Source organism: Thalassobacillus sp. B23F22_16 (genome assembly GCF_043496955.1).
GTDB classification, from domain to species: Bacteria; Bacillota; Bacilli; order Bacillales; family Halobacillaceae; genus Thalassobacillus; species Thalassobacillus devorans_A.
In genome coordinates this window covers 1-49767 of the sequence record NZ_JBIEKD010000028.1, presented here as the reverse complement: position 1 = coordinate 49767, position 49767 = coordinate 1, and the positions used below count along the sequence as shown (strand labels likewise).

Here is a 49767-nt window from a genome sequence, read left to right as displayed (position 1 = left end):
GCTAAAGTGCGTTGTTCATTTCCTCATATAATGAAGAAATTGTATTGACGTACTGGTTGGTTCGTTCAGTTTTCAAAGATCAAAATTGTTTTGCCGCTCAAATTGGCGACTTAATTAATATATCATGTGGTTGTTTTAATGTCAACAACTTTTCATGATTTATTTTTTGCTCGGTTGCTTTCTCTCTTAACGCAACGTTTAATAATTTATCATGGTTCCAGAAATGAATCAAGGGGAAATTAAAATATAAATTAATTCTGATTATTTAAGCGCAAAAAAGAACTCCAGCTAATATCAGCTGGAGTTCTCTTCTTCTTAATTAGTCGCGATTTCTCATTTGCGGGAACAGTAATACATCTCTAATCGATGGTGAGTTCGTCAATAGCATCACGAGACGATCAATACCGATACCTAACCCGCCAGTCGGTGGCATGCCATATTCCAGGGACTCTAAGAAATCTTCATCCATCATATGGGCCTCATCATTTCCTTGCTCTCTTTCTTTCAACTGGCCTTCAAAGCGTTCACGTTGATCAATCGGATCGTTTAGTTCAGAGAAAGCATTCGCATGTTCCCGTCCAACGATAAACAACTCGAAACGATCAGTGAAGCGAGGATCTTCCGGGTTCTTTTTAGCCAACGGTGAAATTTCAATTGGATGACCATAAACGAATGTAGGCTGAATCAATTTTTCTTCTACACGCTGTTCAAAGAATTCATTCAGGATATGACCGAATGTCATCGTATCCTGAATTTCTATCCCATGCTCCTTGGCCAGGGTTTTGGCTTCTTCATCGCTCATGTCTTTCCAGAAATCTACACCAGTATGCTCTTTAACCAAATCCACCATATGGCGTCGATCCCACTTAGGTTCAAGGTCGACTTCTACTTCACCGTACGCAACTTTAGTTGTACCTAAAACATCTTTCGCAATATGAGCAACGAGGTTTTCAGTCAAGTCCATTACATCATGGAAGTCGGCGTAAGCTTCATATAACTCAAGCATGGTGAACTCAGGGTTATGGCGTGTAGATACCCCTTCATTTCGGAAGACTCGTCCAATTTCATAAACTTTTTCCAGACCGCCTACAATCAGGCGCTTTAAGTGTAACTCAATCGCAATTCGCATATATAAAGGAATATCCAATGCATTATGATGGGTAATGAAAGGACGGGCAGAAGCTCCGCCTGGAATTCCATGCATCATTGGCGTTTCTACTTCAAGGAAGCCAAGACCATCTAAATAACGGCGCATCGACTGGATGATTTTGCTTCGTAATACAAAAGTGTCGCGGCTGTCCGGGTTCGTAATCAAGTCAAGGTAACGCTGGCGGTAGCGTTGTTCTACATCTTTCAGACCATGGAACTTTTCTGGAAGCGGGCGCAATGATTTTGTAAGCATAGTGAATTCATCCGCTTTTACAGATAATTCACCTACTTTTGTTTTAAACACTGTGCCTGTTACACCCACGATGTCTCCCATATCTGCCGTATTGAATAGTTCATATGCGTCTTCTCCAACACGGTCTTTCCTGACATAGATCTGGATTTGACCGCTTAAATCCTGGATATGAGCGAATCCTGCTTTTCCCTTTCCGCGCTTGGTCATAATCCTTCCCGCTATAGTCGTGTTGATTTCTTGTTCTTCTAATTCCTCTTTGGTATAAGACTCATACTGTTCTTTCAGATCCTCTGCTACATGGGTCCGGACAAACTTGTCGCCAAAAGGGTCCAGGCCTTTTTCGCGATAAGCTTCTAATTTTTCTCTCCGCACCCGCATGTGCTCATTTAATTCTTCTGTCACTTCAACCACTCCGTTTCCCTTACTGGTGTAAATATACAAACGACCTTTCCAGGCTGGCTCATGCTATATAAAACTTGATTCGTTCTTCCATATAAAAACTGCCAGTATAGCAACTGGCAGTATTACAACTATGATTTAGTATAGAAAAGACTCAGGAAAGTGTCAACGTAAAGCATCAAGGCCCTTTCGTGCGAGCGTCCCGCTCACTTACACCTCATTCAAAATACCTGACTTGATAGGTTGGCAGCATTCATTTTTTATTCTCAGCCGTTTCAAATGATATGCCTCCATAATTAAACATAGAGATCTTCCTCTTGGTTTTTATATGCTATTTCATGGAAAGGGACGTCCAATGTTTCTGCAATTTGCTCCAGATTAGAACGGCTTGGCTTACGGGCGCCGCGTTCTAACTCTCCAAGCACCGACAGGGACATATTCATTCTCTGTGCAAACTCTACCTGAGTCATCCCTTTTAGTTTTCGGAATCCTTTAATCCTTCTTCCCCACTGATTGTCTGCCATGGAATTACTCCTTTTGTTTCATTCTTGGGTATTTTATTTAAAATATCTTCAACTGTTCTATTTAGATTAGGCAGGATACCGTCCGGGTTGATCTCCCCAAGCGGGACCATTACAAATGCACGCTCATGCATTGCTGGGTGCGGAACAATAAGACGCTCGGATACGATATTTTCTTGATTATAGAGTAAAATGTCAAGGTCTATTGTCCGTGGCCCCCACTTAACTTCCCTTTTCCTTCCTAATTGCGCTTCAATGGATTGGCATATGTCGAGAAGTTCGAGAGGACGGAGTGTCGTCTCGATTTCAACCACCATATTTAAAAAATCACTTTGTTCTGTATATCCAACCGGCATGGTTTCATAAATAGAGGAGCTGCTGGTTAACTGGATAGCATGGTGAGACCCCAGCTCAGTAATGGCTTCATCTAGATATTCTTTTCTCGGTTCAATATTGGAACCCAAGGCAATGTATACCTGGTTACCCATTCAACCACGGCTCCTGTATATCTCAATTGCCACCGATTGATAGTGCCCGGGAATTGGAGGGTCTGGTTTGATCACTTTCACGCGGCACCCTTCCAGTTTTGTAAAAGCGGCGAGTAAACGGTCAGCCACGTCTTCCGCTACTGCTTCGACCAATTTTCTCGCTTCTCCCTCGACGACCGCTTTTGTGACTTGATATATTTCTCCATAATCAATGGATGCATTCATATCATCCGTTTTTCCTGCCTGCGCCAAATCAACATCCAGTTCCAAATCCACGTAAAATCGCTGACCGAGCTTATTTTCTTCCGGGAATAGTCCGTGATAACCATAGAACTCCATCTTATTCAGATATATTTTATCCATGCTCATTCTCCTTTACCAACCATTGCGTCCATCATTTTAGCCATTCGCGCGACTGGTTTCACATCATGGACACGCACCATATGGACACCTTTTGATATTCCAAGACACACAGTGGCGCCTGTCCCTTCCATCCGTTCTTCTACCGGGAGGTCCAGAATCTGTCCGATGAACCTCTTCCTGGAAGTCGCCAGCAACATTGGATAGTTCAATTCCTGGAAGGAATCAAGGTGACGCATTACCACCAGGTTGTCGTCATGATTCTTGGCAAAACCGATGCCCGGATCCAGGATAATATTTTCATCCTGTACACCAGCTTCCTTTGCAATGGTGATGCTTTCTTTTAAATCCTTTTTCATATCTTCAATCAGGTTGTGATATTCTTTATTGGTCCGATTATGCATCAAGATAATCGGAACATTTAAATTTGCTGCAACCTCAGCCATTTTCGCATCTCTTTTAGCTCCCCAGACATCGTTGATTATGTCAGCTCCCACTTCAACTGCCTGACGTGCCACCTCTGCTTTATACGTATCAATAGAGACCGGAATAGTAAGCACACTGGAAAGCTTTTTGATAACCGGGAGCACACGCTCCAGCTCTTCATGTTCTGATACTGGCTCATGACCCGGCCTGGTAGACTCTCCACCAATATCAATAATGTCGGCTCCGTCCCTTTCCATCGCTGCCGCTTGTTCCACTGCTTTTTCTAAATCTGAATACTTTCCCCCATCGGAGAAGGAGTCTGGTGTGACATTCAGGATTCCCATGATTAATGTCTTTTTATCTAAATCGTATACTTGTTTCTTTGTATTTAATGTAAAGCCCATCGTTATTTCCTCATTTCGATACGAAAATATTCCTTGTCTATTTTACACTATTTGAAATATAAATTCATGATATAGAAAAACAAAAAGGACTGCGTCACTTTTGCTTGTGACACAGTCCCTGACATTATTGCTGATCTTCAAATTGATAAAGCGGTGTGGATAGGTATCTTTCTCCGTTACTCGGAAGGATGGCGAGTACCTTTTTGCCTTTTCCTAACTCTTTGGCGATTTTTCTGGCAGCGTGGATGGCTGCTCCGGAGGATACTCCTCCCAGAATACCGTCTTTCCTGGCCGCTTCTCTGGCTGCTTCATAGGCATCATCATTAGATACCTGGAGGACTTCATCATAGATAGCTGTATCCAGTATGCCAGGAACAAAGCCGGCACCGATGCCCTGAATTTTGTGGGGACCTGGCTGCCCACCGGATAATACTGGTGAAGCATCCGGTTCAACGGCATATATTTTGATATCGTTATAGTGCTTCTTTAGTACCTTTCCTGCACCAGTTATCGTTCCGCCCGTTCCTACGCCTGATACGAAGGCGTCTAATTGGTCACCCATTTGCTCGATTATTTCAGGTCCGGTTGTTTTTTCATGAATGGCGACATTCGCCGGGTTATTGAATTGCTGCGGCATGTAGTAGCCATGTTCCTTTTGCAGTTCTTCCGCTTTTTTAATCGCACCCTTCATGCCATCAGCACCTGGTGTAAGTACCAATTCAGCTCCATAGGCACGTAGCAGATTCCGTCGTTCCTGACTCATCGTATCCGGCATGACCAGCACGGTCTTATAGCCTTTGGCTGCCGCTATCATTGCCAACCCGATACCAGTGTTGCCACTTGTCGGTTCTACAATCGTATCGCCTTCGTTCAACTGACCGCTTTCTTCGGCGGCTTCAATCATCGCTAGTGCAATACGATCTTTTACTGAGCTTCCTGGATTCATGAATTCCAATTTCAGATAGATATCGGCACTGTTTTCATCTGCAGCGCCATTCAATTTAACTACTGGTGTATTACCGACCAGCTCACTGACATTCTTCGCAATTCTCATTATCTCACTCCTAAACCCGAGTATTTTTATAGGATTTATTAATAATGTACGCAAAACTCACGAAAATGTCAAACAATTCATGAACTTTATTTTATTCTCCACCCTTGTTACTGGATTGCAGCTCTTTTAGATTTTTGACGTCAAAGTGGTAAGCTTCATTACAAAAATGACAGGTTGCCTCTGCACCATGATCTTCTTCAATCATCGTCTGAAGTTCTTCATCATCAAGGCTGGCAAGGGCAATTTCGACACGCTCTCTCGAGCACTGACATTTGAACTGTACAGGTACACGGTCGAGTATATGCACATTATCTTCCCCTAATAACCGGTTCAAAATCTCCTCGGGTGTATTACCTTCGCGGACCATACTGGATATAGGCGGAATTTCACTTAACCTTTTTTCAATGGTATTGATTGTTTCATCATCTGCCCCTGGCATCATTTGGATAATAAATCCACCTGCTGCAAGGATGGAGTGGTCTGTATTGACCAATACACCCGCACCTACCGCAGAGGGTACCTGCTCGGAATTCGCAAAGTAGTAAGTAAAGTCTTCACTTACTTCACCAGATACGATAGGAACCTGTCCGGTAAAGTGGTCTTTTAACCCGAGGTCTTTGACAACACTTAATGTCCCTTCTGTACCGACAGCACGGGCTACATCTAATTTCCCTTGATTATTCAAGTCAAAATCAACATGCGGATTCTTGACGTACCCTCTTACATTACCATGTGCATCCGCATCCACTATCACCGCTCCGATCGGGCCACTCCCCTCAAGTTTGATGGTAAGCTTATCATCGCCTTTCAGCATGGTACCCATCATCGCACTGATCGTCAGCGTCCGGCCTAGTGCTGCAGAAGTGGTAGCCCAAGTATCCTGCCTGCGGCGTGCTTCTTCTACCGTTTTCGTTGATTGAATGGCGTAGGCACGAACTTTACCTTCAAACGCAGTAGCACGAACTAAATAATCTGTCATCTATCATCATTCTCCTTTAAATTCTTTTTTACCTTTATTCCGTTGATAAATGGTATATAGACCTTTCAAGGTCAAATACGGGTCAACGATATCGATCGTTGTAGATTCATCAGCAATCAAACCAGCCAGACCACCGGTAGCAATAACTTTAGGATTAGACGGAGCGGCTTCTTTCATTCTTCTCACCACTTCATCCACCTGACCGACATACCCAAAAAACACGCCGGACTGCATGGCTTCCACTGTACTCTGACCGACAACCTGTCCAGGATTTCTGATTTCAATCTTTGGAAGCTTAGCAGCTTTAGCATACAAAGCTTCCATGGACACATTAATACCAGGCGAAATGACACCCCCGACATATTCCGCATTTTCGTTGATATAACAATAGGTAGTTGCTGTTCCGAAGTCAATGATCACCAGCGGAGCTCTATGCTCCTGCAAAGCACCGACAGCATTAACGATGCGGTCTGCTCCTATTTCTTTCGGGTTCGGATAAGTCATTGCCAACCCTTCATCTACTTCATCAGCTCCGATGATCATCGGCTTTCGCTTAAAGTAATTTCGGGACATCCTTTCCAAAGCAAACATGATCGGTGGTACAACCGACGAAATAATCACTCCATGGATATCGGAAAAAACCAACCCTTCATGCTCAAATAAGGATTTGATCAACATTCCATATTCATCTTCTGTTTTATAACGGTCCGTTTTGATACGCCATTGGAACTTCAGTTTATCTTCTTCAAAAACACCTAGCACGGTGTTTGTATTCCCCACATCCAGCACAAATATCATGACATGACCCCACTTTATATATCATTTCTGAAAATTCATCATACCACCCAACACATTCTTGCTTTATGATATATTTTCCTGCCGAGTCAAAGCAAGGCCAAAGGCTTAGACCTCATTTCAAGTACAAAGGCGCTGGAGCTGGAGACAAGAAAAAAGTCACGCTGCACTGGGCAGCGTGACTTTTTTTATTTATTCTTTACGTTCGGAGTCATTTCCTTCTTCTGTTTCCTTATCATCTACGGTTGGACCTTCTTCTGGCTCCGTAGGCTTGTTGTCCGTTTTGATTTCATCCTCTTTCGATTGGACGTTGACACGGACATCGGAAGAAGCGTCTTTATCAGCTTTTTCCTTCTTTCTCGCTTTCTCTCTTTCTTGTGCCAATTCTTCTATTTCTTCCTGTGTAGGAAGGCGGCCTTTTTCGAAAAGGGATTTGATTTCCGTCGCATCCAAAGTTTCGATTTCCAGCAATGTAGAAGCGACAAGCTCTAACTTATCACGATTTTCTGTCAAAATCGTCTTGGCACGTTCATAACAGTAGTTGATAAAGTTTTGTGTTTCTTTATCGATATCATAAGCAATTTGGTCACTGTAATTCTGTTCATTCTGGATGTCACGGCCAAGGAATACCTGTCCGCCAGAGTTAGAACCGAATTGCAATGGACCTAACTTCTCACTCATGCCATACTCGGTAACCATTTTACGAGCGATGCTGGTAGCACGCTGGAAGTCATTATGAGCGCCTGTACTTACTTCGCCAAAAATGACTTCTTCCGCTACACGTCCACCGAGCAAGCCGGTAATTTTATCAAATAGTTCCGGTTTGGTCATAAAGTAGCGGTCTTCACGCGGAAGCATGACAGCATATCCGCCAGCCTGGCCACGTGGCACGATGGTAACTTTGTGTACCATATCCGCATCGTCCAATACCATGCCAATGATGGTATGGCCACTTTCATGATAGGCAACGATATTGCGTTCCTTCTTAGAGATGACCCTGCTCTTCTTAGCTGGACCAGCAATGACACGGTCGATGGCTTCATCGACATCTTCCATATCAATCGAGTCTTTATCATTACGAGCAGCTACAAGTGCCGCTTCGTTCAACAGGTTCTCTAAGTCCGCACCCGAGAATCCAGGTGTACGCATCGCAATCGTCTTCAAATCGACATCTTTACCTAATGGTTTATCTTTAGCATGAACCGCAAGAACTTCTTGTCTTCCTTTAACATCTGGACGATCAACCGTAATTTGACGGTCAAAACGGCCAGGACGCAGTAACGCTGGGTCTAAAATATCCGGACGGTTGGTCGCTGCGATGATGATGATTCCCTCATTGACACCGAAACCATCCATTTCTACTAACAACTGGTTCAAGGTTTGTTCACGCTCATCGTGACCGCCGCCAAGACCTGCTCCACGCTGACGACCGACCGCATCGATCTCATCAATGAAGATGATACACGGAGCATTCTTTTTCGCATTTTCAAACAAGTCACGGACACGTGATGCACCAACACCGACAAACATTTCAACGAAATCCGAACCACTGATAGAGAAGAATGGAACACCTGCTTCTCCGGCAACAGCACGGGCAAGCAAGGTTTTACCTGTACCCGGTGGTCCGACTAGCAGGACACCTTTCGGGATACGTGCGCCAACTGCAGAGAACTTGCGAGGATCTTTCAAGAAGTCTACGACCTCTACCAGCTCCTGCTTCTCTTCATCAGCACCGGCCACATCTTTGAAACGGACCTTTTTCTTCTCTTCCGTATACTGTTTCGCTTTACTCTTCCCGAAATTCATGACACGGCTTCCACCGCCTTGTGCCTGGTTCAACAGGAAGAAGAATAAAATGAATATAATGATGAACGGAATCATGGTTGTCAGGAAAGAAACCCAGGCACTAGGCTGTTCCTCTTCTTCAACCTTCAGGATACTTTGCTCCTGAGCGGTGTCCGTTACATTTGTAATCATTTGATCATTCGCGGGAATTTTAGCTGTGAAGGAATTATCACCATCTTCACCACCGCCGCCTGTAAGCGTCCCTTGAACTTGATACACTCCATTGACAGGTTGAATCGTCATTTCTTCAATCTGACCGCTGTTCAAATATTCATTGAATTCGTTAACAGTCAGTGTTTGCTGTGGTTCACCTTGTCCTCTAAATAGACCGACTACGCCGATTACTACGAGGAAGATAAGTAAATAAAATATTGTGTTACGAAATATTCGGTTCATTGCCTACCTCCTCCCAATCAACAAAAACTATATTAAATAGTATCATACTAAAAAGTACCAGCACAACTAATTACCCTTAAACAATATGTGAACATTTTGTGTTTCATGTACCATCATTTTTATCCACCATAAACTTCCGGCTTAAGCACACCGATATAAGGAAGATTACGATATTTTTCATCATAGTCCAACCCGTAGCCAACAACGAATTCATCAGGCACTTCAAAACCGACAACATCCGCTTTAATATGGGAGGTACGGCCGGTAGGCTTATCCAGTAATGTAACGATCTTGATGGACTTCGCTTTCCGGTATTTGAACAGGTCTACCAGGTAGCTCAAAGTCAAGCCACTATCAATGATGTCTTCAATAATTAAAAGATCTCGTCCTTCCACCTGGGTATTCAAGTCTTTCTCAATTTTAACTTCACCAGAAGAACGCATGCCGTCATAGCTGGAAACATCCATGAAATCCATTTCCAAATGAGTCTCTATCCGTTTCAGCAAATCCCCCATAAATGGCATAGCGCCTTTTAATACGCCAATAGCCAGCGGGAATCGTCCTTCATATTCTTCTGTCAGCTGATTTCCGATTTCCTTGCACTTTGCCTGGATCTCTTCTTCTGAAATCAGAACCTCTTTAATTTCGTTATGCATAGTTCGCTCCTCCTACCTGTCTTCCTTTGGCTGTGAATAATTTACTTCCAGCACTTCTCCCGATGTTTCTCCACTGCATGCCGTACTTTTCTTCAAACCGACCAACCATAATATTTTTCCATTCCGATCTGTTAATATAGGCCAACTATCCCTCGCTTCTTTAGGAACCTTCTGATCAATGAATATATCTTTGATTTTTCTTGAGCCATTCAAGCCTTTCCATGTCATTCGATCTCCCGGGCGTCGAGTCCGCACAATCAAAGGAAGCTCTACGTGAGTCATATCACAAGTGAGCGTGTACTTGTCTTCCTTTTTCGTGCAAGTCGTCAGCTTGACGGAAAGTTCCGAACCGTCAGGCAAGCGGTATGTATCACCGATTCCAAGCTCGCTACTGTAAGAGGCGGGCTTGTATGCACTGTTAAAATGAAAAGTGATTTTTCCATAATTACGCTGTAACCATAAGCCACCAGGCCAGTCAAGCTTGCCATTGGCTATATCCCGTGTCAAAAAATCAAAGAATTGCTGCTCATGTATATAAGAAAAATCCTCAGAGTTTCCATCATAAAGATAGTTTAATATTAGATGAAAGGCCCTTCTTTGTAAAGCTATCGGAAAGGTATTAAATTCAGAAACAGAAAAAGAAATATTCTTCTTATCTTTTTCAAAAACCGCCACCTTTTCCAATAATTGCTCCGCCTGCTGTTGAAGGTATTCCTCATCCTCTTTCAAATCCTGGCTCAGCTTCCATAAATGCTTGTTCAACTTCGGATTTTCTGCCTTCATAAGCGGGAGAATCTTATGCCGAAAATAGTTTCTCGTATATGTTGTATCTTTATTCGAATGATCTTCCCTCGGATGGATATGATGCTCTTTACAATAAGCTAATATCTCCTCTTTGGTTACCCCTAAAAACGGACGGATAATCTTCCCGCCTGCAAAGTCTCTCGTCACCGGGATTCCCGTGAGCCCTCCCGGAGTCGTTCCTCTGACAAGACGCATCATCATCGTTTCTGCCTGATCATCCCCATGGTGACCAAGCACAAGAATTCCGGCTCGCTTCTTGTTCATTTCTTCCTGGAAAAATTGATAACGTAAAATCCGGGCTGCTTCTTGTGTATTCAGGTTGTGCTGTTTCTTATACGCAGGAACATCCACGGAGGTTCCCACAAAATCGATATTCCATTTTTTACATATTTCTTTTACGAACGTTAAGTCCTCGATGGAAGCTGCTCCACGCAGGCCATGATCGACAGAAGCAGCAATCAAAGAGAGCCCCCATGGCTCTCGTATCGTTTTGAAATAATGCAGAAGCGCCATAGAATCCGGTCCGCCGGAAACAGCAATCAGTACTGTCTGTCCTTGTTCTAACAATCGATTTCGCTCGATGAATGCATCGACGGCCGTTTTCATGTTACTTCCACCTCAAGTAGTATTAGTATTTGATCAATACTGAACACCATTATCCTATCATTTGTAGCCTTCTTCCTGCAAAACATAGCAGTTCTACCAGGCAATTATAGAAAAGAGAAAATAGAAAAGGAGGAGAGACAAAAATATCACTCCCAGCTCTGCCGCGGCGAATGCCGTTTTCCGGGATTCTTTTCTTCTCGAGACTCGCGTATGCCTGTTTTCCATCATTTTATATTTGGATGGACCATTTAATATAGCAGATAACTCTTTTTTCATTTCATAGCTAGAGGAGTATTCCCCGTGCCACGCTTTCTTAATAAGCCGGCGATATGGCTTGAGAAGTTCAGGCTGCTGCAATTTCTTTTCTAGTGTTTGCTGTGGATTCGCCCCCCTCTCAAAACGTTTCCCGTGGGCGACTTCCATCATGACCATCGTCAATGCAAATAAATCATAGGCAGGGTCAGCTTTACGTGATCCACCTTGCCAATATCCCCGGTCATAGAATTCCGTATATTCTTTAATAGCACGCCCTATTTTGGTGGTGCCCCCGACATCGATCAGCCGCAATTTAGGAGGAGGGGATGTAACGAGCAGGTTATCTGTCTTCAAATCTCCAAACACCCACCCTTGCTTATGCAATTCCTCCAAATCACTTAATAATTGCAGCATCATGACCCCTAGCCATTCTTTTCCCCTGCCATGTAAAAAGCTCGCGAGTTCCTGGCCTTTCAGATATTCCATAACATAGTAAGGGTATGTCACCCCAGCCGGAGTCACCCAGTCATCCACGTCCAACAAAGAAGGCCCAAGGCGCTTCCCCTGGACCTTTTGAAAAGTTTTTAGAACATTCACTTCCGTAATGATCCTCGAACTGTCTGTACCAATTTTAAGCGCCGTATAAACGCCATTCCGCTCACATAAATAGACGATGCCGCAAGCACCTTCCCCCAGCTTTTGAATCACCTGATATTGCGTGCCGTTCCATTTCCCCCGGATGATGGTCCCTCGTTTTAAGTTAGTTACCAGTTTCTTCGTATGGTTCACTTGCATATTTCATACTCCCAAACAAGCTTTTTTTGCCGAACTGGTACATCGCTTCTTTCAGCGCGGGCCCGGTAGGTGTGATACCTCCGCTTGCCAGCTTAGGAAAAACTTTAGAGATACCATCTAATTCCGGGGTCCAATCCATCAATTTTTGAATCGGCTTCATTTTATTCGGGAAACAGAAGATGCTGAAGCGATTGTTCCCAGACCTTGCATTCAAACTTAATGACAAGTCAAAAAGAGCCTCCTTGACAGTAGAAAGCTTCGGAGTCATGCTGGCGCTCGTGTCCACAAGTACAAGCACCTCCAGGTCACACGTCTCCCCAAGGTCCTCCACTACTTCCATCACTTCGCCGCGTTTGTCCGGCGGCAGCTCCTCAAATGACTGCTTTTCTCCGAGGATCTGCTTCAGCTCCTGATTGACAACCCCCTGTAACGTTTGTGTCATTGCCTGTTTGGTGACCATTTGCACGGTTTGAGAAAGTGCTTTTTGATAGACGATTTGACTTACGCCTCCGCCAGACATGGCAATCGCTTCAACCTCTTCCAGCCCTTCCGGCTGCTCACTTTGATCATCATCAAGAATCCCGATGACATTCACCGTGATACCCTGATCATTAGCCAGTGCAGCAATGGCAACCGGATCTTCCCCCTGATTCGAACATCCATCGGTCAATAACAAAATCTGCTTCAGTGTACCTTTTTTCATTGGATCACCCCTTCAGTTCCTTACCATCATCATCGCCGAACATCGAGGGGTTTATACCTGTCCAATAGTATTAATCAGGCCTCCTTACGTTTATAGGGAATTGCTTTCCACTGTGGATGGTTATGGTCCAGTCTTGCCACAAGGACGGTCATATCATCTTCAATGGCACCACGTGTACGGATCACTTCCTCCAAAATCAAATCCGCTACCGCTTGCGGGTCATTGGTCTCCATCTCTCTTATTTTCCGCTTCAGCCATGCTTCCATATTCTCTACATGCTTCGGACCTTCTAATATTCCATCACTCATCATAATTAATAGATCTCCGGGTGCTAACTGCTCGCTTACTATTTCAACATCGACATCCTTAATGATGCCGATTGGAAGGTTGCTTGATTCTATCTTCATCATTTGCGATCCACGCTTTATATAACTCGGAGTGCTGCCGATTTTTATAAATTTTGATGTGGCGTCCTGTAAATCTACCACAGCTAAATCCAGGGTAGAGAAAATTTCGTCTGTCGTCCGCAGCGATAGTATCGAATTGATCGACTTAATTGCCACCTGTTCCTGGATGCCTGACTGTAGGATCTGCTGCAAGAGGCGCAATGTCTCCATACTTTCCTCATGTGCACGGATGCCGTTACCCATCCCATCGCTGATCGCAAGGGCATACTTCCCCGCTCCTAACTCCATCGTGGAGTAGCTGTCACCAGAAATAAACCCGCCATCCTTAGCAGCATGCGCTACACCTGTTTCCATGATATATCGTTTGGCTGACTGGAAGGACAGTTCACAGTAACCGTTTGGAAAAGGCGCGATATTTTCTTTTGTCACAATAATCGTCTCATTCAATATATCTGATAGCAGCGGCGCAATCAGCTTCGGACCTTCTCCATGATAATTTCGAACATAGAACGTAAGGTCGATATCGATATTGCCGGAATCGAGGGTATAAATATCCAATGTTTCAATTTCTAACCCTAATTGATTGATGGCATAGGTGATCTCCTGTTCCTGAACTTCATGGTTCTCCCTTTCCTTGGTAATTTCTTTTGCAAAATCTTCCATCACTTCCGAAACTCCACGCAACTGGTCAGCAACAAACCTCCTGCTTTCCAGCACTTGTTTTTTCAACTGCTGATTCGCCTGGTAAAACGAAAGCTCCTGTTTCATCGTATCGATGAGCTTTTGAGGTTTGACACAGTATTGGTCGACATTTTTGCGAATCAGCCTGCTCGGCTCGTCCCCTCCCTCAAGGTCTGCCATCAAATCGGTCATGATATTATAAGTTTGATCGAATTGTTTTGCCCAGCATCGCTCCTTTTTAAAACAGGATTGGCATGTTTTTTCCGTAACATGGCTTAAAAAGTAATCTTTTTCCCGTTGGTGTTCCTCTGTGTCTGTCTGGTCGTCATAGAAATGAAAACTTTTGGACAGGGCGCGGAACACATCGGAAAATTTTTCCACGCGCACAGCAGTCACATCGCGAACTTTTTGTAAGTATTGTTCCTGCTCCTGAGAATGCTCCTGGGTGCCTGGGATATAACGGGCCAGTTTTCGAATCCAGCCTTCCGGTGTCAAAGCAAAAAGTATAATGGCCAAACCAGTCTCCATAAGCGACGGTGATAATGTTGATACAGTTCCCCCATATATACCGATCAATAAAGTACCAACAATCAAACCAACGCTGACGCCGGTTTTCTTGCCCTCTTTAAGCAACCCTCCAAGCAGGCCGGAAAAAGCCAGTAAACTCATTTGATAGAGGTTCGCGACATTGGCAAGACTCAATACCAGCCCGGTCACGACCCCGACTGTCGACCCGATAGCTGCACCGCCGATGAAAGCCAGGAATAAGACCAGGTATCTGGAGAATATCTGTTCTAACGAAACATCCTGGATCTGCCAGCCGATCGTACCTGTCAATACAGAGGCGAGCAAAATGATCATACAGACGATTTCTTCATTTTTTAAGGTCGCCTTATACCTTTTAGGTGATAATAGTGGAACACTCTGCATAAATATCAGGACAAGCATTGCGCTTAGTACGCCTTCAGCAGCCATAAGCAGCGCTTCATATGGCTGCCATGCATCCAGTAAGGTGAATGCGACCGATCTTGGAAGGACACATGCTAAGAATGCCATCAACGGTAACAGCTTCTGATGTTCTTTCCATGTATGTACGATGAAGGCAAGTAGTAAGAACGTCAGCATCGCTGTAAACACAAAGCCCGTTTGCAGCCATCCATAAGTAGAAGCCCCAATGACAGCAAATAGAACGACAGCTGGAACACGATCCCTTCTGAGCCACCACACCGATGCGATCAAAGCGATGACAAACGGCGAAATGGAAGATAAGATGACCGCTCTGCCCAGAAGCAAAGCGATGATCATCAATAACCAGCCCTTGTCAATCAACAAGTACTTCGCTTTACTCTCCGCTTTCTTCTTCAGCTTGCTGAGTCGTGCTTTTTCCATCCCAATAGTTTGTGAACCCTTTCTCGTTAATGTCCCCAACATCTTCACCACTCCTTCTTGTTGCTCTATTAAATCACATATCTATCATGTAATTTGTCAAAACAAGAAGAGAGCAGTAACAAAAAGTTCGACTGATTTCCATGATGAAAAGTACCCTTCTACAAATTAGTCGTCGTTTATTCGCGCCCCATTTAGAACAAGGAAGGGGATAACCCCCGTAACTGTACAGTTTCTATCATTTTCAAAAATTGACAGACTAATTAGAAAATAGAATTTCTGTTGACACTTAATCTATCATGTTGTAATATATTGCTTGTGACTTTGAATGAAACAATTCATGGCGGTGTAGCTCAGCTGGCGAGAGCGTACGGTTCATACCCGTGAGGTCGGGGGTTCGATCCCCTCCGCCGCTACCATTTATTTTTTCACAAGGTTACATAACCAAACGACAAGGCCCGTTGGTCAAGTGGTTAAGACACCGCCCTTTCACGGCGGTAACACGGGTTCGAATCCCGTACGGGTCATCCATAACAATCTAGTTCCGCTGAGGCAGCCATATAATGAAGCTGCCTCAGCTTTTTTATTGAAGAATAATATTTTCCATACTAAAAACGGGCTGCCATTTCTGGCAAGCCCGTTTTTTGCACGTGCATTATATATTTATATAGGCAGCAAGTTAGCCTTTTTTAGCACCTCGACCTCCGCGTTTTGATTCCGTGTGCTTCTTCAATGAAGCCAGACGCTCATCACTATCTTTCAGAAAGCGATTCATCTTTTGTTCGAATGATTCTGCCGGCTTACGATTCTGCGGCTTGTTACGACGACCATAGTTCTCTTTCGCTTTCTTAATGGAAAGGCCGATTTTTCCGTCTTTACCGACATTAATGACTTTCACTTCCACTTTGTCGCCTTCGCTTAAGTGATCATTAATATCCTTGACATAGTTGTCGGCAACCTCACTAATATGGACTAAACCAGTCTGCCCATCGGGAAGTTCCACGAATGCTCCAAAATTAGTGATACCAGTTACCTTACCCTGCAGCTTGCTGCCTACTTCGATTGACATAAAAAAAATGCTCCTCCTTAAAATTTCGATAAATATCCTTCTTTACTATTATATATAAGCAATGAAAAGTGTGTCAATAAGATGGGTCCTCTTCTGGAAGTTTGAAGATAATCTCGCCCTCTTTTGAAAAGAAGTAATTCGTCCTGGCGATTTGAAGGACGTATTCTTCATTATTCAATAATTCGATTTCTTCTTTTAAGTTCTTTTCCTGATTTTCAAGCGCCACCTTTTGTTCCTGGAGCTCTTCCATACGTTCCAGCTTTTCATTATACATCGCTTGTTGTTTAAAATGATAAGTCAGCATCGATCCCATGACAACCAGGACCAGGATGGTAAATAGTGCCAGCCTACGAAACAGACGCTTTTTCTTTCTATGTTGTCGTGCTACGTATGTATCATACTGTTTCATGTAGTTCGATTCTATTCGTGTGACTTGTTTTTCGGCCATCTACTCTGCCTCCTTATCGTTTCCATAAATTTAACAGCTTTAATATTCTATTCTTTATTGTAACGTAAAATCCTGCCAGCGTGTGTAAGTATTTTTTCATATTTTCCGGGACCATTTTCCACAGCAGGCGTAATATCAATCGGAGCGGCCACCATAGCACGCGCAGCACGAATATACTACCCGCTAACAGCAATGTCAAAACCCATATGATGATAGCAGTAGCTACCTTCCATAACCATTTTATCGGCTTTACCATAAATAGATTGAAGCATTTGAGAAAAAAACGGGTCAGGGCTTTAATAATACGAATCAACCGCTCAAGCATCCGCGTGTAAATGCCCTGAAACAACGCGCGATAAGCTGCATAACCACAGAGGACGGATAGGAATATATAAAATCGCAACTCACCATAATTGACTTGATATAACAGAAAAAAGAGAATAAATGCTTGTAAAAGCCAAAAGCTGATGACAATGGTATAGTTCATCAGCGTTCGTTTACGGTAGAAATGCTTGAAACGTTGTAATGTATCCATGGCGGCACCCAGATATATTCCGCCTAATATCATAGCAGCCATCGCGAGAAACTGGGTAGTCAAAGTCATTTAAACAGCTTGCTAAAGAATCCTTTAGCCTTCTCCGCATGGTGTTCATCCAAGTAAGTCATTTCAAACACCTTGCCTTTGATCGATACAACCCCCTGTTCAACATCGAGGTTTTTCATTTGCAGGTTTTCGCCGCGTATCACTAAATATCCAAGACTGGTCTGCAGCAAAAACTCTTCGTTATCAAAGCTGTCCACTTCTTTTACCCCTGTAATTTCGAGATTCTTTCTATTCATCATTCTTACATGGTGCTCGGCTTGTCCACGCATATTATTGGCATTCTTTTCATAATATTCCATGCTCTGATCCCCCTTCACTTAGTACAACCTATGAAGAGGAAGGGAAAAATAGAACCCGCGGAAATGAACATACATATGTAAAAGAACCACCTCATCCGCTGAGGTGGTTCTGCATTATGACTGTTGCACTGCTTCTTCTTTTACAATCTCGTATAGAGAAGACGCTTCATCTTTTTTAACATTTTCACGCAGCGCTTTAATTTCAAGCGTCAATACTTTTTGACCAAATTGGATGACCAGTTCATCCCCGACTTGAATATTCGTGGCTGCTTTAGCCTGGTTGCCATTGACGGTAATCCGCCCTTGATCGGCTACTTCTTTTGCTAACGTCCTCCGTTTAATCAAACGGGAAATTTTGAGAAACTTATCTAAACGCATAAGTCACTATCTCCTTTTTTATCGGTTTTTGGCTTCCACCCACCATGACTCCAATGCTTCCAGCGACAAGTCCTTCAGTGCCACTCCTTGTTCAGCAGCTTTTTGTTCCATGTACCGGAAACGGGCACGGAACTTTTCGTTCGTCCCTTGCAAGGCGCTTTCTGCATTGATTTTATAATGGCGGGCTAAATTAGTGATGGAAAATAGCAGGTCACCGAGCTCTTTTTCCATTTCCCATGCATCACCAGCCTGCTGCGCCTCTTTAAACTCCTGCCATTCTTCTTCTACTTTACTCCAGACTGGTTCCGCTTCTTTCCAGTCAAATCCTACCTTGGCCGCCCGCTTCTGAATATCTTCCGCCTGCAGTAAGGAAGGGAAACTTGCAGGTACCTGGTCCAGCAAGGACTCAGGCTGGATGCCTTTTTCCTGCTTTTTTATTTCATCCCAATTCGTAATTACCTCTTCTGATGAGTTTACTGATATATCTCCAAAAACATGCGGATGTCTGCGGATCATTTTTTCCGTTATCGATAATATTACGTCATCGATGGTGAAAAATCCTTCATCTTCTCCAATTTGACTATGCAGCATCACTTGCAGAAGCACATCTCCAAGCTCTTCCACCATCGCGTCGTCATCCAGTTGATTGACCGCATCGATAAATTCATATGCTTCTTCTATCAAATACTTGCGTAGAGATTCATGGGTCTGCTTCTTATCCCATGGGCAGCCATCCGGCCCACGCAATTCACGAATCACTTCCCGCAACCGGAAAAACTGATGGTTCAAGGAATCTTTCGGTACCGGAGCAAGATAAACACTGGTAAGATTATTCAACTCCACAGAACGATCCAAGTCTTCTAATGCTACCGTAATGACTCTTTCTTGTTCACTACCCGCTGCCGTGACAATCGTAACGGGGTGTTCCGGATTCAAATCCTCTAACAGGGCCAGTTTCACTTCTGATGCGATCATTCCATCATATACCTGGGTGAAAATGATATGACCTAAGTATTGCAGCTGCGAACGATCGAAGGAAGTGGCATCGATGAACTGCATCCCTTCGACAGGATCGATTTTGAGGGTTGTATATACATCGTCAAGATAGCTCTGCCCTCCGGCCACCTCTACTTTTACTTCTCCGCGCTCTTCTCTTTCGAGGAGAAGCTGAACCGTACGTTCTGCCACCATCGGATGTCCAGGTACAGCATAAATGATGGACTTTTGGGAGGCAGCCAATACCAGCTGGTCGACGACTTCTATATAAACTTCTTCAAACTGTTCATGCTTCTCATAGATGTTATCAAAGGATCTAAAGGCCAACCCTTCCTTTTCCAATTCAGCTACTACAGGATGCTCTTCCGTTCTAAGATAAATATCACGGGATTGGTTGGTCAATTTCTTATAAATCCCCAGAGGAAGCTGGTTGATATCTCCAGCTCCCAGTCCGATCACTTCAATCGTGTGCATGCTTATGTTTCCTCCTTGAAAACCAGTTGAAAATCGCTCCCACGGCCGGGATTTGTTCCATTTCTTTATCAGTGAATCCTTTGGCTAAGGTGAAAGTGATAAAATAGACGATTCCCCCTAGTGCAGAAACCGTAAGTGTGAAAATAAGTAACTCAATCCGGGATTCCAGTAACAGCAGATAGGTTTCGATGGTAATCGCTAACATCAAAAATATCGCCATTACTACTAACGCAGCCAGCATTTTTATAAATGGAAGGCGGCGCCAGGCAGACGGCCGGAACCGTCTTCTCATCAACCTTAAATTCCAGATTAATACCAGAGCAGCCGCCACAACCGATGCCCAGGCGGCACCAGACAAACCAAAAATGGGGACCAGTATCTCGTTTCCAGCCCATTTTAATACGGTTCCTGCCAAAATGACACCAGCTGTCTGGAAGACAACATCAACCCCCTGTAGAACGGAAGACGTGGTGATTGCCAAGGAACTGAATAAAACAACAATCATTAGTATTCTTAAATAAGATGTTCCAGTGGTGTTCTGGTAAAGCAATTCATTAACATAAGGAAAAATCATGATCAGGCCGGCGGTTGCACCGGCTGCTAACAACAAGCTCATTTTCAAAGCTGACTGTAAATGCTCATGAAATTTGTCTGGTTCCCGCTCCAGCCGTTCTTTCGTGATCGTCGGAATTAAGGCGAGAGCCAGAGAAGACCCTAACACTGCCCCCAACTGAATTAACGGCTGACCCCGATCGAACACCCCTTTGGACACCCTGGCCTCGTAAGGATCCAGTCCAAAACCTTCCAATCCAGGAACCAAGGTAAAGGCATCAGCCATTTGAATCAATAATAAAAACATATAGTTAATGCTAATAAATAAACCATAGATAAGGATGGTCTTTAAAAAATAGCGATAGGAGTGCTCTCTATGTACCTGGTGTTCGCGTGATCTTCTTTTCCAGGCAAGCATACCAAGAAAAATGGCAGCAGCTATAGAACCAGCCACCGAAGCCGCTGCTGCACCTGTACCAATGGCATAATAATCTTCCTTACCCATTAAGGCCACTGCTACAGTAATAATAATACTCACGCGCACCAGCTGTTCTACAATTTGAGATACAGCTGTCGGCTGCATATCATTACTTCCTTGGAATGCCCCCCTCATCACCGAGGTGAAGGGTAAGACAAGAAAAACAAACGCGCTTGCTCTAATAGGGGCGCTTAATGTTTTATCCCCCATCCACTCTGCAATCATAGCTGCTTGCGTAAACAATATTAAAAACACAAGAGCACTTAAAGAGAATATGATGACGAATACAGGGATGAAAAAGGAGCGTAGTGCCAGCTCTCTTTGTTTATCCCTGAAATCCGCTGCCAATTTCGATACAGCCACAGGAAAGCCATACAACGATAGCATGATTGCTACTCCAAGGAAGGGGTAGATTTGCTGATATATATAAAAGCCCAGATCCCCTGTTATATTTTGAATCGGAATCCGGTAACCTGCACTTAATATTTTGCTGAAAATCCCCGCTAAAGTGAGGATGAAAGCACCTTTGAAAAAATCTTTGGTTTCAATCTTGTCATTCATGTTGGTACGCCTTTCCATCATACTTCCACTCATTATAGCACAGGTGCATGATTTTCATCATTCATCCGATTCTTGCCAACAGTTATATAAAGCATTACAAAGCATTAATCCTTTTTAGAGTATTAAAAAGCCGTATGACTCCTTTATGGTCATACAGCTCTTCCACTACTTATTCGCACAACGTGACCTGCCGCAAAAAGCCATCGCCGTCTTACTTAAAGTATAGATAAGATCTTAAAATCTCTATTCCATCTGGCGGGCAAGAAAACTTGCAGCCGTTTCAACAGACTTAGCTTCTACATCTCCAAGCGCCGGGCCTTCTTTCGAATAGATGACCACACAACCGATTGGATCGCCTTGAGCGATTATCGGTCCGATGACGTAGGATGCCAATTCCTCTTCACGACCTTGCACCAATTCGATTTGACTAGAGTTCTTTTCTGTCACTACCGAACGGTTATCAATCGCTTGTTCAATCTTAGGTCCAATATGCTTGTTTAAATAATCCTTTTTCGATCCACCAGCTACGGCGATGAATTCATCCCTGTCACAAATCAATACCGGCTGTCCTAAAGAATCGAATAAGGCATCCGCATACTCCTTCGCAAAGTCTCCTAATTCACTGATAGGGGAATACTTCTTAAGTATGACCTCACCCTCTCTGTCAACGAAGATCTCTAAAGGATCACCTTCACGTATTCTCAACGTTCTCCGTATTTCTTTAGGAATAACCACTCTTCCTAAATCATCAATGCGACGTACAATTCCTGTTGCTTTCATAGCTGAGAAGCCTCACTTTCCTTGATGATTAGTCTTAATATTTTTGGTGATAAGATACAACAAAAATACAGTTGATGACTTTAGTATGAATCAACAATAAAAACCTATTCACCTAAACAATGGATTTATGGTAAGAAATAGGGATAAAAAAACAGAAAGTAACGAATCGGTTGCCATAATTAGAAAATGGGAGCAAGGAAACGACTCGCTTTCCGCGGACGTACGGACATGCCTCCTCACTTCGTTGCGTGATCCTGTCATGTCCGTTTTTCCGCAGGAGTTTCGTCATTTCCTTGCTCCCTTAATTTTGTTAATAACCGTTCTTATAATTCATCTACTGATTCTCACCATTAAAAGGATAGTGGCTCCTTTCTCTCCCGCTTAAGCGGTGGAGACTTCTCTTTTCATATCCGGGAGTCTTTGGAGGAATTCGTCTACTACTTCATAACGGCGAATGTATGACTTTCTATCCCATTGGAAAGTGACCTTCAGTTTCTGGTCTTCCGTTCCTAATTGCACGATTCTGCCATAACTGTTTGCAAGTTCGAATAACTTGGCACCATCGATGTTCTGGCTGGATTCAGCTTCCATCAGCAAATCAATCTTCTGCTTTTTCTCGGATATCGATTCAATTCCTGATTGTTTGGCATGCATTTTCATGGAAGAGACCAGGAACAAGTTTTCAACTTCATCTGGGTAATCCCCAAAACGGTCAATGATTTCATCTCGCAGATCATGGATATCCTCGACACTTTCTATCGCCTGGAATTGTTTATAAATATCGATTTTTTGCTTCTCATCTGAAATATACGTATCAGGCAGGTAGGCATCGATCTGAAGATCCAGCTCTACCTGGAACGGCTGTATGTCTTCCGGCTCTTTCCCCTGCCGCTTCGCTTCTATCGCATCCTTTAACATTTGAGAATACATATCAAAGCCGACAGAATCGATGAAACCATGCTGCTGGGCACCAAGCAGATTACCCGCCCCGCGAATGGACAGGTCTCGCATGGCAATTTTGAAGCCGGAACCAAGTTCGGTGAACTCTTTGATCGCCTGCAGTCGTTTTTCAGCTACTTCCGTCAGCACTTTGTCCCGTTGATACGTAAAGTAGGCATAAGCGACACGATTTGATCTTCCAACCCGTCCACGCAATTGATAGAGCTGGCTAAGTCCCATCTTGTCTGCGTCATAGACGATCAATGTGTTTACATTTGGAATATCTACACCAGTCTCAATAATCGTTGTGCTGACCAGTACATCAAACTCCCCTTCTAAGAAGGAAAACATGACATTCTCTAAAGTAGTCTCGTTCATTTGGCCATGAGCAGCAGTGACCCTCGCTTCCGGGACAAGCGCTGAAATTTCCTCTGCCATCCGTTCGATATTCTCCACCCGGTTGAATAGGAAAAACACCTGGCCGCCCCTGGCCATTTCCCGTTCAATCGCTTCCCGCATAAATACCGGATTATACTCGAGTACGTACGTCTGGATAGGGAAACGGTTTTCTGGCGGTGTCTCGATCACTGACAAGTCCCGGACTCCCAGCATGGACATATGCAATGTTCTTGGAATTGGCGTGGCTGTCAATGTCAAAACGTCGACATTGGTTTTCAGTTGTTTGATCTTTTCTTTATGTTTGACGCCGAACCGCTGTTCTTCGTCGACGATCAATAAACCGAGATCTTTAAACTGGGCGTCTTTCGATAAGAGACGATGGGTACCGATCACCACATCTACCAGCCCTTTTTTCATTTGATCGGTTGTTTCTTTTTGTTGTTTTTTTGTACGGAAACGGCTTAACAGCCCGATATTAATCGGGAAGTCCTGAAAACGTTCCATAATGGTTTCATAATGCTGTTGTGCCAGGATAGTCGTCGGAACAAGAATCGCTACCTGCTTTCCTTCCGCAACTGCTTTAAATGCGGCACGAATAGCGACTTCGGTTTTCCCGTAACCAACGTCACCACAAAGAAGCCGGTCCATCGGCCGTATTCTTTCCATATCCTCCTTGATTTCTTCAATACATTGCAGCTGATCTTGAGTTTCCTGATAAGGGAATGATGCCTCGAATTCCCGCTGCATTTCTGTGTCTTCCTGAAAAGCATGGCCTTTAGAAGCTTCCCGCTCGGCATAGAGCTTGATCAAATCATCCGCAATGTCCTCAACAGAAGACTGTACTTTGCGTTTGACCTTACCCCATTCGCTGCCACCGAGTTTGTATACTTTTGGTTCTTTCCCTTCTGAACCGACATACTTCTGAATCAGATCAATTTGTTCTATTGGTACGAACAGCTTATCGTTTCCGGAGTATTTAACGAGCAGGAAGTCTTTGTGGACACCATTCATGGTCAATGTTTCTACCCCAAGATATTTCCCTATCCCATGGTTGGCATGGACGACATAGTCACCCACTTTCAGTTCCTGGTAGTTCTTAATCCGTTCTGCATTGGACAATTTCTGTTTTCGCTTTGGTTTTGATGTTTTCTTCTTGAACATCTCATTTTCTGTGATGACAGCCAATTTGTGCATAGGCAGTTCGAAGCCACTACTGATATTTCCATGAATAATTGTCGGTTTCGAAAGCGGAAGTGTGACATCCTCTTTGCTGATGACAGCTTCCATGCCATAATCATCGAGCACTGACTGTACCTTTGTCGCCCGTTCTTCGTTAGGGACAATAATCATGACAGAAAAGTGTTGCTTTTCCCAGCGTTCCATTTCGTTTTTCAATAAATTCATCTGGCCATGGAACTGCTGCATTTGACGACAGGATATATTGACGACATTCTCCGGCTGAGTGTTGGGAATATGTCGTAAGAACACTGACAAATATAATCGTGGATGTTTGATTTTCGACCACACATCATGCCAGTCATAGGAAATGGAAAGGTCTCGTACGATTTGATTGGCCTCCAGCAGACTCTGATACCATTCTGCCTCTTCCTGATCAAGTCGTTGCGCCGTTTCCTGTATCCGGCTCATTTCATCCATGACGACAATTCCGTTTTCCGGCAGGTAATCTAGTAAATTGGCTGGCTCATCGTAATAGAAACCAATATATTTATACATCTCCTGGAACCGTTCCTGCTGTTCCAAACGCTCCAGGTCGTGTTCAATGACTTCACTCAGCCTTGTTTTCGCTTCTGCTTTCGTCAGCTTTTTCAGGGAATGACTTAAGGCCTCTCCTAGGCGATGAGAGGCTCGGGTGAAATCTTCTTCAGTTATTAATAATTCCGTTGCAGGAGCAATCATGACCTGCTCCAGTTTTTCTTTGGAGCGTTGGGTTTCGGAATCAAAGGTCCGGATCGAATCTACTTCCGTATCAAAAAGTTCAATTCGGTAAGGAAATTCAGCAGTCAACGGGTAAAGATCGATAATCCCTCCACGAATACTGAACTCTCCCGGTGATGCAACCATTCCTGTTCGTTCATATCCCATATCAACCAGCGTGGCAAGGTAACGCTCAACGTCAATTTCTTCACCGACTATAAAAGGAAGACGGTACCGTTCCCAATAGCTTTTAGGAGGCAAGACCCGCTTCAACGCTGAAACTGGTGTAATCAATATCCCGGATCCTTGATTCATCCACTGATTCAGCGATTCTATCCGCTGGCTTTTCAATTCCGGGCTTGCAATCGCAATCTCAGAAGCAATCAATTCATTGACCGGATATAAGTGTACGCGTTCGGTTTCTGTGATTTCCTGTAAATCTTCATATAATTGCTGTGCCTGTACCAGTTGATGGGTAACGAGTAAAACTGGCCGTTCCAATGACTCATTAACGATAGAGACGAGCGCGCTGCGAGCGGACCCGGATAGTCCCGATACCATCTGTTCTTGCATGCCGGTGGTAAACCCTGATGCAATCGAATGGATATCATCTTGGCCATGCAAATATTTCTTTAGTCCTTGCATATATGATTCCTCCACTATCATCATTCTCACCATTCGGCATCCTTATTTCTCTGGTGCACGATGGTTTATTGTATAAAAAAGTCTAATTCATGATATTGGGGATTTTGATCAAGTGCCTCCTGGCAATTATCGCAAATCGTTTTAATGCGCAGGTCTCCATTTTGATGGAATTCAAGCATTTCTTCGCGCTCCTGTTCCGTCAAATGATTAATACCAAGCATATTCTCATCTGCTATTTCTTGTTCTAATTTCCCCACAGTATTATTACAATGACGGCAAACATAGATGATTGACATCACACAACCCTCCTATTTAGAGCAATTGTGCTTAGTTTGACCGTCTTTTACTCCAATTATACGATTCTTACATTTTATGACTGCCTGTTTAAAGACATACCTGTCCCTTTTAATTCCTTCCAGACCTCATCATTTATTATATTCATTCATGACTTCCTGGAAAGGACGTTCGATCCATGCTTCACATGCTTTCGCTGCTTTATGAATACTGTCCTGCACAGGTTCCTGCTGATCTTTATCGAAACTGCCAAGCACATAGTCGACGACTGACATCGGGACTGAAGGACGACCGATTCCCACTCGAAGCCGCTTGAAAGATTTGTCATGAAAATGATCGATGATATTCCGGATTCCGTTATGTCCCCCATGTCCACCTTTTTGCCGCAGACGAACTTTCCCTGGAGGCAGATCCAAATCATCATAGATAACAAGAAAGTCATCTATTTCAAAATCATAATAATCAGCAAATGCACGAATCGCTTCTCCTGAGAGGTTCATATAGGTCTGAGGTTTGAGCAGCAATACCTTTTCCCCATTCACATGTTCTATCGTATACAGGCTCTTGAACTTTTCCTGCTTTAATTCCCAATGGTTGTCAGAAGCCAGCTGATCGATGACCATAAAGCCTATGTTGTGTCTTGTTTTTTCATATTTCTTCCCCGGGTTACCTAAGCCAACAATACATTTCATTTATTCAACTTCCTTTTACCTGTAAGTATCTATATTATTATAGCAAAATCCACGATTATAAAAACTCAACTTTCATCAAGCGTCTATAAGCGAAAGGCTTCCTGCTTTTTATGTTTTCATCCTCTAACTGTCTTAAAGTCAAATAAAAGGGGCGCAACACAATGTCACGCCCCCTCAATATTCCATCTGTATTACTCTTTATCGTTTTCTTCTGGTTTTTCTTCACTTTCATCGCTCTCGTTTTCAGCTCCAACCAATTCTGGTTCTGCCTGTTCGTCATCTGTTTCAGGTTCTTCAGGCATTTCCTCCGGCGGAGTAACAGAAACGATTGTCTGGTTTTCGTCATCCAGAATCTCATAGTTACGACCCTGCTTCAAGTCGCTGACCATGAGGCTGTCGCCGACATTAAGCTCAGATACATCGACTGTAATTTCTTCCGGAATATTGTTTGGCTTTGCACGGACTTGCAGGTGGTATAATGGCTGCTGCAGAACTCCGCCTTCTTTTGAGCCAATCGCTTCACCGTCGAGACGTACGGGTACTTCAACATCCATCTCCTGAGCCATGTCTACAATATAGAAGTCTGCGTGAATCAGCTCGTCCTTCAGTGGATCGATTTGATATTCATGCAGCATAACATCTACTGTTTTGCCGCCTTCCACGTCAAGAGAAATAATTGCGTTCCTTCCCTCGTCACGTACAGTTTTCAACAACTCGATGCTGTTGACAGACACGGTGATTGGATCTTTTTCTTTACCATATACAACTGCAGGGACATTTCCTTCTTCACGAAGACCCCTGTTTGTTGATTGTTTCGTATCTTTTCTTTGATTTGCTTTTAATTGAATTGCCAAGTTAATCACCCTCCATTGAAATAAAAACCATCTATTCAATAATGTTTCCCTTTCGCTGTCTGAGCTAAACCTGTTTTTTTCTTTATTAAAATTAATCGAACAAGATACTGATGGATTTGAACTCATGCACACGGATGATCGCTTCACTAATCAATGGTGCAATCGATAGTTCGGTAATTTTGTCAATTTTCTTATCTTCCCCAAGCGGAATCGTGTTCGTAACCACAAGTTCCTTGATTTGAGAATTTTCAATCCGTTCAATTGCAGGTCCGGAGAGTACCGGGTGGGTACAGCATGCATATACCTCTTTCGCACCATTCTCTTTCAAGGCATTGGCCGCGAGTGTAATCGTTCCTGCTGTATCAATGATATCATCAATCAGGATGGCCGTTTTGCCTTCGATATTACCGACGATGTTCATCACTTCGGCAACATTCGGACGCGGACGGCGTTTATCGATAATAGCAATCGGAGCTTTCAAAATATCGGCCATTTTCCTGGCACGTGTTACGCCGCCATGGTCAGGGGATACAATAACCACATCATCAAAATTCTTTTCCTCAAAGTATTCCGATAGAAGCGGGACTCCTACCAGATGATCGATCGGGACATCGAAGAACCCTTGAATCTGCGGTGCATGAAGGTCAAGCATCAATACACGTGTCGCACCGGCGGTTTGCAGTAGGTTCGCCACAAGCTTAGCTGTAATCGGTTCACGCGAGCGTGCTTTCCTGTCCTGGCGGGCATACCCATAATATGGCATAACGATATTGATCGTGCGCGCCGAAGCCCGCTTCAACGCATCAATCATAATAAGAAGCTCCATAATGTGTTGGTTTACCGGAGCACATGTAGATTGGACGACATAAACATCGCAGCCTCGGATACTTTCTTCAATATTGATTTGGATTTCCCCGTCACTGAACGTCGTCACAGAACATTTTCCTAATTCCGTCCCAATATTTTCAGCAATTTCCTGCGCCAATGATGGATTGGAGTTAAGAGAAAAAACTTTCAACGATGGATCCTTATAACCAGTTGCCATTTGAAATACCCTCCGTTAACCTTTTTTGGGCTGCTTCATTTTAGAAGCATAGCCTTCTTTGTTTGTTTGACGAGAACGTGCAATGGAAAGCGCCTCTGACGGTACATCTTCATTTATTGTTGAACCAGCAGCGACATAAGCACCCTTTCCGACTGTAACCGGAGCAATCAAATTGGAATTGCATCCGATAAAGGCATCATCTTCAATTTTTGTTAAATGCTTGTTCGCTCCATCATAGTTGACGGTAATCGTCCCACATCCGATGTTCACTCCGGTACCGACCTCAGAATCACCAATATAACTCAAGTGAGAAGCTTTACTATTATTGCCGAACGCCGCTTTTTTCACTTCGACAAAGTTACCTATTTTAACTTCATCCCCGAGATCTGATTGTGGACGTATATGGGCAAACGGACCAATTTGGACGCGTTGTCCAATATTACTGTCCGCTGCAACACTTTGCCTGATGACGGTACCTGCACCGATACGAGAATTTGTTATCGTGGTATGCGGACCGATGATGGCATCATCATCAATTTCGGTATTTCCATCAATGACGCAGCCTGGATGAATAACAACATCCTGCCCGATCTTCACATCCGGACCAATGTAAGTATGATCTACATCAATCAAGGTAACTCCGTTTCGCATATGCTGCTCGTTAATGCGCTGCTTCATCGTTTTTTCTGCTTGTGATAGAGCGACACGATCATTGACACCTAACGTTTCTGAAAAATCGCCTGTTTGATAAGCGCTGACTTTTTCTTGTTTATCTTTCAGGATTTCAATGACGTCCGGCAGGTAGTATTCTCCTTGCACATTATCATTGGAAACATTTTGTAAGGCATCAAACAAGGCACGGTTATCAAAGCAGTAAGTACCCGTGTTGATTTCCTGGATTTCTTTCTCTTCATTATTCGCATCTTTATGTTCGACAATGCGCTCGACTTCGCCGGTCGCCCCGCGTATGACACGTCCGTACCCGGTTGGATCGTCAGCATGAGCAGTCAAAATAGTGGCAAGTGCGCCTTCTTGATCATGATGATCGATCAATGCCTGCAATGTCTCTCCTGTCAATAATGGCGTATCCCCGCACACAACAAGCGTGGTGCCTTCTTTATCTGCCAGGATATCTTCCGCCTGCAGCACCGCATGTCCGGTTCCAAGCTGCTCTTCCTGGATGACATAATGGCTGTCTTCACCTAATTGATCCTGAACTTTCTCAGCTCCGAACCCTACAACGGTGATCAATTCGCTTAAATCGACAGTGTTCAACTGATCTACAACATGCTGTACCATTGGTTTGCCGCATACAGGATGCAAAACTTTATACAGTTTTGACTTCATCCTTGTACCCTGACCAGCCGCAAGCACAACGGCATATCTATTACTCATGAAGTAACCCTCCATCCTATTTATCCATAAAAATCATATCTTAAAACAAGTGTTATTTCAACAATACCCTACTTGAAATGACTATAATTATAAACTGGGAGGGATACCAAAAAAAGACATGTTAAAACCCGGTCGAAACCGGGTATTGTTTAAACAAAATAAAGAAGCCTAACTCCTGTGAAGTTAGACCCCCTGTTGTCATGATATTTACTTACGAAGCGCCGGCTTCTTCATACTCTACTTCTGCTTCACCAGCACGGTGGTATTCTTCAAGTACAGCGTCTTGAATTTTTCCACGAGTGTTCGAGTTGATCGGGTGTGCAATGTCCCGGAACTCACCATCAGGCGTGCGCTTACTTGGCATAGCTACAAATAGACCATTGTTGCCATCAATGACACGAATATCGTGTACGACAAACTCCTGATCTAAAGTAATAGAAGCAATTGCTCGCATTCTTCCTTCAGTATTCACGCGTCGCAGTCTAACGTCAGTTACTTCCATTAATATTCACCACCTTTTCCCAAAAAGAACTTATTACATAAATTCCACAAAACGGCAAAAATTCCTTCTTTATTTAATAAAAATTTTTCACGGTTTGTAGTTTGACAAGAAATTAATAGTATTTAATATGCAAGAAGCGGAACCTCAGCCATTGGTATGACAGGGATTCCGCTTCTTGTAACCTTTTATATACTAATAAATTTTATTAGGTGATTTTATCTAATAAATTTCCAGTTGCAACTTTAATTTGTTTATTACGATCATCCACATTCAAAATTTGGACGAGGGATAAATAATCTTCTACGACGCGGTCTTCGTCTTCATCTTCCGCTTCAGCCAGGACACCGATACCCGCTGTAACGGCGTTAAATTCTTTTAACAGGTTCTGCATACCCGCGATAGTGCCTCCCGCCTTCATGAAATCATCAATAATCAATACCCTCGATTTTTCCTTCAGGCTGCGCTTCGTCAACACCATCGTTTGGATTTTTTTGGTGGAACCGGAAACATAATTGATACTTACTGTGGATCCTTCCGTTACTTTGGGGTCTCGACGTGCAATGACGACCGGAACATTCAAATAAGAAGCTACAGCGTAAGCAAGTGGTATTCCCTTTGTCGCCACTGTCATAACGACATCGACTTCCTTATCGGCAAAGGCTGAAGCAAACAAGCGCCCGATATCACGGACCGTATGGGGGTCACCCAGTAAATCACTCATGAACAAGTAGCCTCCAGGAAGGAGCCGTTCAGGGTCTTCCAGCCGTTCGCATAATCGGCTGACAAAAGATTCACTATAGGCTTTGGAAAATTGCGGGATATATTTAACGCCACCCGCCGCTCCCGATACCGTCTGCAAATAACCAATGCTTTCTTTTTGGAACATCTGGTTGATGATACCCAAATCTTCACTAATAGAAGATTTAGCCGCCTGATACGTCTCGGAAAAGAACGGCAAGGAAACTAATTCTCTCGGATGATCTAATAAATAGTGGGTCATTGCCACCAGTCGTTCACTTCTTTTCATACGAACACCTCAAAATCCGAATATTATCATCTAATATTACCAGATTCATACGGTTTTAATCAAGTGTGGGAACGGTGTCCTAACATACGGACAAGGTATACTTCATCACAAAAACCCCTCAAGCTATTGAATATACGTTGGGCTCTCGTTTCTTGTTGGGCAAGTGAAAACACCGTAGGACCACTTCCACTCATCAGGACGGCATCGGCCCCGGCTTGTACCATTTGATGCTTGATCTGTCTGACTTTTGGATGAAGCTCTAAGGTTACAGATTCCAGCACATTGCCGACATTATCACATAGCTGTTTAAAGTCTTCATTTTCCAGCGCCTCGATCATCGCAGTAGTATTGGGATGTTCCGCCTTTTCCCCCTGATATTTTTTGTAGACCGTAGCAGTAGAGACCCCGATGGCAGGTTTGGCAAGGACGACCCAGCAAGCAGGCGGCGCAGGCAGGTTTACGATCTGCTCTCCCCGGCCTTTTGCTAACGCGGTCCCCCCATAGACACAAAAGGAAACATCAGAGCCAATTTCACTCCCTAAACGGGCAAGTTCATCAGGGTTAAGCGCAAGATTCCAAAGACGGTTAACGCCTCTTAGTACAGCAGCAGCATCACTGCTTCCTCCAGCAAGCCCGGCAGCGACAGGGATGTTTTTTTCGATGAATATCCTGACGCCTGCTTCAACCTGGTATGTATCTTTTACTAATTTAGCAGCCCGATAGGCGAGATTTCTTTCATCATTAGGAACGAACCTGCTTTCAGACTCGATAATGATCTGATTTTCTTCCAATACCTCCAGCGTAATTCGATCTGCTAAATCAATCGTCGTCATGACCATTTCCACTTCATGAAATCCGTCATCCCGTTTATATAGAACGTCTAACGAAAGGTTTATTTTCGCCGGCGCTTTTTCATACACGTACATGGTTCCACCTACTTTTCCTCATCATTACTATAGGAGATTGTACCATATTTCCTTTCAAAAAAGGGAGCGTCCATCAGGACCGCTCCCTTATCATTTGCTCCTCGGCCATTTGAATGGCGCGTTTCACGATATTTCCGGCATCCCGGGTTGTAATTCCACCCCAGCCTTCCTTCTGAACCGTGTCATAAAACCCAAGTTCTTTCGCAATTTCTTCTTTGAGGTGATCAGACATAACCCCTCTTCTTCTGCTCATCCGTTTACAGCTCCTTTCAAAAAGCTTAGTTACGGACATTCCTAGCATATGTCATTCAGGGGTATTCATTCAGTAACTAATGGGTAACCACGGGAAAAATTCCCTGACATGATTATGGACTATTTCTGATAAAATGAAAAAGAACAGTAAACCATTGTTTACTGTTCCAGATAGCTAGCTTGTAGCTAGTTTGTTCATTTCATCGAAGCTCAATTCCACAGTTTCCGTAAGTACATCCGCATAGCTATAAGATACTCGTTCAAAAGCATTTTCCTCCTGGTCAAGCTCAACAATGAACACAGATGGATACGTTTCTGCCAGAACACCGGAACGTTGGATGGTCTTTCTCCGTCCTCCATTTGCTGTCAATGTCAATCGCTTACCAATTTGGCCTTCAAGGGATTCTTTTATTTCGAATAACGTTTTAGCCACTACACTCCACCTCACTGTATATAAATATAACACAAGCCATCGACGATGTCAAATAAAAACTTATATTATACCAGTATGACAATTTTAATGTCAATAAAATAATTGCTTGTGTCACGATATCTTTATTATTCCTGAAAAAGGTAAAATTATGTATATTAGAAAAAACTGGTTCATACTTTAATCCTTTAGTAAATTTATACTTTCTTAAAGTGAAAAATAAAACGGACTAATCCAAAAGGCTCAAGCATAGGAATTAATGCGCTTATTCTCCCTTTTAGATCATCCGTTTCACACTAAATTTTTGAATTGTTATCTTCTTCTTTATCATTTTCTTCTTTTTCTTTTTCTTCCAGTATTTCCAGGGAGCGAAAAGGCATTCCGACCCTGAGCAGGCCTCGTGTCTCGACCCCTCCAAGCCCCCCTTCTCCTGTCAAGGTATTACGCAATACTTCTCTTACATTCACTTTATCCATAAATGACGTATAGGCGATGCGCGCAACGATATAGACAGGATCCAAAGCGTGAATGTTTATTCGCTGTGGTGAGCTTGCGTAATTAGCCCCAGCTTTAATCAACGACTCGAAATGGGATTGACAGGCACCCGCAAAAATAACCAGTTGATCCAGATGCGATGACTTACTTCGGATTTCACGAACCGTGTCAACAAAATATCGGGAATGGCGATACGCACGTAAGTCACGAACCGAACCTTTATTCTTGGAAAAAGAATCGTGACCGGTGATGACGACAATATCAGGCTGGATCCTTTCAATTAAAGATCCTATTTGAACCGGCATATCTTTTTCACCCATATGAGTCCCATGTACTTGTATACCTAACTGTTGATAGAGTTGGATGCACTTTTTCAGAAAAAGTTGATCTCCGTCAACATGGAGGACACGTGGAGCTATTTGAAAATAATTATTTTCAAACTTAAAGCCATCTGTCGACTCATGATCCCTTTTTTCTTTCAGCAGCTGATAATCCTGGCGGAACAACCGATAAGAATAGTCTTCCTGTACTTTCACTTTCTTTTTATGTGCCCGGTATTCTTCGCCTGTCACTTTCTTCAAATCAGAAATAGGAGCATCTGCCTCCAGCCGGAAGTCCTCTCCAAATAAAAGCACCCGGTCCTCTTTGACAGATTGAACACGGAATAACAAGTCGTGTTGATGAGAGATGCGTGTTACTAAATCCCCTTTGACAATCATCTTGCCACCACCTCATACATTTCACTAACATAGCCTATGTGAAATGTATGAAGTTGTGTACTCTTTAAGGGTTAAACCGCCTTCTGTTTCTCATAAAAAGCATTGGCCAAAACCGCAAATTCTTCCATCGTCAAAGATTCTCCCCTGCGGGATGGCTCAATTCCGATATTCGCCAGCGTTTCCCGAATTTGATCTTTTTCCAGCTCCCCTTTGAAATGACGGGAGAGGTTATTCATCAATGTTTTACGACGCTGTCCAAAAGTTGCCTGAACCGTTGAGAAGAAAAAGTCTTCATCGGTGACTTGTACGGGCGGAACGTCACGAAGAACCAACTGCAGGACAGCAGAGTCAACATTTGGCTGTGGCATGAATACAGTTTTCGGGACATTCATCACCACTTTTGCTTCTGTATAGTATTGAACGGCTATCGATAATGAACCGTAGCTTTTCGTATTTGGTGAAGCGGCCATCCGATCTGCCACTTCCTTTTGGATCATAACGGTGATATTGTCGACCGGAAGTCGTTCCATTAATAATTTCATTAAAATAGGTGTCGTAATGTAATAAGGAAGATTAGCAACCATTTTTAAACTCTGTCCCGGTTCAAAGTTTGTTTTAATCACTTCATGGACGTCCGCTTCTAAAATATCCTTGTTGATGACCGATACATTATCGTATGGAGACAGGGTTTCTTCCAATATCGGCACCAGCCGCTGATCGATTTCAAAAGCAACCACCCGACCAGCATGTCTCGCGAGCTGCTCGGTCAGTGCCCCTATACCCGGCCCTATCTCAATCGCGCCAGACCGTTCATCTACCCCCGCATATCGCACAATATTCTCTAAAATATTGGCATCAATTAAAAAATTTTGTCCCAGACTTTTCTTAAAGGAAAAACCATATTGTTCGAGAATTTCTTTCGTTCTCGTCGGAGTGGCTATTGCTTTTTGGTTATTCATCGTTTTCCTCCTGTATCAACATTTCCATTGTTTGTTCGAATTCCTGTTTTGAAATTTGGAACATATTCAGACGCTTCAGTAATTGTTTGCCATTGGCCTTCCCGATTCGAAGGCGTTCCCCCAACTTGTCTCTCCTTCGACTTGCATGGGGACCACCTAACAACCCATAGGCTAATAAATCGGCCTTTGTAATTTCATTATTTTCTGTTTCGGTTAATTCATATACAGAGGCGAGAGCTTCTTGAATCGCTTTTAAGGATGCATGCTCAATTCCGATCCCATGATCAAATTTGGACCGTGCCTGATCTTTCGGTAAAAAAGCATGTTTGCATCCAGGAACAGCCTCAGAAATTATCATACGGATCCGCTCACCTGGAGCATCAGGGTCCGTAAAAATAATCACGCCCCGCTTTTCTTTTGCATGTCTGATTCGCTCAATTATTTCCTGGTTAATAGCCGAGCCGTTGGATTCGATCGTATCCGCATCCACCGCTTGTTTCACTTTTGTCGTGTCATCTTTTCCTTCTACCACAATCACTTCTTTAATTTTTTTCACTTATACTCCTCCGTGCAACAATACGCTAGTAGCTTTCAGCATACCACGAAATGAACCCAAAAGAAAAAGCAGAGGAGCGGGTCCCCTGCTTATCGTTATTTTCCGAGTATTTTCACTTGCACTGTCTTACGCCCGAAGCTTTGCGCCTTGCTCTTGGAAGACATGAACAGGTCGATCTTATTACCCTTGATCGCTCCACCTGTATCTCCGGCAATTGCATTTCCGTAGCCTTCGACCCACACCCTAGTACCAAGTGGAATGACGTTAGGATCGACAGCAATTACTTTCGCATCAGGATTCGCTTTCAGATTGATGCCTGTTGCCGTAATGCCGGAACATCCACTGCAGCTGGCTGTATAAGCAGTGGCACTCATTTGCAGTGTTTTGACCGAGCTCTCTGAGTCTCCACGAGAAACTGTGGTGTCACTGTCACTATTACCTGAGTTCGATTTCTGAGTAGAACTATTATTGGAATCCGAAGATTTATTCGTATTATTCGATGCCTGTGTTACAACTTTCTTTTCCTCTTCTTTTGTACCAATTGCAACGATTTTATTTTGGCTTTCCTTTTGCTGCTCTTCCTTGATCAGCTTCCGGTCGACCTCTTCGCCATTTTTCAAGGTCACTTCGTACTTCTTCGTGATAAGTCCTTTTTCACCATCCGTAACCGTTTTTCTTTCCCCTTTCGGGAGAGAACCATCCTGTTTAGTTACAACAGTAAAGTCTATTTCTTCTTCGATTACATCGGTGACTTTTTCTACACGTGTGATTTTTACAGGTGTTTTTTCTGTCAGTTGTTTGGACTCTTGAGGTTTCAATTCATCCATTTCACCTAACTCGATTTCCTGATCCTTCAGGAAGTCACCGACAGTGGAAGCAGTAGTCCAGACTTGTGTTTTTTCACCGCCATCATTAATGGTGACCTGGAATGCTTTTGCAATTTCTATATTCATATCAGGCTCAATCGGATCCATTTCCGTATGAGAAACCTCATCTCGTTTTTTAAAATGAAGATCCTGCTCCTCGAAAAACTCTCCGACTGTTTCTGCAGTTGTATAATAATCTTTTTGTTCGCCATCGATTACTACATGGACTGGCTCGGCACTTTGATAATCGACTTCCATCCCGTTAGCCAATGCAGTATCTTCTGGATGCGATAATTCATCATATTCTGAGGTGTTGATCTCTAATGTCTGCAGAAGTTCACCCACTGTGTCGGCATGTGTACGTAGTTGGGTTGTTTCCCCGTTGTGATTAACAGTGACTTCTGCTTTGGTTGCTTCATGAGTTATAACTCCAAGTAAGGCAAACAATACGGCGCTGCTAATAATCGTTAAGACCAGCGTAGTTTTTGAAGCTGGCAACAATTTAGAAAATATTTTCATGCCCCGTGCCTCCCCTTTTTTGTACTTTAAGAATGTTTAACTTTCTTAAAGGATTAAAGTATAAGAAAAACTATGGCTTTCACCATTACTTGGCGAAAAGCCAAGTTTTCCTAAATAAACGCTTCATAACATAAAAATAAATGCCTATGTAAAAACCAAAGCTTGCTCGCTCGGTTGCACAATACCCAATATACACGTCCGACCTCCGAATTAAAATAACAAACATGTTACAATTCTCATACATTTGTATAATAAAATAGGAAAAAAGTACCTTTCATTCAAAAAACGACATCAAAAAGACAAGTAACACCACATTTCTCCACGACTTTCTTCCTGTGTCCTTAAATTTAAAAAACCGTCCTCTTTTGAGAGGACGGGAAAAAATCACCTTTTTTATTCTTTTATTGGGGAATGTTGAAGAATTTAAGGGCATTTCTAGTCGTTTTTTCGCTCACTTCTTCCAATGAAACGCCTTTCAAATCAGCAATTTGCTCTGCCACTAATTTAACATAAGCCGGCTCGTTTCGTTTGCCGCGATTAGGATGGGGAGCCAAAAATGGACAGTCGGTCTCTACCAGCAAGTGGTCAAGCTCAATCGCTTCTGCCACTTCTTTTGGCCGTTTAGCATTTTTGAAGGTGACTGGTCCCCCGAGGGAAATCATAAAATTCATTTTCACGCATTCTTCCGCAATCTCTACAGAACCGCTGTAGCAATGCATGATGCCTCCTACTTCTTCGGCTTTTTCTTCTTTTAAAATATCCACGATATCCTGGGTCGCTTCCCGGTTATGGATAATGATCGGCATGTTCACTTTTTTGGCTAAGTGTATTTGTTTGCGAAACACTTCTTTTTGGACATCAGCAGGGGATTTATCCCAGTGATAATCAAGACCCATTTCCCCTAAGGCAACTACTTTCGGGTGGGAAGACAGTTCCTCCAGCCAGTCAAGGTCAGTATCTTCCATGTCAATAGCATCCACGGGATGCCAGCCGACAGCAGCATATATATTATCATGGGACTCTGCGATTTCAATCGCTAATGGAATGGTCTGTCGGTCGAATCCCACGACAACCATATATTTTACTCCTTCATCCTTTGCCCGTTGGATGACTTCCTCACGATCTTCCTTAAATTGTTCTGCATTCAAATGGACATGTGTATCAAATAACATCATTCCAACCACCTTTCAAAGTTAAACTTGTTATAGTTATGCAGGCAAAATCAGTCTTCGACTTTTCGATTCTTCAGTTGAATAAGCCTCAGTTGATAGGTCCACACCATAACTTTTTAACAGAGCCATTTTTTATAAGCAAAGGGAAAGCCATTATTAGCTTTCCCTTTTGTCCAATTATTTAACTTTCGCACCATTTTCCAGGGTCTGGTCGATAGAAGCTAAGGCAAGTTTGCCGCTCTCATCTTCACCAGCTAAAATCATTCCCTGGGAAAGTTCGCCACGGAGTTTGACAGGCTTCAAATTCGTTACACAAATTACTTTTTTACCCACCAACTCTTCCGGCGTATAATGTTCTGCAATTCCTGATACGACCTGTCGCTTTTCATAGCCAAGATCTAATTGAATTCTTAGCAGCTTATCTGCTTTTTTTATCTTGTCGACCTGAGTTACTTCCGCTACACGGAAATCCAGTTTCATGAAGTCGTCAATCGTAACTTCTTCTGACTGTTCTTCTTTCTTCGGCTCTGGCTTTGCTGCAGGTTTTTTCATCATGTCTTTGATTGCTTGAATTTCAACCTCAGCGTCCAGGCGAGGGAAGATAGGATCGTCTTTTTGAACCTTGGTCCCTTCAGGGAGCATTCCGATTTGTTCCAGGCTGTCCCATTGCTTCAACTCTTCCTGTTCTACTCCAAGCTGCTTGAAAATTTTCTCCGGAGTCTGGGTCAGGAATGGCTGCAGCATGACAGCGATATGACGCAAGGATTCGGCCAGGTGGGCCATGACATTGCCAAGGCGTTCTTTCTTGTTTTCGTCCTTCGCCAATACCCACGGCTGTGTTTCATCAATATATTTATTAGTGCGGCTGACAAAAGTCCAAAGCTGGGAAAGAGCTACCGAAAATTCCATATTTTCCAGGTTCTCTTCTACTTGTGCTTTTGTTTGTTTCGCCAGTTGCTCCAGGTTCTCGTCATGCTGATCTTCTCCAGTCTTAAATGCCGGAATCTCGCCGCCAAAGTACTTACTGATCATTGCCACCGTACGATTCAACAAGTTTCCTAAATCATTGGCAAGGTCATAATTGGTACGTTCTACGAACCCTTCCGGCGTAAAAACTCCATCAGAGCCGAATGGCACTTCACGAAGCAAGTAATAACGAAGAGCATCGAGTCCATAACGGTCAATCAGTTTCACCGGATCGACGACATTTCCTTTTGATTTGGACATTTTGCCGTCTTTCATCAGAATCCAGCCGTGAGCGAAGACTTTCTTCGGTAGAGGCAAGTCCAAAGCCATCAGCATAATCGGCCAGTAAATCGTATGGAACCGTACGATCTCTTTTCCGACAAGATGGACATCCGCCGGCCAATATTGTTGATACCGTTCATCTTTGTCCGTGCCATAACCCAGCGCAGTGATGTAATTGCTGAGTGCATCAATCCACACATAAATAACGTGCTTGGCGTTACCTGGGACTTGTACACCCCAGTCGAAGGTGGTACGAGAGACAGCCAGATCTTCCAATCCTGGCTTGATAAAGTTATTGATCATTTCATTTTTACGGCTTTCCGGCTGGATGAACTCCGGATTTTCTTCATAGAAGGCAAGCAGCTGGTCGACATACTTGCTCATCTTGAAGAAATAGGATTCTTCTTTTACCTTTTCCACCGGACCTCCACAGTCAGGGCATTTGCCATTATCCAGCTGACGCTCTGTGAAGAAGGATTCACAAGGCGTGCAATACCAGCCTTCATACTGATCGAGGTAGATATCTCCCTTTTCAAGCAAGTGGGAGAAAATCTTTTCGACAATATTTTTATGACGGTCCTGTGTCGTCCGGATAAAATCGTCATAGGAAATATCAAGCTTTTCCCATAGACCCTTGATCCCACTTACGATATCATCTACGTAGGCTTGAGGCGTGACATCTTGCTCTTTCGCTTTACGCTGGATTTTTTGACCGTGCTCATCCGTTCCAGTCAAATACATCACATCAAACCCTCGTAAACGTTTATACCTAGCCATCGCATCTCCCGCTACGGTAGTGTAAGCATGACCGATATGGAGATTGCCGCTTGGATAGTAGATTGGTGTTGTAATATAGAATGTATTCTTTTCTTTTGGCATCCTTTTCCCTCCTCAGACTATATTCGAAAGGCTAGCGTCTAGCCTTTATTGAATAACTTTCCGTATCTCCTTATTGTATCGATTTATATAGAGGATTTCCATTCCTAACATCAAAATATACCGTAGAAACCTATGAAATTCAAAAAATGAGCCAGGAACAGAGATAGAATATTGGGTGCTGATCAAAGTATTTTTATATTTTTTGTCGAAACACCCCCATATACTGACAGAAATTTGTCGAATGGTATGGTCGGAATCCCTGGTAAAGGAATTCAATAAATTGTAATAAATTATCAAAAATGTTACATAATTGAATCTTGAAAAACCAGTAAAATCCCAATATGGATACTTATTTCTTCAATAACACACTACATCTAGTAGCTTTAACGAGTTAATGTGTTGGGACAATTGGAAAAATTAAGAATTGACATAGCTGGCAAAGGTTGGTATTATGACCTTAGACAGATGTCGAAATCTGGCGAAAATTTTTGATTGAGGGGAGAAACAAAAATGAAATCTACTGGTATTGTAAGAAAAGTTGATGAACTTGGACGCGTGGTTATTCCGATTGAGCTTCGTCGCACATTAGGAATCAACGAAAAAGACGCATTGGAAATCTATGTGGATGATGATCGGATTGTATTGAAAAAATATAAGCCGAACATGACATGCCACGTTACTGGTGAGGTATCTGAGGACAACCTTTCCCTGGCAAATGGCAAATTGGTACTCAGCCGCGAAGGTGCTAGCAAATTGATGAAAGAAATCGAGGATAGCATTAAATAAGGTAAACAGACAAAGAGACAGAGATAAAATAAAAAAAGCACTGACTGAAACGACTGGCAGTCAGTGCTTTTTTATATTCTATGACGGATGAATGGGAACATGCTATTCTTCTACATGGTACGCTTGATACACCTCACGTTTTGGAAGTTTACGGTCATTTGCAGCTTGCTTGATCGCCTGTTTGCTCGACATGCCTTCTTTCTCGATGTAGTGCTCAACATGATCGATAACCGATAAACTGCTCCACCATAACTCATCCTCAATTATCTCCGCTTTATTTCCTTCCACTACAATGCAAAACTCTCCACGAAGTTCACTTGTTTCCGCCCACTCGATCGCTTCATCCATATCTCCACGAATGTATTCTTCATAGCGCTTCGTCAGCTCCCTCGATATAGCGACTTTCCGGTTTCCTAACACATTCTGTATCGCTTTTAATGTTTCTTTCAAACGATGCGGGGATTCATAAAATACAAGTGTGGATCGGAAGGACTTGATGTCCTCCAATTCTTGTTCCCGATCCTTTTTTTTGCGCGGCAAAAACCCATAGTAATGAAACTTTTCCGTTTCCAGGCCTGATCCTATTAAAGCGCATAGAGCTGCGTTCGGTCCGGGAAGGACAACCACCGGAATATTGCTGGCGATAGCGGATTGGATCAGTTCATAACCAGGATCAGATATTCCCGGCATTCCAGCATCACTGACGACAGCGAGATCCTCTCCGTTTTCCAGCATCTCGATCAACTGATTTTCACGGGTGTGCTTGTTATGTTCATGGTAACTTACTAAAGGCGTATGAATGTCAAAGTGACTCAATAACTTTTTTGTGTTTCGCGTATCTTCGGCAGCTATTTTAACAGCATCCTGTAACGTTCGGACAGCCCGGAAGGTCATATCTTCGAGGTTCCCGATTGGTGTTGGCACAATATAAAGTGTGCCATAATCAGATGCAGCAAAACTTTTTTGTATTTCCATTCAGTCTCCCTCACTCTTTAAAGCAATCAATGCTTCTTTTTTAGTCCTGCTCAACCGTTTAATTTGAAATTCCTTGCGCATAGCTGCTGTTTTCGTTTCGAAGCTTTCCCAGTACACCAGTTCAAATGGTCCACGCCCTCTGGTGTACTTTGCACCTTTACCACTTTCATGTTTAGCGAGACGCTGTTCTAAATTATTGGTATAGCCCGTATAGAAGGAACCATCGTTGCATTTCAGTATATATACATAATGGCTATTTTCCATAAAGGATGTTCCTTAACTCGTCCGTATATTCACCCTCATCCGTAAAGGCATAAAGCGGCGGGAGGATTTTCAAATCTGCATTCCCGTCCCTGATTCCTTCCACCAGCAGAATATTAGCTTCTTTTCCCATTTTCGGATACACGAGTCGGAGCCGTTTCGGTTCGATTTTATACTTTCGAAACAGCGTCAATATATCTGCCATCCTGCCCGGTCTGTGTACCATGGATACCTTGCCTCCAGAGCGGACAAGCCTGCTGCACGATTGTACCACCTCTTCAAGGGAACAGTATATTTCATGTCGGGCAATCGTCAAATAATCATTTAAGTTCTGCTCTTTTTTTCTCGGGGTAGGAAAATAAGGAGGATTGACGGTCACCAAATCGAATTTTCTATTGCCGTATCGTGCGGGCATATCCTTCAAATCACCATGGATGATTTCCAGTTGACCCTCCAACTGGTTCAGTTCGACATTGCGTACCGCCATATCATATAACCGTTCTTGAATTTCAACCCCTGTTATTTGAACTTGCGAGCGACGAGACAGAAGCAGGGGAATGACGCCATTCCCTGTACACAAATCAATGATTTTCCCCCGCTTGACCGGGACATAGGTGAAGTCAGCAAGCAAGACCGCATCAAGGGAAAATGCAAAAGCGCTAGGACTTTGGATGATTTGCATCGTCTCATCCGCTAACAAATCATCTATTCGTTCATCATCTTTCAATACAACCATCTGTTTTCCAGCTACCTTTCTTACTCATTTCTATTATCTTATAAAAAGAAAGCCTCTCCTTACGGGAAGGAAAGGCGGTGTTCCGTTTATTTTTTCTTGTTCAGGAACGATAGACAGAACAAACAATCTTCATCTCTTGGACTGCCAAAATGTAAGTTGCAAATATGAAAGCCTTCTTCATATAACCGGGCAAGGTTGTCATAACCTTCCCCCACATATGAATCCTTGGAAGTGGTTTTTCCTTTTGATGCTTGTTGCCGGGCAGGCACTTCTGTCTCCCTATCCAGCCGCTTCCTTAAGTGGTGGTTTTCCAGGGATAAGTGTTGGTTTTCCTCTAAAAGATGTGCCAACTGGGTTTTTAAATCACCTAATTGCTGATATAGTTCTCCAATTTGTGATTCTAAATGGGATACTTGCTCGAAAATTTCTTTCTTGTTCACGCTTCCTTCCACCCCGTCATTCTGTGGCTTGGGTTGAAACGGCTCCTTCATCAATTAAATCCTGCAACGTATATTCAAGTGTACGTTCGAGCTCAGGGAATTCAATTTGAACAAGTCGTTCCAGCATATTGATTCCTACGACTTTTCCTTTACCCATAGAAGTGGTAATCCGCTGACCAAGATCAGGAAGTTCACGTTTGGCTGCTTCATAGTCATCGTTCTCATACTTTAAGCAGCACATCAAACGTCCACATAGTCCTGAAATTTTCGCCGGGTTCAGCGAGAGGTTCTGATCCTTGGCCATTTTAATGGAAACTGGTTCAAAATCACCAAGGAATGTGGAGCAGCATAACATTCTTCCGCACGGGCCGATGCCGCCGAGCAGCTTCGCTTCATCCCGTACTCCGATTTGGCGAAGTTCAATTCTGGTTTTGAATACAGATGCCAAATCTTTAACAAGTGTCCGGAAGTCTACCCGCCCATCGGCAGTAAAATAAAAAATCACCTTATTGCGATCAAATGTATATTCCACATCAACAAGCTTCATATCAAGCTTGTGGTCTTTAATCTTTTCTTCGCAGACAGCGAAAGCTTCTTTTGCATTTTCTTTATTCTCGGTCACCGTCAATTTATCTTTTTCATCTGCGATCCGGATGACCTTTTTTAAAGGCAATACAATGTCTTCTTCGTCTACCTGCCGGTTGGCAATGACCACTTTCCCGAATTCGATCCCACGGACCGTTTCTACGATTACGTAATCATCCGTAGACATCTGGATGTTCCTTGGGTCAAAATAATATATTTTACCCGCTTGCTTAAAGCGGACGCCTATCACTTCGATCAATTATGATCACCTCTTCAAGTGAAGTGTAAGTTGTTCCATCACAAGTGTTGGATGGACATTCTGATTTATCTTCCGCTTCGCCTCAAGGATAGATGATAAGCCTCTGACTGCGTTTTGACGAGTCAAGGTCATAGACATTTGTTCCATTCTATCTCTTTCTTGCTGGTAAATGATGGCCTCTTCCCGTTCCAACTCATGATTGATCATGTCCTTGTACCAGAACATCAATAAGTCCAAACCGCGTTGAAGCTGCTCTCTTTCCTTAAAATGAGGCATCCACTGATGATTGATAAATAAAAGCGCTTCATTTGGTTTATTGTTCAGCACTTCTATTAATTGTATCACTAATTTTCGTGCATTAGCAAACCAATCATCCGCTTGAATTTCGAGTGCTTCCGACAAATTATTCGTCATTTGCGAAAGCAGCTTTGCGTTTGATTCACTTACACCTTCACCGGTCAGTTTCTCCTCGATACCTTGAGAATTGAGCGGCTGAAAAGCCATCAATTGGCACCTGGAACGAATCGTATCCAGAATAGCATGACTGTTTTCAGTCAGTAGCATGGCTGTTGTCTGCTTACTGGGTTCCTCCAGAAACTTGAGCAGCCGGTTTGCAGCATTGACCGTCATTTTGTCCGCACTTTCGACAATATAGACTTTTTGATTCGATTCCAGGCCCGTATAGGTGAATTCTTTTTGGAGGTGAAGTATTTGATCTTTTTTTATCGACTGCCCATCCGGCTTGATCCAATGGATATCCGGATGGTTTCCTGACTGAATTCTTTTGCAGGCATTGCATTGGTGGCATGGTTCTGCCCCATCACGATTGGGACAAAATATTGCTTTTGCGAATAATAGGCTTATCTCCCGTTTCCCTGTTCCTTGAGAACCCTGGAAGAGATAGGCGTGTGATATACGATTTTTAGTAAAGCTCTTGATCAGCATTTTACTGACTAGGGGTTGGATTTGTTTCATATCTTCCCATGTATGCATTACGATTCCGCCCTTAAGTATACAAATTGATTAATAAACCTTTGACCTCACCAACTATCCCTAAAATATCAATCGACCTTTTCTCCTGATCCATTACAGCGTTTGTCAGCTCGGTCAATTTTTCATCAATCGCTTCGATGGTAGTAAGCTTTCGGGCTTGTCCATCCATACTCCAGCTGTGGGAATGTCTCGTAGTCATGCCGGACTCCACTGTTTCCTGGAGAAAGCTTTTGATCATCCGCTTATATTTAGCCAGGTCCCGGAAAGAACGATGGCGGGCTACACGTTCACCCTGTGCACTGATACCCCCTAATAATTTATGGAGTTCCTGCTCCTTCAATTTATGGTTATGGGATTGAACTAGCGCATCGAATTCTTTCCGGCCTTTTCCATTAGTCGTAGAGGGTTTCTGTGCGGCGTCTATCTGCGCGCGAATTTCCTGACTGATTTTCACGTTCTATAAACCCCTTTACACTAAAATTGGAAATAGGATTCTACTGGCAAGATAAAAACAGTGGCACCACCAACTTCTACCTTGACCGGTTTTGGAATGTAGGAGTCAGCATTTCCTCCCATTGGAGAAATAGGTGCAACCATCTGTTCACGCTGACTACAATTATCTTTGATGATTTCTAATGCTTCATCGACATTTTCATCATTACAACCGATCATTAATGTGGTATTTCCTGCTTTCAGGAATCCGCCTGTAGTAGCTAATTTAGTCGATTGGAAATTACGCTCTGCTAAAGCGTCCGTCAAACGACTACTATCCTTATCCTGAATAACAGCAATGATCATTTTCATAACATTGCAGCCTCCCGTTTCCTTTTTTATATTATATCAAATATCAGCTGTCACGATTACTATTTACTAAATATGGCTGCAGCTCTCGCAGAACTTCTTTTTGAACACCCTCTAATGATTGTGAGGCATCAATAACATGTATACGCTCAGGAAATTTTTTTATCAGCTTCTGATATGCCTCATAGACTTGATGATGAAAATCCAGCTTTTCCATGTCGAGCCGATTTTGCTCCCTGCCTTTATTAGCAGCAATCCTTTTCAGACCATCCTCCGGCTTAATATCAAAAAATAAAGTAATATCCGGCATGCGGTTTTCGATCGCAAACTGATTGATTTGGAACACTTCATCCATGCCAAGGCCACGCGCATAGCCTTGATAAGCCAAACTGCTGTCGACAAATCGGTCGCAAAGGACGACCTTCCCTTCCTTAAGTGCAGGCAGCACTTTCTCGACAAGGTGCTGTCTGCGTGCAGCGGCATATAACAAGGCTTCTGTACGCCCATCCATGGCAGTATGAGCCGGATCTAAAATAATATGACGAATTTTTTCTGCTATCTCGATGCCGCCAGGCTCTCTGGTTGCTAGTACATCATAACCCTTATTGTTTAATTCTTCTGCAACAGTTTTAAGCACAGAAGTTTTCCCTGCGCCCTCACCGCCTTCAAACGTTATAAATAATCCTTCCACAATCATTCTCCTCAGATCTATTTAAAGGTGACCATTCCTTCTTTAATATCATCATTATGAAAACGGGTACCCTGGTCAATTAACTGCACTATTTGTTCTACATGTTTCTTTGTGATTGTTTCCCCTTTTACCAGCAATGGGACGCCAGGAGGATATGGCACGATCGGCTGTGCCGCCACCTTCCCTACTGCCTCCTGCCATGGGGTGAATACGCTTTGCATCTTTTTCATTTTTTCATAAGAAAAAGCCAGTTCCTGAATCTTTTCCGTATACAGATTGACCGCCTTTATTGTAGCATGCTTTCGTGTTGTTTTTAATTGTTCGTTCACGTTAGAAATCGAGTTTTTAAGGCGGCGTACATCAATGTAGTCCCCTAGTCCTGTTATGAGCAAAAGCTGGTCGGGAAGTGCCAGTTCCGGAAATACGCCTGCATCCTCCAATAGAGTTGCTAATTGAAGGCCAGTCCATCCTCTGTCTGCCTGCAGAGTGACTTTAAGAGGGTCATCACACCTACTACCTGGTAATACGGTCCACCCCTCTCCTTCAGCAAAAATTTCTCTGATTTTCGCTGCATGCTGAATAGCCCTCCCAACCATTTCTTCGGTGGCATTAGCTAGAAAATGCCGGGCTAAGTCCAGGCTCGCCATGAGAGGATAAGAAGGACTGCTCGATTGGAAAACTTGAAGAAAATAACGAAGTCTCTCCATATCAATACGATCCCCGTTTGCATGGAGCATTGAAGCCATGGTCATGGCAGGTGCCATTTTATGCGCAGACTGGACGACGAGATCTGCTCCTGCTTCTAAAGCTGAGGAAGGAAAGGGACGGCCTAAGTGAAAATGGATTCCATGAGCCTCATCTACCAGAACAGGGACTTCATGATGATGGGTTGTCTTGATAATCTCTTCAATCTCATAAGTACGGCCAAAGTAGTCGGGGTAAGTCAGTACAAGGCCTTTCGCTTCTGGAAAACGAACCAGTGCTTCTTCTACGGTCTCTACCTCTATTTTGCTGTATCTTGCTGATTGTTCCTCATAGCTGGGCGCCAAAAAGACGGGCTGAGCTCCTGCCAGTTCTAAACCATGCAGAATGGATTTGTGGCAATTCCGCTGGACAATTATCTTATCTCCCGCCTGGCATATCGTTAGAAGCATCGCCAGGTTTCCAGCAGTGCTTCCATTGATTAGAAAGTAGGATGACTCACTGTTAAAATAATCAGCAGCTAATGCTTGTGCCTCTTGTATCGGACCGTGTGCATCATGTAAATCATCCATACCGGTAATCTCCGTAGCATCCATCTGAAGAAAAGATTGAAACTCATCCATGCCTCGGCTTGAAAATATTTTTCCATTTTTATGCCCTGGTACATGGTAGGAGTCAAGTGCGCGATTTTTATAATCTACCAGCGTATCGTAAAGTGGCGTTTTGGTTTGGTCTAAAGACATAAAAGGCTTCCCCTTTTTAGTTACAATGAAAATCTCCTTCATCTTATCTAACTCACCGAATGATTACAAGCACAGACGCTGGTAAGGCGTTTTTTTATAAAACGCTTATTCAACTATAGGGCCGAAAAGTCGAAGACTTGATTTCAAATATATCAAGGGTCTTATCCATAAAAGTGTCAGGGGCGGCTGGGGAACTGGAGTCTCGCAGTTTCCCAACCACCCCATCCGAAGGATGGGAGAAAAGAACCCCCTATTATAGATGAGACTGCCTTCTAAGTAGTTCTCCCTTTGGTTGAAGGACTGCATAACGATGTTTCCATTTCTCCCTTAAACGCAAGGAGGTCCGGGAAATTGCGAGACTCCAGTGGGATGAACATGAGCGGTGAGATCCCGCAAGGCGAAGCCTGAGGAAGCTCACCACATGCCCACGGAAAGCGAGTGATTTCCCGGACCTCCAAACCGTTACTACCGTAACGGAAACAACATATCTTAAAACTGAGTCTTCAGCAATTGGGAGCTTTACTGGAAATGCAACATTGAGATTTAAACAGAGCCTAAAGAAAAAAAGACCTTCGCCTGGACTGCGAAGATCTTCATCTTAAGAATGAATTTTTGATGGCACTATATTTTTCAACTTATTAATATAAAAAGAATATCTAGCATCTCCAGGTTCTGTTTCTATGATTTCTTTCTCACAACTCTCACAAACAAATAATTGATAGATATGAATGCCCTCTGTCGTGTTACGCTCACATATGCCACAGCGATTGATTGATTTCAATCCTATCACCTCCATGGCTTTAGTATGGACCAATCTATCATCTCTTATACTATTTTTTTAGTGTATTTTAACGTGCACGTACAATACTAGATACAAAATAAACCCGGAAGCTTTGGAAAACTTCCGGGTTTTTCGATTGCCTAGCGGCGTCCTACTCTCACGGGGATAAACCCGACTACCATCGGCGCTGGAGAGCTTAACTGCTGTGTTCGGCATGGGAACAGGTGTGACCTCTCCGCTATCGCCACTAGACCTTGACTATTTA

Annotated in this window: 51 protein-coding genes, 2 tRNA genes and 1 rRNA gene; 3 read left to right on the top strand and 51 right to left on the bottom strand. The window is 43.3% G+C overall.

Annotated features, from left to right (window positions below; translation table 11 throughout):
* Nucleotides 1-319 precede the first annotated feature (319 nt).
* The 14 genes from lysS to spoIIE form a co-directional block, all read right to left on the bottom strand.
* Nucleotides 320-1804, bottom strand: coding sequence for a lysine--tRNA ligase (gene lysS / locus ACGTNI_RS17290; protein WP_394463908.1), 1485 nt, complete (start codon nucleotides 1802-1804; stop codon nucleotides 320-322).
* Nucleotides 1805-2097: 293 nt separating this feature from the next.
* Nucleotides 2098-2325 (bottom strand): helix-turn-helix domain-containing protein, encoded by a 228-nt coding sequence (locus tag ACGTNI_RS17285; RefSeq protein ID WP_394463906.1) that lies wholly within the window; start codon nucleotides 2323-2325, stop codon nucleotides 2098-2100.
* Nucleotides 2277-2810, bottom strand: coding sequence for a 2-amino-4-hydroxy-6-hydroxymethyldihydropteridine diphosphokinase (gene folK / locus ACGTNI_RS17280; RefSeq protein WP_394463905.1), 534 nt, complete (start codon nucleotides 2808-2810; stop codon nucleotides 2277-2279). The genes ACGTNI_RS17285 and folK overlap by 49 nt, the downstream gene beginning before the upstream one ends.
* A complete protein-coding gene (folB, locus tag ACGTNI_RS17275) occupies nucleotides 2811-3173 on the bottom strand; it encodes a dihydroneopterin aldolase (RefSeq protein ID WP_394463904.1) in 363 nt (120 codons plus the stop codon).
* 2 nt (nucleotides 3174-3175) lie between these two features.
* Nucleotides 3176-4000, bottom strand: a complete 825-nt coding sequence (gene folP / locus ACGTNI_RS17270; protein WP_394463903.1) for a dihydropteroate synthase — start codon at nucleotides 3998-4000, stop codon at nucleotides 3176-3178.
* Between the two features lie 124 nt (nucleotides 4001-4124).
* Nucleotides 4125-5054, bottom strand: a complete 930-nt coding sequence (gene cysK, locus ACGTNI_RS17265) for a cysteine synthase A (RefSeq protein WP_394463902.1) — start codon at nucleotides 5052-5054, stop codon at nucleotides 4125-4127.
* 91 nt (nucleotides 5055-5145) lie between these two features.
* Nucleotides 5146-6033 carry an Hsp33 family molecular chaperone HslO gene (gene hslO / locus ACGTNI_RS17260; RefSeq protein WP_394463901.1) on the bottom strand — a complete coding sequence of 296 codons (888 nt, stop codon included), beginning with the start codon at nucleotides 6031-6033 and terminating at the stop codon, nucleotides 5146-5148.
* Between the two features lie 6 nt (nucleotides 6034-6039).
* On the bottom strand, nucleotides 6040-6831 hold the full coding sequence (locus tag ACGTNI_RS17255) for a type III pantothenate kinase (protein ID WP_394463899.1): 792 nt from the start codon (nucleotides 6829-6831) through the stop codon (nucleotides 6040-6042).
* A 189-nt stretch (nucleotides 6832-7020) separates the two neighbouring features.
* The gene (ftsH, locus tag ACGTNI_RS17250; protein WP_394463898.1) at nucleotides 7021-9069 is read right to left on the bottom strand and encodes an ATP-dependent zinc metalloprotease FtsH; all 2049 of its coding nucleotides are present in this window, start codon (nucleotides 9067-9069) and stop codon (nucleotides 7021-7023) included.
* Between the two features lie 119 nt (nucleotides 9070-9188).
* A complete protein-coding gene (gene hpt, locus ACGTNI_RS17245) occupies nucleotides 9189-9725 on the bottom strand; it encodes a hypoxanthine phosphoribosyltransferase (RefSeq protein WP_085504810.1) in 537 nt (178 codons plus the stop codon).
* Between the two features lie 12 nt (nucleotides 9726-9737).
* Nucleotides 9738-11135: a tRNA lysidine(34) synthetase TilS gene (gene tilS / locus ACGTNI_RS17240; protein ID WP_394463897.1), complete on the bottom strand. Its 1398-nt coding sequence runs from the start codon at nucleotides 11133-11135 to the stop codon at nucleotides 9738-9740.
* A gap of 93 nt (nucleotides 11136-11228) precedes the next feature.
* Nucleotides 11229-12185: a serine/threonine protein kinase PrkT gene (gene prkT / locus ACGTNI_RS17235; RefSeq protein ID WP_394463896.1), complete on the bottom strand. Its 957-nt coding sequence runs from the start codon at nucleotides 12183-12185 to the stop codon at nucleotides 11229-11231.
* Complete coding sequence (locus ACGTNI_RS17230; protein WP_394463895.1) at nucleotides 12151-12888, bottom strand: vWA domain-containing protein; 738 nt, start codon at nucleotides 12886-12888, stop codon at nucleotides 12151-12153. The genes prkT and ACGTNI_RS17230 overlap by 35 nt, the downstream gene beginning before the upstream one ends.
* Before the next feature lie 74 nt (nucleotides 12889-12962).
* Nucleotides 12963-15407, bottom strand: a complete 2445-nt coding sequence (gene spoIIE / locus ACGTNI_RS17225) for a stage II sporulation protein E (protein WP_394463894.1) — start codon at nucleotides 15405-15407, stop codon at nucleotides 12963-12965.
* 297 nt (nucleotides 15408-15704) lie between these two features.
* Between spoIIE and ACGTNI_RS17220 the strand changes: the two genes are divergently transcribed.
* Together ACGTNI_RS17220 and ACGTNI_RS17215 are read left to right on the top strand one after the other, a co-directional pair.
* Nucleotides 15705-15781: transfer RNA gene (locus ACGTNI_RS17220), tRNA-Met, on the top strand.
* Nucleotides 15782-15817: 36 nt separating this feature from the next.
* Nucleotides 15818-15889, top strand: a tRNA-Glu gene (locus ACGTNI_RS17215).
* A 152-nt stretch (nucleotides 15890-16041) separates the two neighbouring features.
* On the opposite strand, the gene ACGTNI_RS17210 is transcribed toward ACGTNI_RS17215, so the two are convergent.
* The 25 genes from ACGTNI_RS17210 to metG all read right to left on the bottom strand — a co-directional run bounded on the left by ACGTNI_RS17210 (nucleotide 16042) and on the right by metG (nucleotide 40749).
* Nucleotides 16042-16431 (bottom strand): S1 domain-containing RNA-binding protein, encoded by a 390-nt coding sequence (locus ACGTNI_RS17210; RefSeq protein WP_028781789.1) that lies wholly within the window; start codon nucleotides 16429-16431, stop codon nucleotides 16042-16044.
* Between the two features lie 73 nt (nucleotides 16432-16504).
* Complete coding sequence (locus ACGTNI_RS17205) at nucleotides 16505-16879, bottom strand: FtsB family cell division protein (RefSeq protein ID WP_085504815.1); 375 nt, start codon at nucleotides 16877-16879, stop codon at nucleotides 16505-16507.
* A 13-nt stretch (nucleotides 16880-16892) separates the two neighbouring features.
* Nucleotides 16893-17483 carry a spore cortex biosynthesis protein YabQ gene (gene yabQ, locus ACGTNI_RS17200; protein WP_394463893.1) on the bottom strand — a complete coding sequence of 197 codons (591 nt, stop codon included), beginning with the start codon at nucleotides 17481-17483 and terminating at the stop codon, nucleotides 16893-16895.
* On the bottom strand, nucleotides 17480-17782 hold the full coding sequence (gene yabP / locus ACGTNI_RS17195) for a sporulation protein YabP (protein ID WP_062438483.1): 303 nt from the start codon (nucleotides 17780-17782) through the stop codon (nucleotides 17480-17482). Before yabP ends, yabQ begins: the two co-directional genes overlap by 4 nt.
* A gap of 114 nt (nucleotides 17783-17896) precedes the next feature.
* Complete coding sequence (locus ACGTNI_RS17190; RefSeq protein WP_062438480.1) at nucleotides 17897-18160, bottom strand: RNA-binding S4 domain-containing protein; 264 nt, start codon at nucleotides 18158-18160, stop codon at nucleotides 17897-17899.
* 18 nt (nucleotides 18161-18178) lie between these two features.
* Nucleotides 18179-19630 carry a bifunctional methyltransferase/pyrophosphohydrolase YabN gene (yabN, locus tag ACGTNI_RS17185; protein WP_085504817.1) on the bottom strand — a complete coding sequence of 484 codons (1452 nt, stop codon included), beginning with the start codon at nucleotides 19628-19630 and terminating at the stop codon, nucleotides 18179-18181.
* Nucleotides 19617-21242, bottom strand: coding sequence for a putative polysaccharide biosynthesis protein (locus tag ACGTNI_RS17180; RefSeq protein WP_394463892.1), 1626 nt, complete (start codon nucleotides 21240-21242; stop codon nucleotides 19617-19619). The genes yabN and ACGTNI_RS17180 overlap by 14 nt, the downstream gene beginning before the upstream one ends.
* 222 nt (nucleotides 21243-21464) lie before the next feature.
* Nucleotides 21465-22001 (bottom strand): stage V sporulation protein T, encoded by a 537-nt coding sequence (gene spoVT / locus ACGTNI_RS17175; RefSeq protein WP_085504819.1) that lies wholly within the window; start codon nucleotides 21999-22001, stop codon nucleotides 21465-21467.
* Between the two features lie 381 nt (nucleotides 22002-22382).
* A complete protein-coding gene (mfd, locus tag ACGTNI_RS17170) occupies nucleotides 22383-25919 on the bottom strand; it encodes a transcription-repair coupling factor (protein WP_394463891.1) in 3537 nt (1178 codons plus the stop codon).
* A 65-nt stretch (nucleotides 25920-25984) separates the two neighbouring features.
* Nucleotides 25985-26215 (bottom strand): anti-sigma-F factor Fin, encoded by a 231-nt coding sequence (fin, locus tag ACGTNI_RS17165; protein WP_085504821.1) that lies wholly within the window; start codon nucleotides 26213-26215, stop codon nucleotides 25985-25987.
* 129 nt (nucleotides 26216-26344) lie between these two features.
* On the bottom strand, nucleotides 26345-26905 hold the full coding sequence (gene pth, locus ACGTNI_RS17160; protein WP_085504822.1) for an aminoacyl-tRNA hydrolase: 561 nt from the start codon (nucleotides 26903-26905) through the stop codon (nucleotides 26345-26347).
* A 191-nt stretch (nucleotides 26906-27096) separates the two neighbouring features.
* Nucleotides 27097-27759, bottom strand: a complete 663-nt coding sequence (locus ACGTNI_RS17155; protein WP_085504823.1) for a 50S ribosomal protein L25/general stress protein Ctc — start codon at nucleotides 27757-27759, stop codon at nucleotides 27097-27099.
* A 91-nt stretch (nucleotides 27760-27850) separates the two neighbouring features.
* On the bottom strand, nucleotides 27851-28804 hold the full coding sequence (locus ACGTNI_RS17150) for a ribose-phosphate diphosphokinase (protein WP_085504824.1): 954 nt from the start codon (nucleotides 28802-28804) through the stop codon (nucleotides 27851-27853).
* A 15-nt stretch (nucleotides 28805-28819) separates the two neighbouring features.
* Nucleotides 28820-30199 carry a bifunctional UDP-N-acetylglucosamine diphosphorylase/glucosamine-1-phosphate N-acetyltransferase GlmU gene (glmU, locus tag ACGTNI_RS17145; RefSeq protein WP_085504825.1) on the bottom strand — a complete coding sequence of 460 codons (1380 nt, stop codon included), beginning with the start codon at nucleotides 30197-30199 and terminating at the stop codon, nucleotides 28820-28822.
* 211 nt (nucleotides 30200-30410) lie between these two features.
* Nucleotides 30411-30701: a septation regulator SpoVG gene (spoVG, locus tag ACGTNI_RS17140; protein WP_028781775.1), complete on the bottom strand. Its 291-nt coding sequence runs from the start codon at nucleotides 30699-30701 to the stop codon at nucleotides 30411-30413.
* 205 nt (nucleotides 30702-30906) lie between these two features.
* Nucleotides 30907-31728 (bottom strand): pur operon repressor, encoded by an 822-nt coding sequence (gene purR, locus ACGTNI_RS17135; RefSeq protein ID WP_085504826.1) that lies wholly within the window; start codon nucleotides 31726-31728, stop codon nucleotides 30907-30909.
* Nucleotides 31729-31787: 59 nt separating this feature from the next.
* Nucleotides 31788-32654, bottom strand: a complete 867-nt coding sequence (gene ispE, locus ACGTNI_RS17130; protein ID WP_085504827.1) for a 4-(cytidine 5'-diphospho)-2-C-methyl-D-erythritol kinase — start codon at nucleotides 32652-32654, stop codon at nucleotides 31788-31790.
* 73 nt (nucleotides 32655-32727) lie between these two features.
* Nucleotides 32728-32907 (bottom strand): small, acid-soluble spore protein, alpha/beta type, encoded by a 180-nt coding sequence (locus ACGTNI_RS17125; protein WP_085504828.1) that lies wholly within the window; start codon nucleotides 32905-32907, stop codon nucleotides 32728-32730.
* Between the two features lie 174 nt (nucleotides 32908-33081).
* Nucleotides 33082-33339, bottom strand: coding sequence for a biofilm formation stimulator Veg (veg, locus tag ACGTNI_RS17120; protein ID WP_062438443.1), 258 nt, complete (start codon nucleotides 33337-33339; stop codon nucleotides 33082-33084).
* A 293-nt stretch (nucleotides 33340-33632) separates the two neighbouring features.
* Nucleotides 33633-34550, bottom strand: a complete 918-nt coding sequence (yabG, locus tag ACGTNI_RS17115) for a sporulation peptidase YabG (protein ID WP_394463890.1) — start codon at nucleotides 34548-34550, stop codon at nucleotides 33633-33635.
* Nucleotides 34551-34621: 71 nt separating this feature from the next.
* Nucleotides 34622-35509: a 16S rRNA (adenine(1518)-N(6)/adenine(1519)-N(6))-dimethyltransferase RsmA gene (rsmA, locus tag ACGTNI_RS17110; protein WP_394463889.1), complete on the bottom strand. Its 888-nt coding sequence runs from the start codon at nucleotides 35507-35509 to the stop codon at nucleotides 34622-34624.
* The gene (gene rnmV, locus ACGTNI_RS17105; RefSeq protein WP_085504831.1) at nucleotides 35502-36065 is read right to left on the bottom strand and encodes a ribonuclease M5; all 564 of its coding nucleotides are present in this window, start codon (nucleotides 36063-36065) and stop codon (nucleotides 35502-35504) included. The genes rsmA and rnmV overlap by 8 nt, the downstream gene beginning before the upstream one ends.
* A gap of 95 nt (nucleotides 36066-36160) precedes the next feature.
* Nucleotides 36161-37450 (bottom strand): resuscitation-promoting factor, encoded by a 1290-nt coding sequence (locus ACGTNI_RS17100; RefSeq protein ID WP_085504832.1) that lies wholly within the window; start codon nucleotides 37448-37450, stop codon nucleotides 36161-36163.
* 401 nt (nucleotides 37451-37851) lie between these two features.
* Nucleotides 37852-38622 carry a TatD family hydrolase gene (locus ACGTNI_RS17095; RefSeq protein WP_085504833.1) on the bottom strand — a complete coding sequence of 257 codons (771 nt, stop codon included), beginning with the start codon at nucleotides 38620-38622 and terminating at the stop codon, nucleotides 37852-37854.
* 177 nt (nucleotides 38623-38799) lie between these two features.
* Nucleotides 38800-40749 carry a methionine--tRNA ligase gene (gene metG, locus ACGTNI_RS17090; protein WP_394463888.1) on the bottom strand — a complete coding sequence of 650 codons (1950 nt, stop codon included), beginning with the start codon at nucleotides 40747-40749 and terminating at the stop codon, nucleotides 38800-38802.
* Nucleotides 40750-41259: 510 nt separating this feature from the next.
* On the opposite strand from metG, the gene abrB reads away from it, so the two are divergent.
* Nucleotides 41260-41535 (top strand): transition state genes transcriptional regulator AbrB, encoded by a 276-nt coding sequence (gene abrB / locus ACGTNI_RS17085; RefSeq protein WP_062438421.1) that lies wholly within the window; start codon nucleotides 41260-41262, stop codon nucleotides 41533-41535.
* Between the two features lie 102 nt (nucleotides 41536-41637).
* Here abrB and rsmI read toward each other — a convergent pair whose 3' ends face one another.
* The 12 genes from rsmI to rrf all read right to left on the bottom strand — a co-directional run bounded on the left by rsmI (nucleotide 41638) and on the right by rrf (nucleotide 49754).
* Entirely contained in the window at nucleotides 41638-42510 is an 873-nt protein-coding gene (rsmI, locus tag ACGTNI_RS17080; protein WP_394463887.1) for a 16S rRNA (cytidine(1402)-2'-O)-methyltransferase, read from the bottom strand.
* Entirely contained in the window at nucleotides 42511-42774 is a 264-nt protein-coding gene (locus tag ACGTNI_RS17075; RefSeq protein ID WP_085504836.1) for a GIY-YIG nuclease family protein, read from the bottom strand. It abuts the gene before it with no gap.
* A complete protein-coding gene (locus tag ACGTNI_RS17070) occupies nucleotides 42764-43507 on the bottom strand; it encodes a tRNA1(Val) (adenine(37)-N6)-methyltransferase (protein WP_085504837.1) in 744 nt (247 codons plus the stop codon). Before ACGTNI_RS17070 ends, ACGTNI_RS17075 begins: the two co-directional genes overlap by 11 nt.
* An 86-nt stretch (nucleotides 43508-43593) precedes the next feature.
* Nucleotides 43594-43947: a DNA replication initiation control protein YabA gene (gene yabA / locus ACGTNI_RS17065; RefSeq protein ID WP_139823686.1), complete on the bottom strand. Its 354-nt coding sequence runs from the start codon at nucleotides 43945-43947 to the stop codon at nucleotides 43594-43596.
* A 16-nt stretch (nucleotides 43948-43963) separates the two neighbouring features.
* Nucleotides 43964-44791: a PSP1 domain-containing protein gene (locus ACGTNI_RS17060; protein ID WP_085504839.1), complete on the bottom strand. Its 828-nt coding sequence runs from the start codon at nucleotides 44789-44791 to the stop codon at nucleotides 43964-43966.
* A gap of 6 nt (nucleotides 44792-44797) precedes the next feature.
* Nucleotides 44798-45784, bottom strand: coding sequence for a DNA polymerase III subunit delta' (gene holB, locus ACGTNI_RS17055; protein WP_394463886.1), 987 nt, complete (start codon nucleotides 45782-45784; stop codon nucleotides 44798-44800).
* A 13-nt stretch (nucleotides 45785-45797) separates the two neighbouring features.
* A complete protein-coding gene (locus tag ACGTNI_RS17050) occupies nucleotides 45798-46238 on the bottom strand; it encodes a YaaR family protein (RefSeq protein WP_085504841.1) in 441 nt (146 codons plus the stop codon).
* Between the two features lie 20 nt (nucleotides 46239-46258).
* Nucleotides 46259-46588, bottom strand: a complete 330-nt coding sequence (darA, locus tag ACGTNI_RS17045; RefSeq protein ID WP_085504842.1) for a cyclic di-AMP receptor DarA — start codon at nucleotides 46586-46588, stop codon at nucleotides 46259-46261.
* A 43-nt stretch (nucleotides 46589-46631) separates the two neighbouring features.
* Entirely contained in the window at nucleotides 46632-47276 is a 645-nt protein-coding gene (tmk, locus tag ACGTNI_RS17040) for a dTMP kinase (RefSeq protein WP_085504843.1), read from the bottom strand.
* A gap of 17 nt (nucleotides 47277-47293) precedes the next feature.
* The gene (locus ACGTNI_RS17035; RefSeq protein ID WP_394463884.1) at nucleotides 47294-48721 is read right to left on the bottom strand and encodes an aminotransferase class I/II-fold pyridoxal phosphate-dependent enzyme; all 1428 of its coding nucleotides are present in this window, start codon (nucleotides 48719-48721) and stop codon (nucleotides 47294-47296) included.
* A 598-nt stretch (nucleotides 48722-49319) separates the two neighbouring features.
* Nucleotides 49320-49502, bottom strand: coding sequence for a sigma factor G inhibitor Gin (locus tag ACGTNI_RS17030; RefSeq protein ID WP_254901653.1), 183 nt, complete (start codon nucleotides 49500-49502; stop codon nucleotides 49320-49322).
* A 138-nt stretch (nucleotides 49503-49640) separates the two neighbouring features.
* Nucleotides 49641-49754, bottom strand: a 5S ribosomal RNA gene (rrf, locus tag ACGTNI_RS17025).
* Nucleotides 49755-49767: the final 13 nt, after the last annotated feature.

Coding starts and splice junctions, on each gene's coding strand:
- ACGTNI_RS17285 (WP_394463906.1), bottom strand. CDS start 2,325: ATGGCAGACAATCAGTGGGGAAGAAGGATTAAAGGATTCCGAAAACTA.
- folK (WP_394463905.1), bottom strand. CDS start 2,810: ATGGGTAACCAGGTATACATTGCCTTGGGTTCCAATATTGAACCGAGA.
- folB (WP_394463904.1), bottom strand. CDS start 3,173: ATGGATAAAATATATCTGAATAAGATGGAGTTCTATGGTTATCACGGA.
- folP (WP_394463903.1), bottom strand. CDS start 4,000: ATGGGCTTTACATTAAATACAAAGAAACAAGTATACGATTTAGATAAA.
- cysK (WP_394463902.1), bottom strand. CDS start 5,054: ATGAGAATTGCGAAGAATGTCAGTGAGCTGGTCGGTAATACACCAGTA.
- hslO (WP_394463901.1), bottom strand. CDS start 6,033: ATGACAGATTATTTAGTTCGTGCTACTGCGTTTGAAGGTAAAGTTCGT.
- ACGTNI_RS17255 (WP_394463899.1), bottom strand. CDS start 6,831: ATGATATTTGTGCTGGATGTGGGGAATACAAACACCGTGCTAGGTGTT.
- ftsH (WP_394463898.1), bottom strand. CDS start 9,069: ATGAACCGAATATTTCGTAACACAATATTTTATTTACTTATCTTCCTC.
- hpt (WP_085504810.1), bottom strand. CDS start 9,725: ATGCATAACGAAATTAAAGAGGTTCTGATTTCAGAAGAAGAGATCCAG.
- tilS (WP_394463897.1), bottom strand. CDS start 11,135: ATGAAAACGGCCGTCGATGCATTCATCGAGCGAAATCGATTGTTAGAA.
- prkT (WP_394463896.1), bottom strand. CDS start 12,185: ATGCAAGTGAACCATACGAAGAAACTGGTAACTAACTTAAAACGAGGG.
- ACGTNI_RS17230 (WP_394463895.1), bottom strand. CDS start 12,888: ATGAAAAAAGGTACACTGAAGCAGATTTTGTTATTGACCGATGGATGT.
- spoIIE (WP_394463894.1), bottom strand. CDS start 15,407: ATGTTGGGGACATTAACGAGAAAGGGTTCACAAACTATTGGGATGGAA.
- ACGTNI_RS17210 (WP_028781789.1), bottom strand. CDS start 16,431: ATGTCAATCGAAGTAGGCAGCAAGCTGCAGGGTAAGGTAACTGGTATC.
- ACGTNI_RS17205 (WP_085504815.1), bottom strand. CDS start 16,879: ATGGCCGAAAAACAAGTCACACGAATAGAATCGAACTACATGAAACAG.
- yabQ (WP_394463893.1), bottom strand. CDS start 17,483: ATGACTTTGACTACCCAGTTTCTCGCGATGGCTGCTATGATATTAGGC.
- yabP (WP_062438483.1), bottom strand. CDS start 17,782: ATGGAATATTATGAAAAGAATGCCAATAATATGCGTGGACAAGCCGAG.
- ACGTNI_RS17190 (WP_062438480.1), bottom strand. CDS start 18,160: ATGCGTTTAGATAAGTTTCTCAAAATTTCCCGTTTGATTAAACGGAGG.
- yabN (WP_085504817.1), bottom strand. CDS start 19,630: ATGCACACGATTGAAGTGATCGGACTGGGAGCTGGAGATATCAACCAG.
- ACGTNI_RS17180 (WP_394463892.1), bottom strand. CDS start 21,242: ATGATGGAAAGGCGTACCAACATGAATGACAAGATTGAAACCAAAGAT.
- spoVT (WP_085504819.1), bottom strand. CDS start 22,001: ATGAAAGCAACAGGAATTGTACGTCGCATTGATGATTTAGGAAGAGTG.
- mfd (WP_394463891.1), bottom strand. CDS start 25,919: ATGCAAGGACTAAAGAAATATTTGCATGGCCAAGATGATATCCATTCG.
- fin (WP_085504821.1), bottom strand. CDS start 26,215: ATGTCAATCATCTATGTTTGCCGTCATTGTAATAATACTGTGGGGAAA.
- pth (WP_085504822.1), bottom strand. CDS start 26,905: ATGAAATGTATTGTTGGCTTAGGTAACCCGGGGAAGAAATATGAAAAA.
- ACGTNI_RS17150 (WP_085504824.1), bottom strand. CDS start 28,804: ATGGCAACTGGTTATAAGGATCCATCGTTGAAAGTTTTTTCTCTTAAC.
- glmU (WP_085504825.1), bottom strand. CDS start 30,199: ATGAGTAATAGATATGCCGTTGTGCTTGCGGCTGGTCAGGGTACAAGG.
- spoVG (WP_028781775.1), bottom strand. CDS start 30,701: ATGGAAGTAACTGACGTTAGACTGCGACGCGTGAATACTGAAGGAAGA.
- purR (WP_085504826.1), bottom strand. CDS start 31,728: ATGAAAAGAAGTGAACGACTGGTGGCAATGACCCACTATTTATTAGAT.
- ispE (WP_085504827.1), bottom strand. CDS start 32,654: ATGTACGTGTATGAAAAAGCGCCGGCGAAAATAAACCTTTCGTTAGAC.
- ACGTNI_RS17125 (WP_085504828.1), bottom strand. CDS start 32,907: ATGAGCAGAAGAAGAGGGGTTATGTCTGATCACCTCAAAGAAGAAATT.
- yabG (WP_394463890.1), bottom strand. CDS start 34,550: ATGATTGTCAAAGGGGATTTAGTAACACGCATCTCTCATCAACACGAC.
- rsmA (WP_394463889.1), bottom strand. CDS start 35,509: ATGAATAACCAAAAAGCAATAGCCACTCCGACGAGAACGAAAGAAATT.
- ACGTNI_RS17100 (WP_085504832.1), bottom strand. CDS start 37,450: ATGAAAATATTTTCTAAATTGTTGCCAGCTTCAAAAACTACGCTGGTC.
- ACGTNI_RS17095 (WP_085504833.1), bottom strand. CDS start 38,622: ATGTTATTTGATACACATGTCCATTTGAATGCAGAACAATTTAAGGAA.
- metG (WP_394463888.1), bottom strand. CDS start 40,749: ATGCCAAAAGAAAAGAATACATTCTATATTACAACACCAATCTACTAT.
- abrB (WP_062438421.1), top strand. CDS start 41,260: ATGAAATCTACTGGTATTGTAAGAAAAGTTGATGAACTTGGACGCGTG.
- rsmI (WP_394463887.1), bottom strand. CDS start 42,510: ATGGAAATACAAAAAAGTTTTGCTGCATCTGATTATGGCACACTTTAT.
- ACGTNI_RS17075 (WP_085504836.1), bottom strand. CDS start 42,774: ATGGAAAATAGCCATTATGTATATATACTGAAATGCAACGATGGTTCC.
- ACGTNI_RS17070 (WP_085504837.1), bottom strand. CDS start 43,507: ATGGTTGTATTGAAAGATGATGAACGAATAGATGATTTGTTAGCGGAT.
- holB (WP_394463886.1), bottom strand. CDS start 45,784: ATGCATACATGGGAAGATATGAAACAAATCCAACCCCTAGTCAGTAAA.
- darA (WP_085504842.1), bottom strand. CDS start 46,588: ATGAAAATGATCATTGCTGTTATTCAGGATAAGGATAGTAGTCGTTTG.
- ACGTNI_RS17035 (WP_394463884.1), bottom strand. CDS start 48,721: ATGTCTTTAGACCAAACCAAAACGCCACTTTACGATACGCTGGTAGAT.